Raw genomic sequence first — 54,793 nt, 5'->3', positions numbered from 1 at the left:
GTGCCGCGCTGAGCGGGGCCGACGAACGACAAAGCGGTCGATCGGTGCTCGTCCGGAGCACCGATCGACCGCACAGATGCGGGTGCGCGTTCAGTCCTTGGTGCTGAACGCGGCGTCGAAGGCGGCCTCGGGAGCGTCGAAGAGGTTCGCCGTGACGAACGCGAGCGCCTCCGGAGCCCCGAGGAGGCGGTCCATGCCGGCGTCCTCCCACTCGATCGAGATGGGGCCCTCGTAGCCGATCGTGTTGAGCATCCGGAAGCACGCCTCCCACGGCACGTCGCCGCGACCGGTCGACACGAAGTCCCAGCCCCGCCGCGGGTCGGCCCACGGCAGGTGCGACCCGAGGCGGCCGTTGCGCCCGTTGCCGACCTGCTTCTTCGCGTCCTTGCAGTCGACGTGGTAGATCCGGTCCTTGAAGTCCCACAGGAAACCCAGCGGGTCCAGGTCCTGCCAGACGAAGTGCGACGGGTCCCAGTTGAGCCCGAACGCCTCGCGGTGGCCGATCGCCTCGAGCGTGCGCACGGTCGTCCAGTAGTCGTACGCGATCTCGCTCGGGTGGACCTCGTGCGCGAACCGCACGCCCTCGGCGTCGAAGACGTCGAGGATCGGGTTCCAGCGGTTCGCGAAGTCCTCGTAGCCGGCGTCGACCAGCTCGGCCGAGGCCGGCGGGAACATCGCGACGTACTTCCAGATCGAGGAGCCGGTGAACCCAACGACCGTGTCGACCCCGAGCATGCGTGCCGCACGGGCGGTGTTCTTCATCTCCTCGGCCGCCCGCTGACGCACGCCCTCGGCGTCGCCGTCACCCCAGATGCGGTCGGGGAGCATGTCGCGGTGGCGCTGGTCGATCGGGTCGTCGCAGACCGCCTGGCCCTTGAGGTGGTTGGAGATCGCGTAGACCTTCAGCCCGTACTTGTCGAGCAGGTCGAGCTTCGCCTGGACGTAGCCGTCCTCCTCCACCGCGGCCCACGGGTCGAAGTGGTCGCCCCAGCACGCGATCTCGAGACCGTCGTACCCCCATCCCGACGCCAGCCGCGCGACCTCCTCGAACGGCAGGTCCGCCCACTGCCCGGTGAAGAGCGTGATGGGTCGCGTCATGATGCCTCTCCTTCTCGCGCCACGGGCGCGACTGCGCGTACGGGGTCGGGGTCGTGCGGGACCTTCTGCTGCCGGGAGTCGTCCTCCGAGCTCGCCTCGACCGCCGCGAGGACCCGCTGCACGGCGAGTCCGTCGGCGAACGACGGAGTCGGCTGCTCGCCCGCCGCGACGGCGTTGACGAGGTCGACGACCTGGTGCGTGAAGCCGTGCTCATAACCGAGGCCGTGACCCGGCGGCCACCACGCCGCGACGTACGGGTGCGTCGCCTCGGTGACGACGATCCGGCGGAACCCGGCGGTCTCGGCGGGGTCCGAGCCGTCGTAGAGGTTGAGGATGTTCATCTCCTCGAAGTCGAACGCGAGCGCGCCGTCGGACCCGCTGATCTCGATCCGGAGCGCGTTCTTGCGCCCGGTCGCGAAGCGCGTCGCCTCGAAGATGCCGAGCGCGCCGTTGTCGAAGCGGGCGGTGAACGCCGCGGCGTCGTCGACGGTGACCGGTCCGCGCTCGCCGGTCGCGCTCCCGCTGCCGCCGAGCGTGGCGTGCTCGCCGGAGATCGGGCGGCTGTCGACGAAGGTCTGCATCACGCCGCTGACGGAGCTGATCGACGACCCGGTGATGAACTGGGCCGCGTCCACGATGTGCGCGCCGATGTCACCGAGCGCACCCGACCCCGCGAGCGACTTGTCGAGGCGCCACGTCAACGGGCTGTCAGGATCGACCAGCCAGTCCTGCAGGTAGTGCGCGCGGACGTGGCGGATCGTGCCGAGGCGCCCTTCCTGCACGAGCTGGCGGGCGAAGGACAGGGCAGGGGTACGACGGTAGGTGAAGCCGACCATCGCGAACACGCCGTTCTGGGCCGCCTCCGCCGCCACCTGCGCCATCAGCTCCGCCTCCTCGACGGTGTTGGCGAGCGGCTTCTCGCAGAGCACGTGCTTGCCGGCGCGCAGCGCGGCGACGGCGATCTCGGCGTGCGTGTTGCCCGGCGTGCAGATGTCGACGAGATCGATGTCGTCGCGCTCGATCAGCGCGTGCCAGTCCGTCTCGACCGACTCCCAGCCGAAGCGCTCGGCGACGGCACCGGCCGCCGCGGCGTCGCGCCCGCACAGCGCGGTGAGCCGAGGCGTGAGCGGGAGGTCGAAGAACGCCGGGGCGGTGCGCCACGCCTGGGAGTGCGCCGCGCCCATGAAGGCGTAGCCGATCTGGCCGACGCGGAGCTCACGGGACGTGTCTGTCATGGGATTCCTTCGGTCCGAGGGGCGTGTGCGCTGGATGCGGTGCGCCCCACCCTCGGGGGGAGCGGGGCGCACCGCCGTCGGTCAGGACTCGAAGGCCGAGTCCATGTACTGGTCGACGTTGTCCTTCGTCACGATCGGCGCCGCCAGCTGGATCTTGCGCGGCACCTCGACCTCGGCGAGGTCGGACATCGACTTGCCCTGCGCGATGAGGCGCGCCAGCTTGATGCCGTCCGCGCCCTGGGTCGACGGGTAGATGACCGTCGCCTTGAGGACGGTGTCGTCGGCCTCGATCGACCGCATCACGTTCGCCGAGCCGGCGCCGCCCACCATGACGAACTCGTCGCGGCCCGCGTTCTCGATGGCGGCCATGACGCCGACGCCCTGGTCGTCGTCGTGGTTCCAGAGGTAGTCGATCTTCGGCGCGGCCTGCAGCAGGTTCGCCGCGGCCCGCTCGCCGGACTCGACGGTGAACTCCGCCGCGACCCGGTTGGAGACCTTCAGCCCGCAGTCGGCCAGCGCGTCCTTGAAGCCCTGCGAACGGTCCTGGGTGAGCGGCAGCGAGTCGATGCCGGCGATCTCGGCGACGACCGCGTCGGTGTTGCCGTCGGCCTGTTCGCAGATGTAGCGACCGGCCGAGACGCCCATGCCGTAGTTGTCACCGAGGATGGTCGAGCGGGCCGCGAACGGGGAGTCGAACTCGCGGTCGACGTTGATGACCGGGATGCCGGCCTCCATCGCTCGCGTCGCGACGTCGGTCATCGCGGCACCGTCGAACGGGAGCAGCACGATGGCGTCGACCTTGTCGTTGATGAAGGTCTCCACCTGCGAGATCTGCAGGTTGACGTCGTTGGTGCCCTCGGCGTTGATCAGCTCGACGTCCTCGAACGCCTCGGCCTGCTTCACGGCCGCCGAGGTGATGGCGCCCATCCAGCCGTGGTCGGCTGCCGGAGCCGAGAAGCCGATGCGGACCGTCTCGCCGGCCTCCGCGTTGTCGCCGGAGCCGGTGTTCGCGACGCTCTCGGTGTCGTCGTCGCCGGAGCTGTTCGTGCAGGCGCTCAGGGCCAGGGTCGCTGCGGCAGCGACGCCGGCGAGGGCCAGCAGCCGACGGCGCGGGGTGGTGGTGGACATGCTGTCTCCTCGGTCGGGGTTTCAGGTGTTGCTGCGGTTCGCCAGTCGCTGCTGGAGGAGCACGGCGACGACGATGATCACGCCCTTGGCGACGGCCTGGACGGACGTCGACAGGTTGTTGAGCGTGAAGACATTGGTGAGGGTGGTGAAGATCAGGACGCCGAGCAGCGTGCCGATCACGGTGCCGCGGCCACCGCTGAGCAGCGTGCCGCCGATGACGACCGCGGCGATCGCGTCGAGCTCCCACATGAGGCCGTGGGTGGACGACCCCGTCTGCGTGCGCGACATGAGCATCACGGCAGCCAGCCCGCAGGTGGCGCCCAGCAGGGCGTACAGGTAGACGGTGTGCCGCTGCACCTTGATGCCCGCGAGCCGTGCCGCCTCGATGTTGCCGCCGACGGCGAACGTCCGTCGGCCGAACGTCGTCCTGTTCAGCAGGAACCACCCGGCGATCACGACGACGGCGAAGATGTAGACGATCACCGGGATCCCCAGGGGGCGGGCGCCGAGGGCGTCACGGAACGCCTGGTCGCGGATGATCTGCGTCTTGCGGTCGGCGATGATCTCGGCGAGGCCCCGGGCGCTGGCGAGCATCGCCAGCGTCGCGATGAAGGGGACGATCTTGCCGTAGGCGATCAGCACGCCGTTGATCAGGCCGCAGGCGATGCCGACGGCGATCGCGGTCGTGACGATCACGATCCACCCGACGTTCTCCGCCATCGCCTGGGTGCCGGTCGTCGAGGCCCACACCGAGGCGAGGGCGACGATCGCGCCGACCGACAGGTCGATGCCGCCGCCGGTGATCACGAACGTCATCCCGATCGCGACCACGCCGATCGCGGAGGCGAGGCTGAGGACGGTGATGATGTTGTTCGTGCTGGCGAAGCGGTCGCCGGCCGTGACGAGGCCGACGACGCACAGGACCACCAGCGCGACCACCAGGCCGAGGTTGCGGGCGACCCCGAGGGAGCGCGCCCTCTTCTCAGGCGCTGCCGTGGTCTGCTGCGCGCTTCCGGTCACCGATGAGGTACTCACGCGGCGTCACCTTTCGACTCGTGACTGGCTGACTCGTTGCTGGCGAGGATGCGGTCGAGCACGCCGTGGGCGTCCAGCTCGCCCGCCGGCCCGGAGTGGACGACGCGGCCGTCGGCGACGACCATGACGCGGTCGGACAGCCCGAGGACCTCCTCGATGTCGCTCGACACGACGATCACGGCGACGCCGTCGTCCGCGAGCTGGCGGATCAGGGCGTAGATCTCGCTGCGGGCGCCGACGTCGACGCCCCGGGTGGGCTCGTCGAGAAGCAGGACGCGGCACGAGCGCAGCAGCCAGCGGGCCAGCACGACCTTCTGCTGGTTGCCGCCCGACAGCGTCCGCGTCACGCGGTCGGGGTCGTCGGGCCGCAGGTCGACCGATCGCGCGGCGTCGTGGGCGGCCGACCGCTCGGCGGTGTCGCGGGTCGCACCCATCCGCGAGAAGCGGGGCAGGCTCGCGAGCGAGATGTTGCGGTAGACCGCCTCGTCGAGCACCAGGCCCTGCGACTTGCGCTCCTCGGGACACAGGCCGAGGCCGGCGGAGACCGCAGCGTCGACCGATCCTGCGCGGAGCCGCTTGCCGTCGACGGTCACCGAGCCGTGGTCCGCACGCCGCGCGCCGTACACGGTCTCGACGATCTCGCTGCGCCCCGCGCCGACGAGGCCGGCGAAGCCGACGATCTCGCCCGGCCGGACCTCGAACGAGACGTCCTCGAACTCGCCGTCGCGACCCAAGCCGTCGACCACCAGGAGCGGGGCGCCGGTGGGCACGGGCGTCGTACGCGGCGGGAACTCGGCCGACACCTCGCGGCCGGTCATGAGGGCGATCAGCTCAGAGGTCGGCGTCTCGCGCGCCGGAAGGTCCGAGGCGACAGTGCGGCCGTCCTTCAGCACGGTGAGGCGGTCGCCGATGCGGCGGATCTCCTCGAGCCGGTGGGAGATGTAGATGATCGCCTTGCCGGAGGCGCGCAGGTCCTCGATGACGCGGACGAGACCGTCGACCTCGTCCGGGTCGAGGACCGCCGAAGGCTCGTCCATGACGATCACCCGTGCCTGGCGCGAGAGCGCCCGCGCCATCGACACGATCTGCTTGCCGGCGGCCGACAGGCTCCCGGTCTCGCGCGACGGCCGGATCTCCGGATGCCCGAGGGAGGTGAGCAGCTCGCGCGCGGCGCGGTGCGCGTCACCCACGCGGGAGAAGCCGAACCGGCTCTTCTCGTGCCCGAGGAAGATGTTGTCGGCCACGCTCAGGCCGTCGACCAGGTCGAGCTCCTGGTAGATCGTCGCGATGCCGGCGCCGAGCGCGGCCTGCGGGTCGGTGAAGGAGACCGGCTCGCCGTCCATCACGATCTCGCCCTCGTCGGGGTGGTAGGCCCCCGAGAGCACCTTGATCAAGGTCGACTTGCCCGCGCCGTTCTGACCGAGGAGGCAGTGGACCTCGCCGGCGCGGACCACGAGATCGACGCCGTCGAGCGCGCGGACGCCGGGGAACTCCTTGACGATCCCGGTGAGCTGAAGCAGTGGGCCAGGCATGCGCGTGATGCTAGTCACAGGTAATGACGACCGTCAAGCAAAAGTCGGGTTTCGGCCGACATCCTTCTGTTGGGGTTGACTGCATAAGTTCCCGTGGGAGACTAATCGGCATGGAATCGTTCGTGCCGCAGGCGAGCTCGGCGACTGCAGCCAGCGAGGTCTTCCAGCTGATGCGGGACGGCCGAGCGCGGACGAAGGCGGAGATCGCCGAGGCGACGTCGCTGGCACGATCCACCGTGTCCGCGCGGCTCGACCTCCTCCTCGCGGCGGGCCTCCTCGTCCCCGTGGGAGAGGCCGCCTCGACCGGAGGGCGCCCCCCGGTGCGCTACGCGATGAACACCTCGTCGTACGCCGTGCTGGCCGTCGACCTCGGCGCCAGCCACGCGACGGTGGCCGTCGCTGACCTCGCCGGCGCGGTGCTCGCCGAGGTCAGCGTCGTCAGCGACATCACCGAGGGACCGAAGGTCGTGCTGGACCGCGTCGTCGAGCTCGCGAAGGGCCTCCTCGGCGACCTGGGGCTCACGCCGGACTCCCTCGCCGGAATCGGCGTCGGCGCGCCCGGGCCCGTCGAGCACTCGACCGGCCGGCCCGCGAACCCGCCGATCATGCCGGGCTGGCACGACTTCGACATCCCCGGCTACCTCACGACCGCGTTCCCGGTCACGGTCCTCGTCGACAACGACGTCAACGTGATGGCGCTCGGCGAGCACACGGCGCACTGGCCCGAGACGGACGACCTCCTCTTCGTCAAGGTCGCCACGGGCATCGGCTCCGGCATCATCTCCAACCGCCGCCTCGTCCGCGGCGCCCTCGGGACCGCCGGCGACCTCGGTCACGTCCAGGTCAGCGGCAAGGGCGAGGACGTCGCGTGCCGCTGCGGCAACCTGGGGTGCCTCGAGGCCGTCGCCGCCGGTCCCGCCATCGCCAAGCAGCTCGCCGACCTCGACATCGGCGTGACGACACCGCAGGACGTGGTGGCGGCCGTCGAGCGTGGCGAGGTCGAGGCGGTCCGGGCGGTGCGCGAGGCGGGCCGCGCGATCGGCAGCGTGCTCGCGACCTGCGTGAGCCTGCTCAACCCGTCGGTCGTCGTGGTCGGCGGCTCCCTGTCGGCGACCGGCGAGTACCTCCTCGCCGGGATCCGCGAGGTCGTCTACCAGCGGTCGCTGCCGCTGGCGACCCACCAGCTGCGCATCGTCAGCTCCTCGATGCACGGTCGGGAGGCGGTCATCGGGGCAGCGGCGATGGTCCTCGAGGACGTGCTGTCCCCCCGCTCCGTCGACGCCCTGATCGAGCGCCGAACCCGCGCGAGCGCCTGAGCCCGACCCGGTCACGGGCCGTCGGCGAGGCCGAGGGCGCGCGTCCGCCGGTTGAGGTAGCGCTGCTCGGGGATGCTCGTCGTGAGTCGCGCCGCGATGCCGTACTGCTCGGCCGCAGCGGCCCGCTCGCCGAGCCGCTCGAAGAGGTGCGCCCGCACGGCGTACAGGTGGTGCTGGCGCCGGATCGCCGGGTCGGCGAGAAGCGGCTCGGTCATCTGCAGCCCGAGCCGGGCGTCGTACGCCATCGCGACCGCCACGGCGTGGTTCAGCGTGACGGTCGCGCTCGGGGCCACCCGGGCGAGGTCGGTGTAGAGCATGCTGATCTGGCGCCAGTCCGTCTCCTCGTACGACGCCGCCTCCGCGTGCACGGCAGCGATCGCCGCCTCCAGCTGGAACCGCCCGACGGGTCCGCGTGGCAGCACCTCCTCCAGCAGCGCCTGCCCTTCGGCGACGAGGTCGCGGCGCCACCGCGTACGGTCCTGCTCCGCCAGCGGGACGAGGTCGCCGGTGGCGTCCGTGCGGGTCTGCGACCTCGCGTGGAGCAGCAGCATGAGCGCCAGCGCGCCGGCGACCTCGTCGTGGTCCGGGATCGCCGCGCGCATCTGCCGCACCAGCCCGATCGCCTCGTCCACGAGCGCGGTGTCCACGAGCGAGCTCCCGGTGGTCCGCAGGTATCCCTCGGTGAAGACGACGTAGCAGACGTCGAGCACCGCACCCACCCGCGCGGGCAGGTCTGCCTCTGTCGGCATCTCGAAGCGCGCGCCCGCCTCCCGCAGGGTCGCTCGCGCCCGTGTCAGGCGCTGGGTCATCGTGCGCGGCGGCACGAGGAAGGCCGTCGCGATCTCGGCGACGCCCATCCCCGCGACCGCGCGCAGGCTGAGCGCGACCTGCGAGGGCCGGCTCAGCGCCGGATGGCAGCAGAGGAGCAGCATCCGCAGGAGGTCCCCCGCGTCGTCGTTCCCGGCACCGGGTTCGAGCGGCGCGCGGGCGTCGTCCGACGCACGGTCCCGCTCGGCGTCCTCGCGCCGGCTGCGCGCCGCGTCGGCACGGACGCGGTCCACGAGCCGGCGCGACGCCACCCGGATCAGCCACGCCCGCGGGTCGCGCGGCACACCCTCGACCGGCCACTGCCGCGTCGCCGCCTCGGCCGCCTCCTGCGCGGCGTCCTCGCAGTCACCGAGGTCCCCGTGGCGACGCAGCAGGGCGGCCAGGACGTACGGCGCCTCCGTACGCCAGACCTCCGTCAGCGAGCGGTGGGCGCCGTCCTGCCCGTGGCTCATGCCCGAGCGCTCATCCCCACATCGCGGGCCGGAGCTCGACGGTCTCGCCCGGCCCGGAGAAGGCCGTCACGACCTCCTGCGCACGCTCGGGCGACTCGACGTCGATGAGGAAGAAGCCGGCGAAGTGCTCCTTGGTCTCCGAGTACGGCCCCGAGCTCGCCACCGGGCCCCCGTCCTCCCAGCGGTAGACGGACGCGCTGGCGGGGTCGGCGAGCGCCTCCCCCATCACCAGCTCGCCGTTGCGCTTCAGCTCGGTGAGCGTCTCCTCGAAGGTCTTCGACAACGTCGCGCGGACCTCCTCTGGCAGCGCCAGGTTCTCCGGGACGTAGTCGCCCGTCGGGTGGCCCCACGGCTGGGGGTTGGAGTGGATCAGGATCACGTACTTCATGGGAGCCTCGCTGGTCTCGGCGGCAGCGTCTCTGCCTGCTCACCCGAACGTCGGAGCGGAGCGGGCGATGTCGACACTGGGGACGCCACGGGTTTCAGGAACTCAGCGGTCAGAGCGCGGTGGCGCCGCTGAACACGCCCGTCAGAGCCTCCTCCGCAGCACCCGCGGCCGCCGCGCGCAGGCCGAGCGTGCTGAGCCGGACGTCCAGAGCGGCGTACGGCGCGGAGGTCACGTGCGCCTCGACCTCGCGCACCGTCGCGGGCAGCAGGTAGGGCGCCAGCGGCACGAAGTAGCCCCCGAGCACGACCGCGTCGGGGTTGAGGATGTTGGCCATCGTGGCCACGCCCTTGCCGAGCAGCATCCCGATGCCGTCGAGGACCTCCGCCGTACGCTCGTCCGTCGCGGCCCGTCGCGACACGGCCTCGGCGGCCTCCAGCGGCGTCCCGTCCTCGACGACCCCGACGGCCGCGAGCACGGCGCGCAAGCCGACCGACGCCTCCCAGCACCCGCGGCGTCCGCAGCCGCAGCGGGCGGCAGGGTCGCCGAGCGGGATGTGCCCGACCTCCCCCGCGAAGCCCGAGGTCCCGCGGACGATGGCGCCGTCGCTGATCACCCCGGCACCGATGCCGACCGTGCCGGTGACGTACACGGACTGCCCGAGCCCGACGGTGGCACCGCGCCGGGCCTCCGCGAGCGCGGCGCAGTTCGCGTCGTTCTCGACCGCGACCGACAGCCCGGTCGCCGTCCCGAGGTCGTCGGCGACCGACCGCCCACGCCAGCCGAGGTTGGGCGCCATCGCGACGACGCCGTTGCGGCGGTCGACCAGCCCGGGCACCGCGACCGTCGCGCCGACGACGCGGGCACCCACGCCCGTCATCAGCGCCGCGGACTCCCGCGCGACCGCGACCACCACGTCGTACGGGTCCTGGTCGTCGACGGGCACCGTGCGCTCGAGGCGCACCGTGCCGCCGAGGTCCACCGCGACCGCGGACACGTAGTCGACGTTCACCTCGAGCCCGAGACCGACGAGCGCGGCCCCGGTGAGGACGACCGGGCGTCCCGGACGCCCGCGCGACGCAGCGACGGCGTCGGACTCGCTGACGTGGCCGCCGTCGACGAGCGCGCCGACGATCGTGCCGACGGTCGCCTTCGCCAGGCCGGTCCGGCGTGCCAGCTCCGTCCGCGTCGCCGGGCCGTCGTGCCGCAACGAGCGGAGCACCGTCGCCGTGTTCTGGCGGCGGAGGTCCTCGGTCGCGACGAGCGTCACCCCCGCACCCCGTACAGGTGCTCGAGAGCCAGCTGGTCCAGGTGCTCGAACGCGGCGCCGCGCGCGGCCAGCTCGTCCGGGTCGGCGAGCTCGGCCTGCTCCAGCTCGCGCCAGCCCTCGCCCTCGTCGAGCGTGGGGACGGCCAGCTCCGGCAGCCGTGCCGCGGTCAGTGCCTCCTGGACCTCCGGGTCGGCTCGGAACGCCCGCACCTTGTCGCGCAGCACGAGGTAGTTCGTCATGCACGCGGCCGCGGCGACCCAGACCCCGTCCTCGTCCTCGGTGCGGGGCGTCTTGAAGTCGAAGTGCACCGGCCCGTCGTAGCCACCGGCCTCCAGCGCGTCGACGACCCAGAACGCCCCGCGGGCGTTGCCGGCTCCGAAGCGGAGGTCCTGGTCGTAGCGCGGTCCGTGCTGCCCGTTGAGGTCGATGTGGAAGAGCTTGCCGTGCCACAGCGCCTGGGCGTACCCGTGCGCGGCGTTCATGCCCGCCATCTCCTCGTGCCCGACCTCGGGGTTGACGCCGACGTTCTCCGAGCGGTCGAGGGTCTCGATGAACGCGAGTGCGTGACCGATGGTCGGCAGCAGGATGTCGCCACGGGGCTCGTTGGGCTTCGGCTCGACCGCGAACTTGAGGTCGTACCCGCGGTCGTGGACGAACTCGCCGAGCACGTTGAACGCCTCGCGGTAGCGGTCGAGCGCCGCGGCCACGTCCTTCGCCGCGCCGGACTCGGCGCCCTCGCGGCCGCCCCAGCACACGTACACCTTCGCGCCCAGCTCGGCTGCGAGGTCGATGTTGCGCATGACCTTGCGGATCGCGAACCGGCGGACCTCGCGGTCGTTCGACGTGAAGCCGCCGTCCTTGAAGACGGGGTGCGTGAAGAGGTTCGTCGTGGCGGTCGTGACGACGAGACCGGTGTCGGCGAGGCCCTTCTTCCAGCGCTCGACGATCTGGGCGCGGGTCGCGTCGTCGGACCCGAACGGGATCAGGTCGTCGTCGTGGAAGTTGACCCCGTACGCGCCGAGGTCCGCGAGCCGCTCGAGCGCGTGGACGGGGTCCATCTCGCCGCGGGTGGGCTCCCCGAAGGGGTCGCGCCCCGGGTAGGCGACGGTCCACAGACCGAAGGAGAACTTGTCCGCTGGGGTGGGTGTCGGGATGGTCATCGAGGTCCTCTCGGGTGGTGCGGTCAGTCCCACGCGACCGTGCGGTCGCGCAGGAGGGCGTAGGTCTCGCGTACGGCGGGGGTCGGCGTCGCCTCCAGGACCTCGGTGCTGCCGGGGTCCCAGGCGGCCGGCTCGGACGCTCCCGACAGCGCCCACGCCGCCTGGCGTGCGGCGCCGAGCGCGACGTACTCGGCGGGAGCGGGCACGTGCACGGCAGTCCCGAGGACGGCGGGCGCGAGGGCGCGGACGGCAGGGTTCGCCGTGGCGCCGCCGATGAGCAGCACGCGCCCGTCGGCCCCGCCGGTGCGGCTGCGCACGAGGTCGACCGCGTCGGCCAAGGCGCACAGGAGCGCCTCGACGGCGGCCCGCGCGACGTCCTCCCGGGTCGTGGCGGGCGTCATCCCGGCCCAGACTCCCGTGGCATGCGGTCGGTCAGGGGTGCGCTCCCCGCCGTAGTACGGCAGGACGGTCAGCCCGTTCGCGCCGGGTGCGGAGGCGAGCGCGAGCCGGCCGAGCTCGGCGTGGTCGACGCCGAGGAGCCGGGCGTGCAGGTCGAGGATCCCGGCGGCATTGATCGTCGTGGCCATCGGCAGGTATCGACCGGTCGCGTCGGCGAACCCGGTCACGGCTCCGGTGCCGTCGGCGACCGGCGTGGCCGAGACCGCGCTCGCGACGCCGGAGGTGCCGATCGAGACGGCGATGTCGCCGGGGCGCAGGCCGAGCCCGAGCGCGGCCCCCATGTTGTCGCCGGTGCCGCCTGCGACGACGAGTCCCGAGTCCGCCTCGTACGCCGCCGCGCCGTCGCCCACGACCCGGGGCAGTGCGACCGCACGCCCGAGCGCCCGCTCGGCGAGGTCGTCACGCCAGACCGTGCGGCGGGCGTCGAAGTATCCGGTGCCCGACGCGTCGCCGCGGTCGGTGAACGGCTCGGTCGCCCGGCCGGCCAGGTGCCAGGAGACGTAGTCGTGAGGCAGCATCACGCGCTCCGTCCGCGCGGCCGCCTCGGGCTCGTGGTCGCGCAACCAGCGCAGCTTCGTCGCCGTGAACGAGGCGACGAGCACGCTCCCCACCGCGTCGGCGCACGCCTGCGGGCCGCCCATCTCCTCGACGAGGTCCCGCGCGGCACCGGCAGACCGGGTGTCGTTCCAGAGCAGCGCGTCGTACACAGGGTCGCCGTCGGCGTCCAGCGCGACCATCCCGTGCTGCTGCCCGGCGACCGCGACGGCCCCGGCGCCGGTGAGCCAGTCGCCGAGGGCGTCGTCGCAGGCCGCGAGCCAGTGCCGGGGGTCGACCGCGGTGCCGGCGGGGTGCCGGACGGAGCGGGCGTCGAGGACCTGCCCGTCCGCCGCGTCCACCAGGAGCGCCTTGGTGGCGGTGGTCGAGGAGTCGATGCCGACGACAGTGCTGTGGGCCACATCACCCTGTTTAGTACGAGACTTGAATTAATGTCAAGCGCGGGGCGCACAACCGGGTGTGGAGAATGGGCGCATGACTGACTCGACCCCCACCGTCTGGCACTCCGCGGGCGACTACACCGACATCCGGTACGAGACCACCGACGACGGCATCGCCAAGATCACGATCGACCGGCCCGAGGTCCACAACGCCTTCCGGCCGCAGACGATCATCGAGATCTCGGACGCCCTGACGGTGGCCCGCGAGGACGAGTCGGTCGGCGTCATCATCCTCACCGGCGCCGGCGACAAGGCGTTCTGCTCCGGCGGCGACCAGCGGGTGCGCGGCGACTCGGGCTACAAGACCGACGCCGGCGCCACGGGCCGGTTCCACGTGACCGACCTCCACGTCCAGATGCGGCGCTGCCCGAAGCCGATCGTCGCGATGGTCGCCGGCTGGGCGATCGGCGGAGGGCACGTCCTCCACGTCGTCGCCGACCTCACCATCGCCGCCGACAACGCGCGCTTCGGTCAGGTCGGTCCGAAGGTCGGCTCCTTCGACGGCGGTTTCGGCGCAAGCTCGCTCTCGCAGCTCGTCGGCATGAAGAAGGCCAAGGAGATCTGGTTCCTCTGCCGCCAGTACGACGCGCAGCAGGCGCTCGAGATGGGGATGGTCAACACCGTCGTCCCGCTCGCCGACCTCGAGGCCGAGACGGTGAAGTGGTGCCGCGAGATGCTCGCGCTCTCGCCGTACGCGCTGCGCCTGATGAAGGCGAGCTTCCACGCGTCCGAGGACGGGTACGCCGGTCTCCAGCAGCTCGCGCACGACACGAACCTGCTGTTCTACGGCAACGACGAGGCCAAGGAGGGGCGCGAGGCCTACAAGGAGAAGCGCACCCCCGACTTCAGCCGGTTCCCCCGCCGCGCCTGAGGCCTCCCGCCCTGCGGTTCCCACGCCGGCGGGGCAGACCCCGGTTGGCGCGGACAGACTGGCCGCGCCCACCGGGGCACGCCGCGTCGGCGTGGCAGACCGAGGCGGGCGAGGGGCTCGAGGGTGCGGTCAGCCCCTCGCCGCGACCGCCACTGCGCGTACGGCCTCGGCGACGCGGTCGTGGACCTCGGGGTGGAACACGCTCGGGATGATGTAGTTCGCGTTGAGCTCGTCGTCGGACACGGTCGCGGCGATCGCCTCCGACGCGGCGAGCAGCACCTCGGTGCCGATGCCGTGGCTCTGCGCGTCGAGCAGCCCCCGGAAGACGCCGGGGAACGCGAGCACGTTGTTGATCTGGTTCGGGTAGTCCGACCGCCCGGTCGCGACCACCGCCGCGTGCGCCCGCGCGAGCGCCGGGTCGATCTCCGGCGTGGGGTTGGCGAGGGCGAAGACGACCGCGTCGTCGGCCATCGCCTCGACGTCGTCGGCGGTCAGGACGTTCGGCGCCGACACCCCGATGAAGACGTCGGCCCCGTGGACCACGTCACGCAGGCCGCCGGACAGACCACGCGGGTTGGTGCACCCGGCGATCCACTCGAGCGGCTTCGTCAGCCCGCCACGGTCGAGGTGGACCACGCCGTCGACGTCGCACACCACGACGTCGCTGACCCCGGCCTCGAGCAGCAGCTTGAGGATCGCCGTACCGGCGGCCCCGGCTCCTGACATGACGACGCGGACGGTCGAGATGTCCTTGCCGACCACGCGGAGCGCGTTGCGCAGCGCGGCGAGCGCGACGATCGCGGTCCCGTGCTGGTCGTCGTGGAAGACCGGGATGTCGAGCCGCGCACGAAGGCGGTCCTCGATCTCGAAGCACTTGGGCGCAGCGATGTCCTCGAGGTTGATGCCGGCGAACCCGGGAGCGATCGCGGCCACGGTCTCGACGATCGAGTCGACGTCGTGGGTGTCGAGGCACAACGGCCAGGCGTCGATGTCGGCGAACGTCTTGAAGAGCGCCGCCTTGCCCTCCATCACGGGAAGCGCGGCGTGCGGGCCGATGTCGCCGAGTCCGAGCACGGCCGAGCCGTCGGTCACCACGGCGACCGCGTTGCGCTTGACGGTGAGCCGGCGGGCGTCCTCCTTGTCGCGCGCGATCGCCTCGCTGATCCGTGCGACGCCGGGCGTGTAGATCATCGAGAGGTCGTCACGGGTACGGAGCGGGTGCTTGGTGGCCACCTCGATGACACCGCCGAGGTGCATCAGGAACGTCCGGTCCGACACCTTCTTGACGTCGGCGTCGCCGATCGCCTCGAGCGCGGCGACGATCTGGTCGGCGTGGTCGGTGTCCGAGGTCGCGATCGTGAGGTCGATCCGGAGCAGCTCGGTGTGGGACCCGGTGACGTCCAGCGCGGTGACCACGCCACCGGCCTTCTCGACCACGGTCGTGAGGTCGCTGACGGCGGATCCTCCGGCGGGGACCTCGAGGCGGACGGTGATGGAGTACGAGACGCTCGGTGTTGCTGCCACGTCTCAACAGTCGCACATCCGCCCGAGCAGGACGTGAGGGACCCCTCATGTTGTGCGCCCTCCTACCCTGTCTCGGTGACCGTGCAGCAGGAGCCGTCCCCGTGAACGTCGTCCGTCGACGTCGCGTCCTGCTGCCTGTCCTGTCCGCCGTCGCCGCCGGGGTCGTGCTGCTGTCCGGCTGGCTTCCTCGCGACGCCGCGGTGGACCTCCTCCACCAGACCGGTCCGGTCCTCCTGTTCGTCGTCGCGATCACCGCGTTCTCCGAGCTGTGCGCCGTCTGCGGACTCTTCGACGCGGCCGCCGGCGTCGCCGTCCGCGCCGCTGCCGGTCGCCGCCTCCTGCTGTGGCTGTGGGTCGCCGCGATCGCGACCGCGTGCACGGTCGTCCTGTCCCTCGACACGACGGCGGTGCTGCTCACGCCGGTCGTCCTGGCGATGGCGCGCCGCACCGGCTCTGCCCCGCTCCCCCTCGCCCTCACCGTCCTGGCCCTGGCCAACACGGCCTCGCTGCTGCTCCCGGTCTCCAACCTCACGAACCTCCTTGCGGCACCGTCCCTGGAGGACGGCGGTGCCGCGTACGTCGCGACGATGGCGTGGCCCGCGGTCGCCGTGCTCACCGTGACCCTCGTCGCGCTCGGGCTGCTCCACCGTCGCGGCATCACCGGGCGCCTGTCGCCCGGAGCGGACGTCGCACCCCGTCCCGACGACCCGCTCCTGCTGCGCTGCTCGGCGGTCGTCACCGCGGCCGTGGTCGCGGGGTTCGCTGCCGGTCTGGACGTGGCGCTCGTCGCGTCCGCGGGGGCGCTCGTGCTCGGTGCCCTGGTGCTCGCCCGCCGCCGCAGCCTGGTCGTGCGGGCGGCCGACCTCGTGCCGTGGAAGCTCGCCGTGACCGTGGCCGGGCTCTTCGTGGTCGTCGCGGGCGCGCACGCCCACGGGCTGGACGACCTCGCCGGCCGCGTCGCCGGCACGGGCACCGGCGGAGGCGCCCTCGCGCAGCTGGCCGCGGTCGCGACGGTGACCGCGAACGCGATCAACAACCTGCCCGCCTACCTCGCCCTCGAGCCGGTCGCGATCGGCGACCCGCTGCGTACGGCGGTGCTGCTCGTCGCGGTCAACGCCGGCCCGCTGGTCGCGCCGTGGGGATCGCTCGCGACCCTCCTCTGGTGGCGGCAGGTCCGCCGGCACGGCCGTCCCGACGAGCAGCCGACCTGGCGGCTGGTCGTCGGCCAGGGTCTGCTGATCGCCCCGCTCGCGGTGGCGGCCGGCACGGCGACGGCCGCGCTCACGCTCGGCTAGGGCCGACGCACCCGCACCGTGACCTGGGTCGAGCCGGCCGCGGCGACGGCGTCACCCCCGTAGACGACGGTGAGCCGGGCCCGGCCGACCTTGGTCAGCCGCTGGAGCGTCACGACCGCCAAGCCGTCGCGCACCGCGGCGGTGCCGACCGTCCGTCCTCGCAGCCGCACGGTCACCGTGCCGCTCGGCCGCGCCCCCGCCGCCGACACCGCGACCGCGACCTTCGCCCGGGTCCGCCGGGCGACGACCTTCGTGGTCCGGACCCGCGCCTCGGTGCGCGTCGGGGCCTTCGCCACGAAGACACCCACGAGCCGGTTCCCGTCGCGGTGGACGTCGTCGCCGAGGTAGAGCAGCGTGACCGTCGAGGTGCCGGGCGGGAGCGCCGTGCTGCCGAGCGCGATCGTCGCCGCGCCCGCGACCAGGGACGTCGTCGCCACGGTCGTGTCCCCCGCACGCACCCGGACCTGCCCGCGCGCTCCCGGCACGTGCACGGAGAGCAGCACGCCGCGGACGCCGTACACGCCTGCGCTGCCCCCCACGTCGATCACCGCGTCGAGCCGACGGACCGTGACCGTCACCCAGGCCGTCGCCGTCGCCCCGTCCGGGTCCCGGGCACGGTAGGAGAAGGTGTCGGCACCCACGAACCCGGCCGCTGGGACGTACGTCGCCCGCCCACCCGACACGGTCACAGTGCCGTGGGACGGCCGTGCCGCCTCGTAGGTGAGCGGATCGCCGTCGATGTCCGCCCCGCCCAGCCCGACGGTCACCGCCTTCCCGACGGCGGCGCTGGTGTCGAGGTCGACCGCGGTCGGCGCGTTGTTGGGTGGCTCGCCCTCCACGATGGGGATCTCGCCGAGGACGTCGTCGTCACTGACCAGCGCGCAAGCCAGGTCGACCGCGTCGACGTCGCCGATGAGCTCGCCCGCCGCGTTCTTGGCCGAGGCGACCACGCTGAACGCGGCCGGCACGTGCACCACCGCGACCGCGGGGAGCGCCAGGGTGGGGTTGTCGTCGCGGTCCGGGACGGTGACCGCGGGGACGTCGCCCTCGATCGCGATCGTCCACGGCTCTCCGATCGCCGACGGGACGGACGTCCAGTCCGCAGCGAGGTTGTCGATCGGGTAGGTGGCGGCGTCGGCGACGCCCTGCGTGGTGATGGTGATCCCCGCGTCCTCGGAGCGCCCGCTGACCTGGCGCACGCCGGCGCGGGCGTACGACACCGTACGGAGCGTCTCGGGCAGCGTGAAGGTGATGCGGGTCTTGCGCGACGGGATGGCCTGCCCGGAGTTGACCTCGTCGGGAACCGACACCTGCGCCCGCACCCCGACCGCGTGGTGCCCGACCGCCCGGCCGGAGGCGGAGACCGCGCACGTGTAGTCGAAGCGCTCGTCGAGGTGCGCCGCCGCGGCGGAGGACACGCCCACGAGCGCGCTCAACGACGCGGCGACCAGCGCGACGGCGGCCAGTGCTGCGGCGGTCGTCACGCCTCGGCGGCGCGCGCTCACCCTCGGCACCACGGGCTCCCTCCGACGAACGACACGAGGCTTCTCACGCCCGGGAATCGCCAGGTTAACCCGCCTCGCTCTCCCGTCACGGGGAATTTCCCGAGCCGTCGTCCGACCTGCGCGACGCGCCGACGGGCGCTACAACCGGGGAGTGACCCCACCCCAGCAGGAGCGTGGCAGCGAGAGCACGCTCACCGTCGTCATCGCGTTCACCGCGAACGCGCTCATCGCCGTCGCGAAGTCCGCCGCCGCGGCGCTCACCGGGTCCGCGTCGATGGTGGCGGAGGCCGCGCACTCGTGGGCCGACACGGGGAACGAGATCTTCCTGCTGGTCGCCGACCGGAGGTCCTCGGGACGCCCCGACGAGGACCACCCGCTCGGCTACGGACGCGAGGCGTACGTGTGGTCGATGTTCGCCGCGATCGGCCTCTTCACGGCCGGTGCCGCGGTCTCGATCTGGCACGGCGTCACCGAGCTCGTCGACCCCGAGCCTGCGGGCGACTTCGGGATCGCGTACGCCGTCCTCGCGCTCTCGTTCCTCCTGGAGGGCGTCAGCTTCGTCCAGGCGTACCGTCAGACCCGCAGGGCCGCGCAGCGGGAGAAGATCGACGTCCTCGACGCGGCGCTCACGACGTCCGACCCCACGCTGCGCGCCGTGTTCGCCGAGGACGCGGCCGCGCTGATCGGTCTCGTCATCGCCTTCGCCGGCATCTTCGCGCACCAGGTGACGGGATCGCCGGTGCCCGACGCCCTGGGGTCGATCGGCGTCGGGATCCTCCTCGCCGTCATCGCCGTCGTCCTCATCGACCGCAACCGGCGGTTCCTCGTCGGCGAGGACGTCACGGCAGCGCAGCGGGCGCGCGCCCTCGCGTACCTGTCGGGGTTCCCCGAGATCGACCGCATCACCTACCTGCACGTCGAGTACGTCGGGCCGCGACAGGTGTTCGTCGTGGCGCACGTCGACCTCGTCGGGGACACCGGGGAGGCGGCGGTCGCGTACGCCCTGCGCGCGCTCGAGCGGCGCATCGAGGAGCACGCGGCCGTCGTGGAGTGCGTGCTCAGCCCCGCGACACCGGACGAGCCGGAGCTCGGGTAGTCACCCGACGCGCCTGCCCGTCATCTCGTCGATCGAGAGCCCGAGCAGCACCGTCCGCGGGTAGCCGACCCACGGCTCCGGCTGCACGTCGGGCGCCTCGACCTCCTCGTCGACCTGGCGGATCGTCCCGCGGATCTTGACGCTCCATCCGGTCTGCGACAGCCGGTCGAGGTAGGTCACCACGAACGCCACGGTCTCCGGTCCGGGCGCCAGCTCCGCGAGCGTCCCCGCCTCGACCGTGCGGATGAAGATCATGTCGCCGCTCAGGCGGAAGTTCACCGGCGTGACGTCGAGACCACGAGTCGACTGGTAGGCGATGTGACCGACGCGCGCCGTCTGCAGGAGCTCCCTGGTCTCGTCCGCGTCGAGGGTCACGAGCGGTCGGTTGCTCATACGCCACCTCCTGGGAGTGCTTCGAGTCTACGTCGGCGCGTGCCGCCGCACGCCCGGCCGTAGGCTGACCCCAGCCGAGCCGAAAGGGGCGTCGTGACCAGCGTCTCCCGCTTCCCCGAGCCTCAAGCCGTGACAGCGCCGCTCACCGAGTACGCGATCTTCCTCGTCGTCACGATCGAGGACGGTCCAGCGGCCGCGAGGACGGCACGATCGGTGGTCGGCGACGTCGACGCGCTGGTCCGCGCGGTCGGGTTCCGCAGCCTCCACGGTGGCCTCACGTGCGTGGTCGGGATCGGCTCCGACGCCTGGGACCGGTTCGGCGCGCCCGTCCGCCCGGCCCACCTCCACCGCTTCGAGGCGATCGACGGCTACCGGCACGACGCGCCGAGCACGCCGGGCGACCTGCTCTTCCACATCCGCGCCTCCCGCCACGACCTGTGCTTCGAGCTCGAGCGGCTCGTCCTCGACAAGCTGGGCAGCGCCGTGCGCGTCGTCGACGACACCCCGGGCTTCCGCTACTTCGACGCCCGTGACCTGCTGGGCTTCGTCGACGGCACCGAGAACCCGGTCGGGGACGAGCTCGGCGAGGCGGCGTACATCGACGGCGAGCCGGACTTCCTCGGCGGCAGCTACGTCATCACGCAGCGCTACACGCACGACCTGCCCGCGTGGGGCCGGCTGTCGACCGAGGAGCAGGAGCGGATCATCGGCCGCACTAAGGCCGACGACGTCGAGCTCGACGACGCGGTGATGCCGAGCAACTCGCACGTCTCGCTCAACACGGTCACCGACGATGACGGCAACGAGCTCGACATCGTGCGGTTCAACATGGCGTTCGGCAGCTACGCCGCCGGCGAGGTCGGCACGTACTTCATCGGCTACGCCAAGCACCCCGAGACGACGGAGCAGATGCTCCGCAACATGTTCGTCGGCAACCCGCCGGGCAACGACGACCGCATCCTCGACTTCTCCACGGCGACGACGGGATGCCTCTTCTTCGTGCCGTCGGCGGCGACGCTGGCGATGCTCGGGGAGCTCGACGACGCCGCCACCCCATCCACGACCGACGGCTCGCTGGGCGTCGGCAGCCTCCGAGGAGACCACGGACGATGAACAACCTGCACCGCTCGCTCGCGCCCATCTCCGACGCCGCGTGGGAGCAGATCGAGGAGGAGGCGAGCCGCACCTTCCGGCGCAACCTCGCCGGGCGCCGCGTGGTCGACGTGCACGACCCGGCCGGCGTCGGCTTCGCCGGGCTCTCGACCGGCCACCGCGGACCGGGCGCGACCGATCTCAACGGCGTCGAGGTCCGCCGCCGCGAGGTCGCCCCGGTCGCCGAGCTGCGCGTCACCTTCGACCTGAGCCGCGAGGACGTCGACGACGTGGAGCGCGGCTCCAACGACTCCGACTGGCAGCCCGTGAAGGATGCCGCGCGAGCGCTGGCGTTCGCCGAGGACGGCGCCGTCTTCCACGGACTGACGGGCGTCGGCGTGCGGGGGATCGCGGAGTCGTCGAGCAACCCGCGCCTCACGCTGCCCGACGACGCGATCGACTACCCCGACGTCGTCGCGCAGGCCCTGAGCCAGCTGCGCCTCGTCGGCGTCGAGGGACCGTACGCGCTCCTGCTCAGCGCCGACGCGTACACCAAGGTCAACGAGACCACGGACCACGGCTACCCGATCCACCAGCTCCTCTCGCGTCTGCTCGACGACAACATCGTGTGGGCGCCGGCGATCTCCGGCGCGGTGCTCCTGTCGACCCGCGGGGGCGACTACGACCTCCACCTGGGCCAGGACACCTCGATCGGCTACCTGCACCACGACGACGAGACGGTCACGCTCTACCTCCAGGAGTCCTTCGCCTTCCTCCCGCTGACCGACGAGGCGTCGGTGGTGCTCGAAGGATGAGCGCGATCCAGAACGACACGGGCTGGGAGCGCCGTCCGGTCGACGTCGACGGCCTCACCTTCGACGTCGTCCTCGCCGGCCCGGAGGACGGGACGCCGGTCGTGCTGCTGCACGGGTTCCCGCAGACCGCCGACTCCTGGGCGGCGGTCGGAGACCGACTCGTCGCCGCCGGGCTGCGGGTCGTCGCGCCCGACCAGCGCGGCTACTCGCCGGGGGCACGGCCGGCGGAGACCGAGGCGTACGCCGTCGAGAACCTGGTCGACGACGTGACGGGCCTGATGGACGCGCTCGGTCTCGACTCCGCCCACGTCGTCGGTCACGACTGGGGCGCCGCGGTGGCGTGGGCGCTGGCGGCGCACCATCCCGACCGCGTCCGCAGCCTCGTCGCCCTGTCGGTGCCGCACCTCGCGGCGTACGGGTGGGCGCTCGTGCACGACGAGGACCAGCAGGAGCGCGCGTCGTACATCAAGCTGTTCCGCAAGCCGGGGAAGGCCGAGGACGTGCTGCTCGAGGACGGCGCACGGCGGCTGCGCGCGATGTACGGGGACACCGTCCCCGCGGAGCGGGTCGCGTCGTACGTCGAGGCGCTCGGCGAGCGGGAGGCCTTGACGGCGGCGCTCTCGTGGTACCGCGCGATGGGCCGCGACCTGGACGCGACACCCACGGTGACGGTGCCGACCACCTACGTGTGGGGTGACGCCGACTGGGCGCTCGGCCCGGTCGGGGCACGGCGCTGCGGCGAGCACGTCGAGGCCGAGTACCGGTTCGTCCCGGTGCGCGGCGCCTCGCACTGGCTGCCGGAGGAGTTCCCCGACCTGGTGGCCGAGGAGATCGTCACGCGCGTACGCGGCTGAGCGCGCGCCTGGTCCCGACCGAGATCAGGCGCTCTCGTCGCGCGCCCGCTCCGCCTGGTCGCGGTGGTCGATCTCCGACTTGAGGTCGCGCACGCGCTGGCCCCGGGTCCGGTTCGTCCGGGTGAGCCAGACGAGCCCGACGAACAGCAGGGCACCGATGATCGCGCCCCACAGCGAGGCGGCACGGAACCCGGGGCCGTCCACGTCGAGGATCCGCTCGCCGGCGTGCGCGCCGTTGCTCGTGCCGACGACGATCGAGAGCGTCATGAGGTTGGGCAGGGCGACCAGGACCGCGACCACGATCAGCGCGACCTTCCAGAAGCCCTTGATCCACGGGCGGACGACCGCCTGCCACACGAGGACCAGGGGCACGAAGGTGCACACGACGCCCAGGAACAGGCCCCACACCGTCCCGGCCGGGAGGCTGCCGTCGACGCGTCGGCCGATCCACTGCGCCCAGGAGCGCGGCACGAACGCGGCGAGCCCGTAGCCGATCGCCACCACGACCACCGCGGCCGCGAGCACGAGGACCAGGTTGCGCAGGAGCTGCTGCCCGTACGACTTCCAGCCGTCCGCCGCGCTCCCGCGGTGGTCCGCAGGCGTACGCGGGCCCGTCGTCTCGCCGTCCTGCGAGGTCGCCATGACTCCAGGATGGCACCGATCGGGGCAGTCGGCCGGACTCTGGACGGACGTCCAGGTAACATCCGTTAACAACGATGTGACGTACGGCACACGCTCGGGTGAGTCCGTGGCGTCGCTCGGGAAGGACGCACCGATGAGTCGCACCGACAGCCGACGGACGGCCGAGGTCATCCCGCTGGAGCGGGACGGTCTCACCGTCGTCGAGAAGCCGCGCCGCAGCAAGCGCGCTCTGCTGCTGTCGAGCGCGATGCGCGTGACCGTCAAGCCCGCGTTGTCGCTCTGGTCGTACGCACCGGGTGCGCCGTGGCCGACCGGACTCCTCGAGAGCGTCGCCGGGCTCCTGCCCGACCCGCCCCACACGAGCGTCGACCACGTCCGGCTCCCGCACTGCGACGCGGAGCTGATCCGGGCCGACAAGGCCGACCACGCCGACAGCCACGCGGTCCTCTACCTCCATGGAGGCGCGTTCCTCGTCGGTGGGCTCAACACGCACCGTGGCCTCGCCGCGCGCCTGTCCGCCACCAGCGGCTGCGCGGTGCTCAACGTCGGCTACCGCATGATGCCGAAGCACCCGGTCAGCCAGGCCGTCGAGGACGGGCTCTCCGGCTACCAGTGGCTCCTCGACCAGGGCTACGCCCCCGAGCGCATCGTGATCGCCGGCGACTCCGCCGGCGGCTACCTCGCGTTCGCCGTGACGCTCGCGATCCTCGAGGCCGGCTTGGAGCGTCCCGCGGGTCTTGCCGCGATGTCTCCGTTGACCGACCTCGATCCCGACCGCAAGCTCGACCAGCCGGGTCGCCCCTCCTGCGCGCTGTTCCCCCGGTCGGCGTGGCGGGGCTTCCTCCGGCTCGTCGAGATGGTCGAGAACGACCTGCTCGGCGACCACCTCGAGCCGGCCTCGTCGCTGGTCGATGCCGACCTGCGCGGACTCCCCCGGACGCTGATCCAGGTGGGCTCCGACGAGCTCGTCCTCCCCGACGCCGAGCTCATGGCGATCCGTCTCGCCCGCTCGGACGTCGAGGTCGAGCTGCAGATCTGGGAGAAGCAGGTGCACGTCTTCCAGGTCGCGGTCGGCATCGTCCCCGAGGCTCGCGAGGCCACCCGTGAGGTCGGGGCCTTCGTCCGGTCAGCGAGCGAGCAGGCCGTCGGGGCCTGCGCGACGCCGCGGCGACGGCGCCGCGCTCGCACCGCCCGCCGCTGAGTCTCGTCAGACGTCTGACGACGCCGTCCCGTCGGTCGTACCGCTCCCGTCGGGGGCGGCGCCGCTGCCATCGGGCAGGCTCCCGGATCCGTCCGGCATCGTGCCGTTGCTCTGCCCGTTGTCCTGGGACCCGTTGTCCTGGGACCCGTCGCCCTGAGGTCCGCCGTTGCCGGGGAAGCCGCCCCCGCCCGGGAAGCCTCCGTTGTTGCCCATGCCCGGGCGGCCGCCCATGCCGGGGCCGCCCTGACCGCCGTCGTCGGCTGTCGCGCTCCCGAGGGCCATGCCTCCGAGGAAGCCGAAGCCGCACAACGCCACACCGGCGACCGCAGCGCCGATACGGGTCCTGCTGTCCAGGGAGCGCCATCCCGCGGACTTCGGCGCAGGGGCCTGCGTCGGGGCCGTCCAGGTCTCGGCGGCCGGGGCGGCGTAGGGCTGCTGGGCGTACGGCTGGGGCGGCTGCTGGGCCGTCGGCTGCTCCCCGTACGGCTGCGACGATCCCTCCTGCGGCATGCCCTGCTCGGGCTGACGGGGGTTCTGGTCGTTCATGGTTCTCCTTCGTCGTGAGGTGTCAGACCGGGCTGTTCGTCAGCCCTGGCCGGTGGTGAGGTCGTAGATCGTGGTGCCGTCGACGGTCTGGGCCGTGAAGTTCTCGGTCACCCACGTCTCGATCTCGGAGTTGCTGCCGCCGCCACGGCCGGTGCCGGCGACGTAGTAGTGGATCTCGCCGTCGGCGACCCACTCCTGGAACTGCTCCAGCGTCGGGAAGGCGTCGGTCCCGTTGAACCCGCCGATCGCGAGCACCGGTTCGCCCGAGGCGAGCTGCAGCGGTGCCGCACCGTTCGCCGTCTGCGCCGCGGCGGCCCAGCGGTAGTCGCCTCCCTGGAGGAGCTGGACGAGCTCGTCGCTGACGCTCGAGGTCCCGCCGCCTCCGAGGAAGCTGGTGCCGCCCCCGCCCGGACCGCCGAAGCCGCCACCACCCCCGCCCGGTCCACCGCCGCTCGACGGACCGGCCGACACGATCGACCCGGTGTGCGCGCTCCCGATGGTCTCCACGGCCGAGGCCGTCGGCGCCGCGAGCGCGGCCACCCCGATGAGGACCGCGGTCGCGACCGCGAGCCGGCGTACCCAGTTCCGGGCGAGCGTCAGCTCGGGACCGATCAGCAGGAGGGCGCCCGCGGCCACCGCGGCCGCCACGACGACCCACCGCAGCCACGGGAGGAACGTCGGCGTCTCAGCGAGGAGGCGCCACTGCCAGAATCCGGTGAGGACCACCGCGCCGGCCAGGACCGCGCGCGGCACCAGCTCCGTACGGCGCCGCCACAGGAGCACCGTCCCGGCACCGACGAGCGCCGCGATGGCCGGCGCGAGCGCGACCGTGTAGTAGCTGTGGATGATCCCCTGCATGAAGCTGAAGGTCAGTCCGGTGACGAGCAGCCAGCCGCCCCAGATGATGGCGAAGGCGCGGATCTTGTCGGTCCGTGCCGCCTTCCAGGTGACGGCGAGCAGCGCGACGAGCGCCACCAGCGCGGCCGGGAGCAGCCAGCTCGCCTCGGTCTGCATCTCCGAGCTGAAGAGCCGTCCGATCCCCGGGGTGCCCCACATGCCGCCGCCCTGACCACCGCCACCGCCGACGGATCCGGTCTCGTTGCCGTTGAGGCGACCGAGGCCGTTGTAGCCGAGGGCGAGCTCGAGGATGCTGTTGTTCGTCGAGCCGCCGATGTACGGGCGCGAGGCCGCCGGCCACAGCTCGGCGACCAGCACCCACCACCCGGCGCCGACGATCACCGAGGCGCCGGCGGCGAGGAGGTGGAGCAGGCGGGTACGCAGCCGCGCGGAGCCGGCGATGCCGTACGCGAGGGCGAGGCCGGGCAGCACCAGGAACGCCTGGAGCATCTTCGCGAGGAACGCGAACCCGATGAGGAGTCCGGCCAGCACCAGCCAGCGCAGCGCCTTCTTGGAGTCGATCGCCCGGGTCACGGCCCACGCGGCGGCGACCATCAGGAAGACCAGCAGCGCGTCGGGGTTGTTGAAGCGGAACATCAGCGCCGCGATCGGCGTCGTCGCCAGCACCGCGCCGGCGATCAGCGCCGCCGACGAGCCGAACCAGCGCTTCACCGCGGCGTACAGGACGCCGACGCTCGCGACGCCGAGCAGCGCCTGCGGGAGCAGCATGCTGAACGAGCTGAACCCGAGCACCCGCGCCGAGAGCCCCATCAGCCACAGCGACGCGGGGGTCTTGTCGACGGTGATGCCGTTCGAGGCGTCGAGCGCACCGAAGAACCAGGCCTTCCAGCTGTCGGAGCCGGCCTGCACCGCCATCGCGTAGTACTCGTTGGCGTAGCCGTTGATCGACAGGTTCCAGCAGTACGCCACCGCGGTGCCGGCGAGCAGGAGGACGAGGAGCGTGCGGTCACGTGTCCACCACCGGCGCAGACGCGAGGCGCGGGTCGCAGTGCCGTCCACCTCCTCGTACGTCGTCGGTCCCGGCTGGGAGGACGCCTCTCGTACGACGGTGCTCATGCGATGCTCCTCTCGTCCGCCGTGGCGGCGGATCGGCCCGGACCTGCCGGGACGGGGACTGGTTCGGGGTGGAGGTCGGAGGGCGCGGCCGTCGCGCGGCGCTCGCCGGCCCGGAAGACCCAGCGGTCCAGCAGCACGAACCGCAGCACCGTCGCCAGCACGTTGGCGAGCGTGAGCACGCCGACCTCCATGAGCGGCGAGTGCCCGCGGTCCGCGGTCAGCGCGAGCGCCGATGCGGTCAGGGCCCACCCGCAGCCGAACGCGACGAGCCCTTGGACGTGGTGGCGCGCGAGGCCGCCGACTCCGACGACCTGGTAGGTGAAGCGGCGGTTGAGGGCCGTGTTGCCCACCGCCGTGGTGATGAGCGCGAACACGTTCGCGACCTGCGCCGAGGTGACCTCGCGGGCCAGCAGGAAGAGGAGCGCGTACGCGATCGTGCTGGCCACGCCGACCAGGGCGAACCGGATCATCCGGATCCCGACCGGCATGGCGACCGGGGAGCGACCGAACGACCGGCGTACCGGCTCGAGGTCGAGCGCTCCGGTCGTCAGCCCGCGTGCCATCCGTGCGACGCCCTTGAGGTCGTCGCGGACGGTCGAGGCGATCGCGACCCGGCTGTCGGGGTCGTCGACCCAGTCGACGGGCACCTCCGCGATGCGCAGGCCCGCCCGCTCGGCGAGCACGAGCAGCTCGGTGTCGAAGAACCAGCCCGTGTCCTCGACGTACGGGAGCAACGCCTGGGCGACGTCGGTGCGCACGGCCTTGAAGCCGCACTGCGCGTCGCTGAAGCGTGCCCCGAGAACCGTCCGCAGCAGCAGGTTGTAGCCCCGTGAGAGGACCTCGCGCTTCGCTCCGCGGACGACCCGGGCGTCCCGGCGCAGCCGCGTGCCGATCGCCACGTCGGAGTGCCCCGACAGCAGCGGGGCGACCAGCGGCATGAGGGCGCCGAGGTCCGTCGAGAGGTCGACGTCCATGTATGCGACGACCGTCACGCTGCTGTGCGACCAGACCGTCGCGAGAGCCCGACCGCGACCACGCGCGGCGATCCGTACGAGGTCCACCCCGTGCAGCGTCGCCGCGAGTTCGGCGGCCACCTCCGCCGTACCGTCGGTGCTGCCGTTGTCGGCGATGACCACACGGCTGGGGTACGGGACCTCGACGTCGAGGAAGGTGCGCAGTCTGCGGACGCTCCGCTCGAGGACGTGGGCCTCGTCGAGCACCGGGACGACGACGTCGATCACGGGAGGTGTCGGGTTCATGTCTTCGACGATCCCGCCGGGACTTCACGATCCCCTGCGCTCAGCCTGGGAGGTTCCTGTGAGCCGGCATCCGCTGGTCGAGTGGTCCCCGGGCCGCCGGTCGAGTAGTCCGAGCCCCTAGGCGAGGACATATCGAGACCCCGCCCCGGGCCTCGATACGGACTCCGCTAGCGCTCCGCCCTACTCGACCACCAGACAGCCCTCCCAGCTGGTCGAGTAGTCCGAGCCCCTAGGCGAGGACGTATCGAGACCCCGCCCCGGGTCTCGATACGGGCTCCGCTAACGCTCCGCCCTACTCGACCACCAGACAGCCGCCACCGCTGGTCGAGTAGTCCGAGCCCCTAGGCGAGGACGTATCGAGACCCCGCCCCGGGTCTCGATACGGGCTCCGCTAACGCTCCGCCCTACTCGACCACCAGACAGGCGTCTGCCCGAATCGACCACCGGAGCGGCGGTCCGCCCTACTCGACCGGCTGGGCCGCGAGCGGGATCCGCACGGTGAAGGTCGCGCCCTCCCCCGGAGCGGTGTCCAGCGAGACCGTGCCGCCGTGCCCGGCGACGAGCGCGGACACGATCGCGAGCCCGAGACCGGACCCGCCGTCCTCCCTGCTGCGGGACTCGTCGGCGCGGTAGAAGCGCTCGAACGCGTGCGCCGCCTCCTCCTCGTCGAGGCCGGGACCGGTGTCGGCCACCGTCAGCACGCCGTCCTCTCCGTCGACCCGCACGTCCAGCCGCAGCTCGGCGTCGGGCGGCGTGTGCACGAGGGCGTTGCTGACGAGGTTGGCGACGACCTGGCGCAGACGCGTCTCGTCGCCCTCGACGACGACCGGCGCGCCGGACCCCGGCGCGACCACGAGCCGCTCGGGCTGCACCGCGCGCGCGTCGACCGCCGCGTCCTGGGCGAGCTCGCGCAGGTCCACGGGGTCCTGGCGCAGCGGCCGCTCCTGGTCGAGCCGGGCGAGCAGGAGCAGGTCCTCGACGAGCACGCCCATCCGGTCGGCCTCCCGCCGGATCCGCCCCATGAAGCGGTCGATGGTCGACCGGTCGGCGGCGGCGCCCTGGCCGTACAGCTCGGCGAAGCCGCGGATCGACGTGAGCGGGGTACGCAGCTCGTGGCTGGCGTCGGCGACGAAACGACGCATGCGCCGCTCGGACTCCTCGGCGCGCCGCGCCTCCTCCTCGCGGCTGCGGACGGCGTCCTCGATGTGCCCGAGCATGGTGTCCAGCGACGCCGAGAGCGCGCCGACCTCCGTCCGGGGGTCGAGCCCGGTGTCCACGCGCGCAGTGAGGTCGCCCGCCGCGATCGCCTCGGCCGTGGTCTCGACCTCGACGAGCGGCCGCAGGCTGCGCCGGACGACCCAGGAGCTGACCGCCGCGAGCGCGAGCAGCACCACCGCGGCGATCGCCAGCTCGATCCACCGCAGCTGCGTCAGCGTCGCCTCGACGTCGTCGAGCGCCATCGCGACGGCGACGTAGCCGCCGTCTTGAGCCTCCTCGTACAGGACGCGCCACTCCCGGTCGCTCCCCTGCGACGCGACGGTGATCGGCTCGCCGACCGTGACGTCGGCAGGGTCGGGGAGGTCCGGGTAGTCGTCGGCGCTGAGACGGGGGTCGGCGATGGCGTTCGCCGACCCCCCGGCGTCCCACCGCGCGATGAAGAACTGCGAGGGCAGGTTGCGGCCGGGGCTCGCCTGCGGGGGCCGGTTGCCGAAGCCGGGGAGGTCGGCCATCCGCCGGGCCTCTCCCGTCAGCTGCTGGTCGACCCGGTCGGTGAGCGAGCGCTCGAGGACCACGTTGGTCGCGAGGGCGCTCACCACAAGGGCGAGCAGCACCATCGCGACCACCACGACGACCAGCTGGACGCGCAGCGGCTGGTCGCGCCACCGGCGCGTGAGCCCCGCTGCGCGCTCGCGCGCCGACGCTGCGTTCATCGTGGTCGCCGCAGGACGTATCCCACGCCGCGCACGGTGTGGATGAGCCGCGGGTCGGTCGTGTCGAGCTTGCGGCGCAGGTACGAGACGTAGGTCTCGACCACGTTGCCGTCACCGCCGAAGTCGTAGTTCCACACGTGGTCGAGGATCTGCTGCTTGCTCAGCACCCGCCCGGGGTTGAGGAGGAGATAGCGCAGGAGCTTGAACTCCGTCGGCGACAGGTCGACCAGCCTGCCGGCCTTGCGCACCTCGTGGCTGTCGGTGTCCATCTCGAGGTCGGCCATCCGCAGGACGGAGTCCGACGTCTGACGTCGGCGCGTACGGCGCAGCACCGCGTGGACCCGCGCGACGAGCTCGTCGAGGCTGAACGGCTTGGACAGGTAGTCGTCGCCCCCAGCGGTCAGGCCGTTGACGCGGTCCGCGGGGGTGTCTCGCGCGGTGAGGAAGATGACGGGCACCTCGCGGCGGTCCGCGCGCAGCCGCTTGACGACCTCGAACCCGTCGACGTGCGGCATCATCACGTCGAGCACCACGAGGTCGATCGTGGGGTCGGCGGCGGCGATGTCGAGGGCCTGCTGCCCGTCGGTCGCGGTCTCCACCTCGAAGCCGGCGAAGCGCAGGCTCGACGCGAGCAGGTCGAGGATGCTCGCGTCGTCGTCGACGACGAGCAGCCGGGCGGGGGTCTCGTGAGCAGCCATCGCACAGAAGTCTCACCCGAGAGCCTTCGACCCGCCTGGGGAGTTCCTGTGAGGTTCCTGTGAGCCAGCGGTCGGTAGGGATCAGGGACCAACCCTTAGAATTGCCCTGAGGCGAAGGAGGCGGGTCGGATGGGATTCATCGTGAGCATCATCGGATTCCTGGTGATCGGCCTGGTTGCAGGGTTCCTGGCCCGTGCGATCGTCCCCGGCAAGGACTCCATGTCTCTGCTGCAGACCCTCCTTCTGGGAGTGGTGGGCTCGGTCGTCTTCGGCGTGATCCTGGGCCTCATCCCGTTCTGGGACCGTGACAAGGGTCTCGGTCCGGCGGGGTGGGTCGGCTCGATCATCGGCGCCGTGCTGACCCTCATGGTCTACAACCGCGTCGCGAAGAAGAGCCCGGCGAGCTGATCTCGACCTGATGCTCGTCGCCCTGCTGGTCCACCTGGTCGCCGCAGCGGTGGCCCCTGCCCTCGTCCAGCGCCTCGACCGGTACGCGTTCCCGGTCCTCGCGCTCGCTCCCGGCGGGACGTTCGTCTGGCTCCTCCTCCAAGGCAACCAGGTCGCCGGACCCGATCCGACCACGCTCACCGAGACGTACGAGTGGATCCCCACGATCGGGCTCGAGATCGGCCTGCGGCTCGACACGCTCAGCTGGACGCTCGCGCTCCTGGTGACCGGGGTCGGAGCCCTCGTCCTGCTCTACTGCACCTGGTACTTCAAGGCGTACGACCCCGCGCTCTGGCGCTTCTCCGGCGCGTTCACGGCCTTCGCCGGCTCGATGCTCGGTCTCGTGCTGTCGCGCGACGTGCTCCTGCTCTACGTGTTCTGGGAGCTGACGACCGTCTTCTCCTACATCCTCGTCGGCCACAACCCCGAACGCGTGGCCAACCGTCGTGCGGCGATGACGGCGCTGATCGTCACGACGTTCGGTGGCCTGGCGATGCTCGTCGGCTTCATCATGCTCGGCGAGAGCGCCGGCTCGTACCGCATCGACGCGATCATGGAGCTCGCCCCGACGGGCGCGGCCACGACGGCGGCGATCGGGCTCGTGCTGGTCGGGGCGCTGAGCAAGTCGGCGCTCGTCCCCTTCCACTTCTGGCTCCCCGGGGCGATGGCCGCGCCGACACCGGTGAGCGCCTACCTGCACGCGGCCGCGATGGTGAAGGCGGGCGTCTTCCTCGTCGCGGTGATGGCGCCGACGTTCGCCGAGGTGTCGCTGTGGCGTCCGACGCTGCTGGTCCTCGGGGTCGCGACGATGATCGTCGGGGGCGTCCGCGCGCTCGGGCAGCACGACGTCAAGCTGCTGCTGGCCTACGGGACGGTGAGCCAGCTCGGCTTCCTCGTCGCCGTCGTCGGGCTCGGCACCCGCGCCGCCGCCCTCGCCGGCATCGCGATGATCGTCGCGCACGCACTGTTCAAGGCGGCGCTCTTCATGGTCGTCGGCATCGTCGACCACTCGGCTCACACCCGTGACCTCCGCAAGCTGTCGCGCCTGCGTCCCGCGATGCCGTGGCTCTTCGGCTTCACGGTGCTCGCGGCGGCGTCGATGGCGGGCATCCCGCCGATGCTGGGCTTCGTCGCCAAGGAGTCGGTGTACGCGGCGTTCGTCGACGTGGTCGCGAACGGCGACGGCACCGGCATCGGTCCGGTCGCCGGCTCCGTCGTCCTGGGCGGCCTCGTCGTCGGCTCGCTGCTGACCATGGCCTACACGCTGCGCTTCGTCTGGGGCATCTTCGGCGACAAGCCCGGGGTCGAGCAGCCGGCCGACCTGGTCCGGGTCTCGGTGGGCTTCGCGACGCCGACCGCGGTGCTCGCCGTGGCGTCCCTCGTCCTCGCCTTCTTCGGGCACGGCCTCACCGAGCTCTGGTCCGGCTACGACCACCAGTTCCCGCCGGGCGCGCACCACGCCGAGCTCGCGCTCTGGCACGGGGTCACGCCCGCCCTCGGGCTGTCGGCGCTCGCGGTGCTCGGCGGCATCGGCCTGTTCGCGTGGCAGCAGCGCGCGAGCCTCGTCCCGACCGCACCGTGGATGCCGTCGGCCGAGCGGTCGTACGAGGCCATCATGCGCAGCACCGACCGCCTGGCGGTCGAGGTCACCGGTCGTACGCAGCGTGGTTCGCTGCCGTTCTACCTCGGGTCGATCCTCGTCGTGGTCCTGCTGGTCCCCGGCAGCCAGCTCCTGCTCAACCGCACGTGGACCGAGGACCTCGTCTGGTTCGACTCGGCCGCGCAGGCGGTCGTCGCCGTGCTGATGGCGACCGCGGCCGTGCTCACCGTCCGCTCGCGGCGCCGGCTCAAGGCCGTCCTCCTCGCGGGCGTCTCCGGCTACTGCACCGCGATGCTGTTCCTGCTCCACGGCGCACCCGACCTCGCCCTCACCCAGGTGCTGGTCGAGACGGTGACGCTGGTGATCTTCGTCCTGGTCCTGCGCCGGATGGCTCCCTACTTCTCCGACCGCCCCCTCACCCGCGCCCGCTGGATCCGGGTCGCCATCGGCGCGGCGTCGGGCATCTTCGCCTCCGGCATCGCGCTCGCCGCGGCCGGCGTGCGGATCGGGGCGCCGGTGTCGGTCGCGTTCCCGGAGGAGGCGGTCACCTACGGCGGCGGCCACAACATCGTCAACGTCACCCTCGTCGACATCCGTGCCTGGGACACCATGGGCGAGCTGTCGGTCCTCGTCGTGGCCGCGACCGGCGTCGCCTCGCTGATCTTCCTCATCACCGGACGCGGCGGGGTCCAGAGCCCGGCCAACCCGCTGCCGTCGCACGAGGGCACGGGCCGCTGGCTGCGGGCGGGCAGGACGCTGTCGGCCGAGCGCCGCTCGATCATCTTCGAGATCGTCACGCGGCTGGTCTTCCACACGATCATCCTGTTCTCGGTGTGGCTGGTCTTCGCGGGGCACAACGGCCCGGGCGGCGGCTTCGCGGGTGGCCTGATGGCGGGACTCGCGCTCATGGTCCGCTACCTCGCGGGCGGCCGGTACGAGCTCGACGAGGCGGCCCCGGTCGATGCCGGCCGCGTCCTCGGCCTCGGTCTCGCGACGGCGACGGGCGCCGCACTGGCCCCGCTCGCCTTCGGGGGCCAGGTGCTGCAGAGCGCGATCGTCAAGTTCCACGTCTTCGCCATCGGCGACATCAAGCTGGTCACGTCGCTGTTCTTCGACGTCGGCGTCTACCTGGTCGTCGTCGGGCTGATGCTCGACGTCCTGCGCAGCCTCGGCGGCGGCATCGACGCCGACGCGGAGGACGAGCTGCCCGACCTGCCCGGCTCGTACACCGACGACAGCTCCACCCCGATGACGGGAGGAGTGCGATGACCGTCAACCTGGCGCTGATCGTCGTCATCGGCGTGACCTTCGCCTGCGGCGTCACCCTGCTGCTGGAGCGCAGCCTCACGCGGATCGTCGTCGGCACGCTGCTGGTCGGCAACGCCGTCAACCTGATCTTCATCGTCGCCTCGGGCGCACCCGGCCGCGCGCCGATCGTGGACGAGAGCGACCCGTCGCCGATGAGCGACCCGCTCCCGCAGGCGATGGTGCTGACGGCGATCGTGATCACGCTGGGCGTCGCGGCGTTCCTGCTCGCGATGGCGTACCGGTCGTGGCAGCTGCAGGGCCACGACGAGGTCCAGGACGACATGGAGGACCGCCTGATCATGCGGCTCGCGGAGCTCGACGAGGCGTCGCAGTCGTACGAGGAAGGCGGCGGGTCTCCCGACGAGGAAGGCACCGACACCGAGGAGGTCGAGCGATGACCGCCGACTCCGCGATGTCGTTCCTCATCCCGCTCCCCGTGGTGCTCGCCCTCCTGGGCGCTGGCGTCTGCCTCGCGCTCGGGCAGAACGCCCGCGCCCAGCGGGTGATCAGCTTCGTCGTGCTCACCGCCATCGTCGGCATCGCGGCCACGCTGTTGTGGGCGGCCGACCGCGACGGCCCGCAGGTCGTGTACGTCGGGGGCTGGCCGGCGCGGATGGGCATCGTGCTCGTGGCCGACCGCCTGTCGGCCCTGCTGCTGCTGGTCTCGGCCATCGTGACCCTGTCGGTCCTGGTGTACTCCGTCGGACAGGGGATCATCGAGTTCGGCCGCGACACCCCGCTGTCGGTCTTCTACCCGACGTTCCTGGTGCTCGTCGCCGGCGTCTCCAACGCGTTCCTCTCCGGCGACCTCTTCAACCTCTACGTCGGATTCGAGGTCCTGCTCGCGGCGAGCTACGTGCTCATCACCCTCGGCGGCACCGGACCCCGGGTGCGCGCGGGCACGACGTACGTCGTCGTCTCCGTGCTGTCCTCGATGGTGTTCCTCATCGCCATCGCGGGCGTGTACGCCGCCACCGGCACGGTCAACATGGCCGACCTCGCGGTCAAGCTCCAGCAGGTTCCGGAGGGCGTCCGGATCGTGCTGCAGCTGATGCTGCTCACCGCGTTCGCGATCAAGGCGGCGGTGTTCCCGCTGTCGGCGTGGCTGCCCGACTCCTACCCGACCGCACCTGCTCCGGTGACGGCGGTGTTCGCGGGCCTGCTCACCAAGGTCGGCGTGTACGCCATCATGCGCGTGCAGACCCTGCTCTTCCCCGACAGCCCGCTCTCGGACCTGCTGCTGTGGGCGGCGCTGCTCACGATGCTCATCGGCATCCTCGGCGCGGTCGCGCAGTCGGACATCAAACGTATGCTCTCGTTCACCCTGGTCAGCCACATCGGCTACATGGTGTTCGGGGTCGCGATCGCGTCCGACCTCGGCCTCGCCGGCGCCATCTTCTACATCGTCCACCACATCACGATCCAGACGACGCTGTTCCTCGTGACCGGCCTCATCGAGATCCGCGGCGGCTCGACGTCGCTGGAGCACCTCGGCGGTCTGGCGAAGGCCGCGCCGGTGCTCGCGCTGATGTTCTTCCTGCCGGCGATGAACCTCTCCGGCATCCCGCCGTTCTCGGGGTTCCTCGGCAAGGTCGCGCTGGTCCAGGCCGGGGTCGACCGTGCCGGCTGGCTCGCCTACCTCGTCGTCGCCGCCTCGATCGTGACGAGCCTCCTCACCCTGTACGCCGTGGCGAAGACGTGGAACCGCGCGTTCTGGCGGCCGCGCACCGAGGAGCCGGACGAGATCAGCGAGTGGATCCCGAGCAGCGGCACGAAGTCCGGCGAGCCGTGGGGCGACACGGTCGCGGCCACCTCCGTACGCTCCCTCCCGCGCGCCATGGTCACGCCGACGCTCACGCTGGTCGCGCTGGGGACGGCGCTGACGCTGGTCGCCGGACCGTTGTTCGGGATCACCGAGCGGGCCGCGGCCGAGCTGCGGGACCGCACGCCGTACATCGAGAACGTGCTCGAGGACGGCACCATGCCCGGGGAGTCAGCGGCGGCGGAGGTGGGCCCGTGAGTCCTGAGACGTCGCGACGTACCCAGGCCCGCCGCGCGCTCGAGTGGCCGGTCCTCGTCTGGCTGACCCTGGTGTGGGTGCTGCTCTGGGGCGAGTTCACCGTCGGCAACATCCTGGCGGGCATCGTCGTCTCGGTGGCGATCATCCACGTGTTCCCGCTGCCGCCGATCGACTTCACGGGGCGGGTGCACCCGTGGCGGCTGGCCGTCCTCGTCTACGCGTTCTTCCGCGACCTCGTGCTGTCCAGCATCCAGGTCGCGGGGATCGTCCTGCGCTTCGGCTACCAGCCGGTGAACTCCGTCATCGTCGTGCCGATGCGCACCCGCAGCGACCTCGCGCTGATGCTCACCTCCGAGATCGTCTCCCTGGTGCCCGGCAGCCTCCTCATCGAGGTGTCCCGGGAGGACTGGACGATCCAGATCCACGTGATCGAGACCCGTGACGTCGGCGACGTCGAGGCCGCGCGGCAGCGGGTGTGGGCCGAGGAGGAGCGGGTCGTCCGAGCGCTGGGCAACGCCGAGGAGATCGCCCGCATCGAGCAGCCGCCCCCGCCGCTGCCGCCGAGCGCACGCCGGACCGAGCCCGGAGGAGGGTCCGCATGACCTGGATGACCGTGGTGGCCTGGATCGCGGGCGGCATGCTCGGGATCGCGGCGCTGCTGTGCGTGGTCCGCGCCGCGCTCGGGCCGTCAATGCCCAACCGTGCTGTCGCGATCGACGTGCTGGTGGCGGTGCTCGTGGGCGGGCTCGGCGTCGAGGCGGCGTACAACCGCCACACCGACACCCTCCCGATCCTCGTCGTCCTGTCGCTCGTCGGGATGGTCGGCTCGGTGAGCATCGCGCGCTTCGCGACCGGTGACGAGCCTGACGAGTCGGACGAGGCCGAACGCTCCGACGGGCGCGGCGGCTTCGCTGGCGGGGCGGAGGGATCGGGATGAGCCTCGACCTCGTACGCGACCTCGCGTCGGCGTTCTGCCTGCTCGTCGGCGGGTTCCTCGCGCTGATCGCCGCGATCGGCATCATCAGGTTCAACAACCTGTTCAGCCGGATGCACGCCGCTACCAAGCCGCAGGTGCTCGGCCTGCTCCTGATCCTGCTCGGCATCGCGCTGCGGATGGAGCACTGGAGCGACCTCGGCCTGCTCGTGCTCGTCGCCGCGTTCCAGCTGCTCACCGCTCCCGTCGCGGCGCACATGCTGGGGCGCGCGGTCTATCGGACCGGCGACCGGGAGGCCGACACGCGTCTGGTGGACGAGCGGCTGTCGGACGAGTAGCCGCCCGACCGAGGCGTTCGTGGCATGCGAACGCTCCGGGCCGATCTGCGCAAGGAGTGGCTGAGGACCCACGGGGGGTCCGGACCGGCAGGCCACGGTGGACGACGCGGACGCAGCGCTCGTACGACGCTCCCGCACCGACCCGCGGTGCTTCGCGGAGCTCGTCGGTTCGTACGGCGTGCGTCTGCACGCATACCTCGCTCGGCCCCGGTCAGTCCCAGGGGTTGACCACGGGCACGCCCAACGGCGCGAAGTCTGCGACGTTGCGGGTGACGACGGTCATGCCGTGGACTCTCGCGGTGGCGGCGATGAAGGCGTCACGCTCGGGCCGAGGGTCCGGCACGTGCATCCGCGCCGTCTCACGCGCAATAGCCATGTCGATCGGGAGGATGCGGGCCTCGAACTCGACCAGCACACGGTCCTCGAACCACCTCCTCAGCGCGCCGCCCTGCCGGGGGTCACGGCGCTCGACACGAGCAACTCCGACTTCGATCTCCAGGATCGTCACGACGCTGAGGAACTGCATGACGTGGGGCACGGACCTGACCCAGGCCTGGACGTTTGCGTCGGCACGTTCGATCGGCTTGCGGAGCTCGCTGAGGACGTTCGTGTCGACGACGAAGCTCACAGCTCGGGAATCTTCGCGTGGAAGTTCATCGGCTGAGGTTCGAACTCGATCTCGGGATCTCTCATCGAGAGCCAGTCGACAAGATCGCGCCGCGGCGCGACCATGCGGTCGTAGTCCTCGATCGTCATCAGCACGTGGGACGGCCGCCCGCGGTCGGTGATGACCACGGGCCCTTCGTCTGCGGCACGTTTCGCTGCGCTGACGTCGCGGTTGAACTCACGCGAGGTCATTGAGGTCATCTCTCACCTCCGAGGTAGGTACGTACCTACCTTAGCCGGGGTTCGACCGCCGGACAACCGCTCAGCCCTCCGCCTGCGCGACGTCGAAGTAGTTGCCCTCCGGGTCGGCCATCGTCACCCACCGGAAGTCCTCCATCGTCTGGGTCGCGACCTGGTCGGCTCCCGCGCTCTCCAGCCGCGCCACCTCGGCGTCGAGGTCCTCGGCGACGAGGTCGAGGTGGACCTTGTTCTTGCCGGGGGTCGGGCGCTCGACCTTCTGGAACGCGAGCTGGTAGGCAGCGCCCGGGACGGCGACGACGACGAACCACCCGTCGTTCTCCTGAACCACCTCGCCGCCCACCTGCTCGGCCCACCACCGGCCGAGTGCGACCGCATCGAGACTGTCGACGGTGATCATGCCCACGGTGAGAGTCATGCCCTTCACGCTATCGGGCCGTGCTGACACCGCGCTCGCTCAAACAGCCCGTGTTGGCGTGCGTGTCTCCTCTCGGAGAGGATCGGCCGGGTGACGAGCGTGCACGGCGACTTCGAGCTGACCTTCGACGAGCTGCGGGTCGTCGCACGCTTCGTGGCGGAGACCGCGGACCCGCTGCTCCCGGTGTTCGAGACCGCCCAGCCCGACGATCCGCGTCCCCGTGCGGCCCTCGACGCCGCCTGGGAGTTCGTCCACGGCGCTGCCAGGACAAGGCTGCAGCGCGTCACGTCGATGGACGCGCACCGGGCTGCGAGCGAGGCGACGACGGAGCCCTCCCGCCTCGCCGCCCAGGCCGCCGGCGACGCCGCCTCCGCCGCGTACCTCCACCCGATCAGCAAGGCCCACCAGGTCGGGCACATCCTCCGTGCCGCTGCGAACGCGGCTCGCATCGCCGAGATCGAGGCCGACGGCGACGAGGATGCTGCGACCGCGGCCGTCGAGCAGGCTCGTGAGCGAGCGACCCCGCTCCTGGTCGAGGTCCTCCGCCGCTACCCACCGCCGCCGCGCGGCACGGGCCGCACCGCCCAGCTCATGAGCGCGCTGGACGCCGCGCTGCGCGCTCAGCGGTGACGCACGGCGCGCTCAACCCGCGGACGCGTCGCTGACGCAGCGGGCGACGTACCGGCCGTCGACGACCTCGACACCGTGGGTCTCGTGCTCGAACCCGGGGAAGCGCTGGTCGAACTCCTCCAGCGCCCGCAGGTACGCGAGGAACGGTCCGTCGTCCGGCCCCGCCGACTCACCGGGCATCACGAGCGGGATGCCTGGCGGGTACGGGACGAGCCCGATGGCCAGCGTCCGTCCGGCGAGCCGGTCGAGCGGCACCGCGTCCACCGTGCCGCGGACCACGTGCGCGTACGCCTGCGCCGGGGTCATCACGGGCTCGGGGTGCGCCCCGAACGCCTCCCGCTGCAGGGCCAGCATCCGCGTCCGTCGGATCGTCGCGTGCTGCTCCTCGGCGAGGTCGCGCAGCCCCATGCCGGCGTAGCGGCGCGGGTCGGAGGCGTACGTCGCCGGCAGCACCAGCTCCAGCGGCCGGTTCGCGTCGAGGTCGCGCTTGAACGACATCAGGGTCGTGACCAGCGAGCCCCACTTGCCTCGGGTCACGCCGATCGAGAACAGCAGCAGGATGGAGTACGACTGCGTCTTCTCGACGACGATCGACGCCTGCTCCTCGAGGTACGCCGACAGGATCGGCGCAGGCACGCCGAAGTCGGCAAGCGTGCCGTCCGGCCGTACGCCGGGGGTGACGACGGTGACCTTGATCGGGTCGAGCATCGCGTAGCGGTCGGGCAGGTCGAACCCGTGCCAGTCCTCGCCCGCGCGCAGCAGCCACGGCTCCGCGGACCCGCACAGCCACTCCTCGTCGGCGTCCTCGAACCGCACCTTCGACCCGTCCGGCTGGGTCACGGTCTCGGGCTGCCACGGCGTCAGCGCCCAGTCGTCCTCCGGGGTCTCGGCGGCGACGCGGGCGAGCGTACGCCGGAACGCCACCGCCTCCTGGATCGAGATCCCCGTCAGCAGCGGCCCGCCGCGGCCCGACATCATCGCCGCGGACACGTCGTTGGACGCGATGATCGAGTAGAGCGGCGAGGTCGAGGCGTGCATCATGTACGCCTCGTTGAAGAGGTCGTGCTCGACCGGGTTCCGGCCGTTGCGCACGTGCAGGTACGACGCCTGGGAGAGCGCCGCGAGCAGCTTGTGCGTCGACTGCGTCGCGAACGTCGTCGGAGCGTCGGGCGCCCGCTCGCCGGTGTGCATCGCGAACCGCTCCGCGTAGATCGGGTGGAACGCGGCGTAGCCGTACCAGGCCTCGTCGAAGTGGAGCCGGTCGATGTGCTCGCCGAGCGTCCGCTCCACCGTCGGCACGTGGTAGAGCAGCCCGTCGTATGTCGAGTTCGTGATCATCGCGATCACCGGTCGGACGCTCGCGTCCTCGACCAGCGGCGAGGCGGCGAGCTTCGCCGCGACCGCGTCGCGGGTGAGCTCGCTCGGCGGGACGGGCCCGATGATGCCGAGGTGGTTGCGCGTCGTCGTGAGGTAGACCGGGACGCCGTGGGTGAGCGTCGCGGCCTGCTCGATCGACTTGTGGGCGTTGCGGTCGAGGACCATCACGTCCCCGGCGACGACGGAGGCCTGGTGCAGGACGCGGTTGGACGTGGAGGTGCCGTTGGTGACGAAGTACGTCATGTCGGCGCCGAAGATCGTCGCCGCCCGCCGCTCGGCCTCGCCGATCGGGCCCGAGTGGTCGAGCAGCGACCCGAGCTCGTGGACCGAGACGGAGAGGTCGGAGCGGAAGGTCTGCTCGCCGAAGAACTCCCAGAACGCCCGTCCCGCCGGGGAGCGCAGGAACGCGGCGCCGCCCTCGTGGCCGGGGGTGTGCCAGGAATACTCGTGCTTGCGGGAGAACGCGACGAGCGCCCCGAACATCGGCGGCAGGACGTCCTGCCGGTAGCGCTCGGCGGCGTTGCGGATCCGGCCGGCGATCCACGAGGGCGTGTCGTCGAGGAGGTAGATGAGCTGGTCGACCTCGCGCAGGACGGAGGTCTCGAGCGCGTCGGCACCGCGTGTCCCTGTCATCACGAACACCGGCAGGTCGCTGTTGCGCGCGCGGACGCCGGCGAGGAAGGTGCTCAGGCGGTTGGGGTCGACGTGCGCCTCGTGGTGGTCGGAGTCGCCGCCCGCGTCCGCGATCACCGCGCAGAGCGACGCGTCGGAGGCGATGCGCAGCACGGCGTCGTCGGGACTGGGCGCGAACTCGGTCCGGACGTCGATCCGCTCGAGCTCCTGCACCACGCGACGAAGCATCTCCTCGTGGGCCGTGCTCGTCTGCGGTCGCTCGTCCACGACCAGGACCTTGAGGGTCCGGGCGGTCATCGATCCCTCAGCCCGCTCGCTCACCGTAGATCCTTTCGCTCCGTTGCGTGTTCGCGGCAAATACTACGTTGCCCGGGTCGCTTCGGGTGCGTCACCGGCGGCGGGTACGTTCGTGTCATGCGGATCGCCACCTGGAACGTCAACTCCATCCGTTCGCGCATCGACCGCGTCGCCGCGTGGCTCGAGCGCAGCGACGTCGACGTGCTGGCGATCCAGGAGACCAAGTGCCGCGACGACCAGTTCCCGGAGCTGCCGCTGCTCGCCGCGGGCTACGAGGTCGCGCACCACGGCCTCTCCCAGTGGAACGGGGTCGCGGTGATCTCGCGCGTCGGCCTCGACGACGTGCAGATCGGGTTCGCCGACATGCCGACCTGGGGCGACCCGGCCGCCGCCGAGGCGCGCGCGATCTCGGCGGTCTGCGGCGGCGTACGCATCTGGTCGCTGTACGTGCCCAACGGCCGCAAGCTCGACGACCCGCACTACCTCTACAAGCTGCAGTGGCTGCAGCAGCTCCGCGACGACGCCGCGGGGTGGCTCGCCGCCGACCCGCAGGCGCAGATCGCGCTGACCGGCGACTGGAACATCGCGCCCCACGACGAGGACGTCTGGGACATGGCCAAGTTCGAGGGCAGCACGCACGTCTCCAAGCTCGAGCGCGAGGCGTTCGCGGCGATCGAGGACGCCGGCTACAGCGACGTCGTCCGCCCGCACGCGCCCGGCCCCGGGACCTACACCTACTGGGACTACACGCAGCTGCGCTTCCCACGCCGCGAGGGCATGCGGATCGACTTCGCGCTGTGCTCCCCGGCCCTGGCCGCTCGCGTCACCGGCGCGTCCATCGACCGCGAGGAGCGCAAGGGCAAGGGCGCCTCGGACCACGCTCCGGTCGTCGTCGACATCGCCTGACCCACCGCCGTACGGGTCGGCGTCAGTCGCCGTACAGGAAGTCCGGACGCTCTCCCTCGTACGGCACGCGCCAGACGTCCTTGCCGGCGAGCGGGCCGATGTCCTCCCACCCTGCTGACGTCAGCAGCGCGTCCTCCCGCGCATCGGGGAAGGTGCGCGGGTCGATGGCGTAGCGATACGTCGGTCGGTCCTCACGACGGTGGAGCACCATCCGGATCGCGCTCAGCCAGACGAGCCGCTCCGCGACCCAGCCCCGCTTCGCCTGCGCCTCGAGCCACTCCTCGATCAGCTCGGGCTCTCGCATCCGGTAGGGGATGAACCAGTACGCGCGCGTGTCGCCGCTCATGCGCCTATCGTCCCCGAACGCGGCGGAAGCGCCTCGTCGAGACGTACGCCGGTGGCTCGCGAGCGCACCGACGGTGGCTCGCGGTCAGTCCTGGAGGTAGGCGAGCACGGCGAGCACACGGCGGTTGTCGTCCTCGGAGACCGGCAGGTCGAGCTTGGCGAAGATCGAGTTGGTGTGCTTCGCGATCGCCTTCTCCGTGACGAAGAGCCGTGCCGCGATCGCCGCGTTCGACCGCCCCTCCGCCATCAGCCCCAGCACCTCCCGCTCACGGTCGGTGAGCCGGTCGACCGGACGGTTCGCCGCTGCCTTCGACAGCAGCACCGACACCACCTCCGGGTCGAGGACCGTGCCGCCGGCCGCCACCTGGCGCACCGCGTCGACGAACCTCTCGACGTCGGCGACCCGGTCCTTCAGCAGGTAGCCCACCGCGCCCTCGCCCGACGACAGCAGCTCGCGCGCGTAGAGCTGCTCGACGTACTGCGAGAGCACGAGCACCGGCAGCCCCGGTCGCGCGGCACGGGCCTCGATCGCGGTGCGGAGTCCCTCGTCGGTGAAGGTGGGCGGCATCCGCACGTCCACGACCGCGACGTCGACGTCGACCTCGCGCAACGCCTTGGCCAGCGACGGGGCGTTGTCGACCGCCGCCACCACCGTGAAGTCGTTCGCCTCGAGGAGGCGCGTCAGCCCGTCCCGGAGGAGGGCGAGGTCTTCGGCGATGACAACGCGCACGGCAGCTCCATGGTCACGACGGTCGGTCCCCCTGCGGGACTCTCGACCACCATCGTGCCGTCGAAGGCGGCCAGTCGGCGAGCGACCCCCGCAAGACCGGTGCCGTCGGCGGGATCCGCGCCGCCGTCGCCGTTGTCCGCGACGACGGCACGCAGGCGCTCGCCGTCGTACGCCAGGTCCACCGACGCCGCGCTCGCGTGCGCGTGCTTGACGACGTTCGCGAGCGCCTCCGCGACCGCGAAGTACATCGCCGACTCCACCGGCTCCGGAGCGCGACCGGGGACGACCGCGGTGAAGGACGTCGGCACCGCAAGGTCGAGCGCGAGGGCCTGCGCGGCGCCCACGAGACCGCGGTCGGCGAGCACCGGCGGGTGGATCCCCCGCACGACCGACCGCAGGTCCCCCAGCGCCGACGTCGTGGTCGCGCGTGCCTCCTCGATGAGCCGCGCAGCCGCCTCCGGGTCCGTCCGCATGAGCTGCTCGGCGAGCCCGAGGCTCATCCCCAGGGACACGAGCCGCGCCTGGGCGCCGTCGTGGAGGTCGCGCTCGATGCGGCGCAGCTCCGCGGCGGAGTGGTCGATGGTCTCGGTCCGCGACGCCGACACCTCGGCGAGGCGCTTCTCGAGCTCGGCGCGCGTCGGGGACAGCAGCGCCAGGTCCAGCCGTGCCCGCAGCCGGCTCACCGGCGGCGTCAGGAACCACCAGACCAGCAGGCACACCGCAGCCGCCACCCACATCGAGAACGACGACGCCTGGTCGTCGACCTGGACGATCCACCAGCTCATGTCGAACACGCCGTCGGGAGTGACCGCGTAGATGAAGGGGAAGATGAGGTACCAGACGACCCCGAGCAGCAGGACGATCGGGATCCACGACAAGAACCAGCCGATCGTCACCGACACGTACGCCCAGCCGAGGTCGCGCCACCGCGCCGGGTCGCGGGCCCAGTCGCTGACGACGACCTTCACGCCGGTCGACTCACGGTCGTGGTAGGGGCTGAGCACCGTCGTGCGGAGCACCTGGCTGGCGAAGTAGCGGTGCACGTTCGCCAGCTGCCGCAGGAACGGCACGAACGCCGCCAGCACGGCGAGCCCGATGCCGAGCACGCCGAGCGGGATCGCCACGGTGACGACGACCAGGGTCACGAGCGTCGGGATCCCCAGGACCAGGTACACCAGCGCGAGCCCGGTCAGCCCGAACCGCGACGTCCGTCGTCCGGGGACGTACGGCTCGGGTGCCGCCGTGGGCAAGGTCATCGTCACTCCTGCGTCCGCTGTCGTGCTCATGCTCCCACTCTGCGTCGCCACGACGCCGCGGACAGTGGGCCTAGCACCACCTTGGTTCGGGACCTCGCACCCGTGATCGGGGACGCGCGAGCCGGAAGTGTCGGGAACGTCGCTAACCGCACTCGAACCGAGAGGTCACCATGACTACCACCGCAGCACCTCCGCGCAGCGGGGCCACCCGTCCCGTACGCCGCTCGCCGGTCGTGCGCGTCGCCCGTTGGAGCGCGACGCACCCGTGGCGAGCACTCACCCTCTGGCTCACGCTCGTCGTCGGCGCGATGGCGCTCATGGCCGTGGTGCCCACCCAGTCGATGTCCGACGACGACTACGGCGTCGGCGAGTCCGGTCAGGCCGCCGAGATGATCCGCGACGCCGGTCTCGGGCAGGCGCCGAGCGAGGTCGTGCTCGTCACCGCCGACGGCCTCGCACTCGACCGCGCCGCGGCCAGCGGGGCGTACGAGGCGCTGCGGGCCGGCGCCGAAGGGATCGCGCACGTCGACGCGGTCGGTGCACCGGTGTGGTCCGAGGACGGCTCGGCGATGCTCGTGCCGATCACCTTGGAGAAGGGCGTCGACGACCTCGACGCCACGGTCGAGGCGTTGCAGGACTCCACAGCCGAGGTGGCGGACGCGAACCCGCAGCTCGACGTCGCTCAGACCGGCGGCGAGTCGATCGGCACGCAGGTCGACGAGCGGGTCGGTGAGGACCTCGGCTCGGGCGAGTCACGCAGCCTGCCGATCACGTTCCTCATCATGATCGTCGCGTTCGGCGCGCTGATCGCGGCCGTGATCCCGGTGGCGCTGGCGTTCTCCTGCGTGCTGACCGCGATGGGCCTGTACGCGGTCGTGTCCGCGCTCGTGCCCGACTCGGGGACGGTGGCGAGCGTGATCCTCATGATCGGCATGGCGGTCGGCGTCGACTACTCGCTGTTCTACCTCAAGCGTGAGCGGGAGGAGCGTCGCAAGGGTGCCACCACGATCGACGCCATCGAGATCGCCGCAGCGACGTCCGGACGTGCCGTGGTCGTGGCCGGCCTCGCGGTCATCGTCGCGATGTCGGGTCTGCTGCTGACCCGCGACGCCGTCTTCGTCGGTCTCGCCGTCGGCGCGATGCTCGTGGTCGCCGTCGCGATGGTCGGCTCGGTGACCGTCCTGCCGGCGCTGCTCGCGAAGCTCGGCCGCTGGGTCGACCGGCCGCGCGTCCCGGGACTGTGGCGGCTCAACCGCCGGATCGGCACCGGCGGCATCAGCAAGCGGCTGATCAGCCCCGTGCTGGCGCACCCCAAGACGTCGCTCGCACTCTCCCTCGGCGTCCTGGTGGCCCTGTCCGCGCCGGCGCTCGGCATGACGCTGCACCAGGGGACGATCGACACGCTGCCGCAGGACCTCCCCGCGGTCTCGACGTTCCAGGAGGTCCAGAAGCACTTCCCGGAGGAGCGCCCGACGATCGAGGTCGTCGCCCGCACAGACTCCGACGGCGACTCGGCCGCAGCGACCCGCGCACTCGAGGCGCTCGGCACGCAGGCCCGGTCCGACGGACTGGCCGCCGCCGCGAACCCGGTGGAGGTGTCCGACGACGGACGGACCTCCGTCCTGCGACTGACCGCCGTCGGCAACGAGGGCGACGCGGGCAACGAGGACGCGGTCGCCGAGCTGCGCGACACCGCGGTCTCGGACGCACTCGACGCGGTCGACGGCGTCACCTGGGCGGTCGGCGGCGACGTCGCCGAGACGATGGACGCGCAGGACGCCCAGCGCGACGCCCTGCCGCTCGTCGTCGGGTTCGTGCTGCTGCTGACGCTCGTGATGATGGCCGTCGTGTTCCGCAGCGGCACGGTCGCGCTGCTGACGACCGGGCTCAACCTCCTGTCGGTCGGCGCGGCGTTCGGCGTGATGACGCTGGTCTTCCAGAACACCTGGGCCGAGGGGCTGCTGGACTTCACCTCACCCGGGTTCCTGGTCGACTGGGTGCCGTTGTTCTGCTTCGTCGTGCTCGTCGGACTCTCGATGGACTACCACGTGTTCGTGATGAGCAGGGTCCGTGAGGGGATGCGACGCGGGCTGTCGACGCGGCTCGCGGTCGAGTACGGCGTCCGCGAGACGGCGAGCGTGGTCACGAGCGCCGCAGCGGTGATGGTCTCGGTGTTCGCCGTGTTCGCCACGCTGTCGATGCTCGAGATGAAGCAGATGGGCATCGGGCTCTCGGTCGCGATCCTGGTCGACGCCACGATCGTGCGGCTGGTCCTGCTGCCGGCGGCACTGCTCGTGCTCGACAAGCGACTGGGCCGGCTGCGCGAGCCGGACCGTCGGGAGGTGGTCGCCGCCGCCTGACGGGCGACGGGACGAGACATCCGGTCCACCTTCGGGACCGGATGTCTCGTCGTTCCGCCTGGTCACCGGCGGCGGTGGCCCGTCAGGAGCGGACGTGGCCGCCGGACCACGCGTGGACGTCGCGGAGGATGAGGTCGACGGGCGTGTCGAGGAGGTCGAGCGGCACGAACGCCGACCGCCACCACGACCCCGCGGGGCGCCGGTGCGCACGGACCCGCAGAGCCGGACCGCGTACGCCGACCTGGGCGAGGTCGCCCCACGTGAACGTCACCGGCCGGTCGGGCCCGAGATCCGGCCACACCATCACGAGGCCGGAACGGCGTACGACGATCGCGACATCAGGCCCTCCGCGGCGCGGCAGACCCCGCTGGAACCGACGCATCGCCACGAGCGACCAGGCCGGCGTCGCGGCGGCGAGCAGCAGGAGCGGGACCAGGACCAGCACCGCGCCCCCGAGCGCGGCGACGAGGGCGAGCGCGCCCGCCGCGAGGACCGCCAGCACGCCGAGCATCACGACGTTCACCGTGATCGAGCGCGTGAACCGGCGCTCGTAGACGGGCAGCCGCTCGAAGCGGTAGCGCACGACGCCGACGACGTCGTGCGCCACCGCACTGCTCGTGGGATCCGATGAGGTCGTCACGAGCCGAGAGCGTAGCGGGAGGTCAGCTCCCCCAGGTCGGCCGAAGCGGGAAGTCGGTCGCTCCCGACGGATCCGTCTTGGTCGCCAGCACGTGGTGCAGCTGGATGCTGTTGCGCTCGAAGCCGAGGCGCGACCCGGCCATGTAGAGGCCCCAGACCTTCGCGGTGCCGATGCCGACCTCGGCGACGGCCTCGTCCCAGTTGTCCACGAGGTTGCGGTTCCAGTCGCGCAGCGTCATCGCGTAGTGCTGACGGAGGTTCTCCTCGTGCTGCACCTCGAGGCCGACGTCCTGCACCTCGGTGATGATCCGGCCGGAGCCCGTGAGCTCGCCGTCGGGGAACACGTAGCGGTCGATGAACTGCCCCGCGGTGGCGCGAGCACGGTTGTCGGGACGCGTGATGCAGTGGTTGAGCATGCGCCCGCCGACCTTGAGGTGGTCGCGGATGAAGGAGAAGTAGGCCGGGTAGTTGTGCACGCCGATGTGCTCGGTGAGGCCGATCGAGCTGATGGCGTCGAACCCGGTCTCCGGCACGTCGCGGTAGTCGGAGAACCGCACCTCCGCGAGGTCGGAGAGGCCCTCGCGGACGATCGCCTCCTGCGCCCACTGCGCCTGCTGCTCCGACAGCGTCACGCCGATGACCTTGACGCCGTAGTGCTTCGCGGCGTGGCGCACCATGCCACCCCACCCGCAGCCGATGTCGAGCAGGCGCTGACCGGGCTGCAGGTCGAGCTTGCGGCACACCAGGTCGTACTTCTCGAACTGCGCCTCCTCGAGCGACGAGTCGGCCTTCGGGAACACTGCGCACGTGTAGGTCATCGACGGGCCCAGCACCAGCTCGTAGAAGCGGTTGGACACGTCGTAGTGGTGGTGGATCGCGACGGCGTCGCGGTTCTTGGAGTGGCGCAGGCCCTCCAGCGCGCGACGCCAGCGCGGCAGGTGCTCCTGCGGCGGGGGCGGCGGCGGGAGGAGGTGCGACAGGCCGAGCGCCTTCACGATGCGGAACGTCTCCGTCGCCGACGGGGCGCGCAGGCGCGTCTTGTCGAGAAGGTGCACGAGCGCGTCGTACGGGTCGCCGGGGTGCGCGCCGTCGATCTCGAGGTCGCCGGTGACGTACGCGCGTGCGAGCCCGAGGTCGCCGGGGGCGCTCATGATGTAGGACAGGCCGCGCTCGTTGACGATGCGGACCGTGATCGGTGCGTCCGGCGGACCGGCGCTGCTGCCGTCGTAGGCTTCGAACCGGAACGAGAGCCCGCCCGGCACCAGGCGCTCGATGGCCTCGCCGAGCGTGATCGAGGACTTGGTCGTGATCGTCATCGCCGCTTCACCGCTTTCTCGTACAGGCCGGTCAACCGGTCCTTGGGGTCGTACGTAGCCTTCACCTCGGCGAGGTGGGGCAGGTTGTAGAGGTCTGCGAAGGTCTCGGCGTCGTAGAACGCCTCGGAGTAGAGCGACTTGTGGCCGCCGAGCGCGTGCACCTTCTCCTCGACGCGCCGGTTGACGAGACCCGCCGGTGCGTCCTCCGGCACGGCGACCGTGCCCCAGAACCCGACGTTGACGTACGTCGTGCCGGGCTCGAGCGGGTAGAGCGGCCATCGCGTCGCGGTGCCCGGACCACCCGGCTCGCGCAGGCGCAGCGGGCACAGCCACACGGGCCGCATCCCGACCTCGGCGTCGAACCAGGCGAGGAACTCGGGCAGCCGGTCCACCGCCACCTCGATGTCCTGGATCACGCGCTCCCGCTTTGCGATGCCGTTGCGCTTGAGGCGGTCGAGCCGGTGCGCCAGTCCGTAGCGCGTGTCGAGACCGACGATCCGCTGGAACACATCACTCCGGCGATACTTCCGCGGCCACACCCGCCGGATCAACGGATTTTGCGCGCCGAACGCACCACTGCACCAGAACCAGTCGGTGTCCCAGCGCCAGAGGTAGTCGTGCGTCGTGAGCACGTCGGTGCTGCGCTCCCGCAGCGAGCGGTAGTAGATCTTCTGGCCGGTGTAGTCGCTGACCTCCTGCCCTTCACGGGTCGGGTCAGCGTCGGTCAGCTCGGCGAGCGTCAGGTAGATCTCGCCGGGGCTGAACGCGGTGCCGTCGATCGCGTCGACGCGCACGCCGTCGTGGCTGCGGTCGGCGACGATGCGCGCGATCGCGACGGAGGCGGACTGCGCGTCGTCGAAGCGGAGGTGTCGCAGCCGCACCCACCCGGGGACCTTCTCGAGCAGGATGCGGATGCGTGTCGTGTAGCCGAGCGTGCCGTAGGAGTTGGGGAACGCGAAGAAGAGGTCGCTGTGCTCCTCCCGGCTGCACGTGACGACCTCGCCCGCGCCGGTGAAGACGTCCATCTCCACCACGGACTCGTGCGGCAGCCCGTTGCGGAACGACGTCGACTCGATGCCGAGACCGGTGACCGCGCCGCCGAGCGTGATCGTGCGCAGCTGCGGCACGACGTACGGCATGTAGCCGCGCGCGAGCGTCACCGCGACGAGGTCCTCGTAGGTGCACATGCCCTGCACGTCGGCGGTCGCCTCGCCGGTGGTCGGATCCACGTCGACGCTCACGACCCCGGTGAGCCCGCTGACGTCGAGCCCGGGCGCGTCGGTGGCGTCGCGCGGACGGAAGAGGTTGGTCGTGCGCTTGGCGAGCCGCACGGGCGCACCGTCGGGGATGGCGTCGTACGAGGCCTTGAGCCTGCGCACGGCGTCGTCGTGGGCATGGTGTCCGACGAGGTCGCTCACGGTGCTCAGACTAAGCACGAGCACCGACGCTCGCTAGGCGGGTGTCCGCATTGTCTGACCCAGGATCGGGAGGAGTACGCTGCGCGCTCTCGCCTACGCGACGAAGCGCAGCGCGGCGACGTAGCCCTCGAAGCCGAGCCCGACGATCACGCCGGTCGCCACCGCCGACAGGTACGAGTGGTGACGGAACTCCTCACGCGTGTGCACGTTGGTGATGTGCACCTCGATCATCGGCGCGGTCAGCATCGCGGCGGCGTCACGGATCGCGACCGACGTGTGCGTCCACGCACCGGCGTTGATGACGACGGCGTGCCCTGCGTCGGCCGCGTCGTGCAGCCAGCCGATCATCTCCGCCTCGCTGTTGGTCTGCCGCACGTCGACGGTGATGCCGAGCTCGGCTCCGGTCGCGTGGCACAGCGCGACGAGGTCGTCGTACGTCCGGTCGCCGTAGATCGTCGGCTCGCGCAGGCCGAGGCGGTTGAGGTTGGGGCCGTTCAGGACGAGGACGGTGGACATCACGCTGCTCCTGGATCATGGGCGGGGACACGGGGCCTGCTGACGTGCCAGGCCAGTATCTCGGACGACGTGACCGCCCTCACGGTCAGTGGTCCCGTCCCCCGCGCACGCAGCACGTCGCCGGCCTCGAGCACGTGGCCCGCGGCGTCGACCCGGCCGCGCGTCACCTGGAGGTGCACGTCGCCGTCCTCGGGCAGCGCCACCTCGTCACCGGCGTCGAGCAGCGCCGCGTGCAGCGTGATCCCGTCGCGCAGACGCAGCACGTCGAGGAGGTAGCCGCGGGCGCCCTGGAGGTCCCACTGCCGGTACGCCGGCGGTCCCGGGTCCGGGTCGGCGAGCTCGGCGTCGGACGGGACGAGCATCATCTGCAGGAACCGCAGCGGCTCGGTCGCCGACGCGTTGCGCTCGGTGTGCTCGACGCCGGCCCGCGCGCTCACGTGCTGCACCTCACCGGGACGGATCACGCCGCGCGTGCCGGTCGAGTCCTCGTGCGCGAGCGCACCGTCGAGCACCCAGGTCACGATCTCGACGTCGCTGTGCCGGTGGCTCGCGTAGCCGGCACCCGGATCCAGCAGCTCCTCGTTGACCGCGCGCAGCGGACCGAACGCGAGGTTGTCCGGGTCGTAGTGGTCCCCGTACGAGAAGCTGTGCCGGGTCGTGATGCCGTCGCGGCGCGTCTCGTACCGCGCGTCGGACCGGACCACCTCCAGGTCGCGCCCGGGTTCCGACCCGCGGCGCTCGCCCAGCCAGCGGCGGACCCGCGAGCGGAGCGGGTCGGGACCGCTCATGCGTACCCCAGCTCGTGCAGCCGGTCGTCGTCGATCCCGAAGTAGTGCGCGATCTCGTGCGCGACCGTGATGCCGACCTCCTCGACCACGTCCTCCTCCTCGTCACAGATCGCGAGGGTCGGGTTGCGGTAGATCGTGATGCGGTCGGGCAGCACCCCGCCGTACGCGCTGGTGCGCTCGGTGACCGGGATGCCGTCGTAGAGGCCGAGCAGCGTCGGGTCGTCCGCGGGTGCATCGTCCTCGATCAGCAGCACGACGTTCTCGAGCAGGCCGGTGAGATCCTCGGGCAGCGCGTCGAACGCCTGCTCCACGAGCTCGGCGAAGCGGTCCGGCGACATGTCCATCACAGGTCCAGTCTGCCGGAGCGTGCCAGCGGTCCGTCCCCGGCTTTGGCGGCCGCACGGCGCTGCCCGTACGATGAACCGTCCGCACCGTGGTGAACGCGTGCGGGGCGCCCCCTTCGTCTAGCGGCCTAGGACGCCGCCCTTTCAAGGCGGTAGCGCGGGTTCGAATCCCGTAGGGGGTACCACCCCTCGCCCCGACCTCAGGTCGGGAGCGGGCGGTCGTCGACCACCCGCTTCATCACCAGCGTCGAGTTGAGCCGCAGGACGCCGGGCAGCGCCGAGAGCACGTCGTCCTCGAGCTGCGCGTACGCCGCCAGGTCGGCGGTCACGATCCGCAGCAGGTAGTCCGGGTCGCCGAACAGACGCTGCGCGAGCAGCACGTTCGGCACCGCCGAGACCGCCCGCTCGAAGCCGAGGAGCGTGTCGCGGTCCTCCTGCCGCATCGTCACGAACACCAGCGCCTCGAAGGTGAGCCCGAGCGCCTCCGGGTCGACCACCGCACGATAGCCGCGGATCGCTCCGCTGCGCTCGAGCTCGCGCACGCGGCGGTGGGTCGGGGACAGGCTGAGGCGTACGCGCTGCGCCAGGTCGGTCAGGCTCTGCCGCCCGTCGCGCTGCAGCTCCGCAAGGATCTCCCTGTCCGTCCGGTCCATGGGCAAGATCCTTCCACAGAACAGGCTGCACGGCGCGAGACTCGGCAGCACCTCCTGGCGGAACCGCTCTAGCCTTGCCGGGGACAGGCACCTGGGCGCGAAGGAGGACGGCGATGGACCCGCTCGTGCTCGTGGCCTACTGGGGCTTCGTGGTCGCGGTCGTCGCGGTGCCGGGACCGGACTGGGCGTACACGCTGGCCTCGGGCCTGCGCGACCGTTCCGTCGTCCCCGCCGTCACCGGGCTCGCGCTCGGGTACGTCCTCCTGACCGCCGCGGTGGCGCTCGGGGTCGGCGCCCTCGTCGCGGAGACGCCCGCGCTGCTCACGGCGATCACGGTCGCCGGCGGCGCGTACCTCGCCTATCTCGGCGTCCGGCTCCTGGCCCGCCCCGCCACCTCGGTCGCGGCAGACACCGCGACCGGTCCCGCCGGCGAGACCCCGCCGTGGCCGCGCATCGCGCGGGGCATCGGGGTGAGCGGGCTGAACCCGAAGGGCGTCCTCGTCTTCGTCGCCCTGCTGCCGCAGTTCGCCGACCCGCGCCACGGCTGGCCGTTCTCCCTGCAGATCACGGTCCTCGGCGTGCTCTGGATCGTCACCTGCGTGGCGTTCTACCTGACGCTCGGGTACGCGACGCGGGCCGTGCTCCGCTCGACCCCGACCGCGGCGCGGGTGGTCTCGCGGGTGTCCGGAGCGGCTATGGTCGTGGTCGGCGCCGTCCTCCTCGTCGAGCGGTTCTGACCGGCTCCAGGGCAGTCGACCCAGAAGGGGGACCCCCGTTTTGGAGTCGCCGAAGGCGTCCGCTAAAGTGGTGCTCGCACCGCTGAGCGGTGACAACTGAAGATTGGCCCTGTGGCGCAGTTGGTTAGCGCGCCGCCCTGTCACGGCGGAGGTCGCGAGTTCGAGTCTCGTCAGGGTCGCCAGCAACGAGGCCCGGATCCCCAGCGGATCCGGGCCTCGTTCGTGTGTGCGGCCAGCGCCGTCAGGACGCGGGCGCGTACAGCAGCGAGAGCACCCCGGACGACAGCGTGGCGCTGTCGACCAGCCGGAGCGGGTGCGTCGGACCGTCCTCGAACAACCGCTGCCCGTGGCCCACGACGATCGGGTGCACCAGCAGCCGGAGCTGGTCGAGGAGCCCCTCGGCGAGGAGCCACCGCACGGTCGTCGCGCTGCCGGACATCCCGATGTCTCCCTCGACCTCCTTCTTGAGCCGCTGCACGGCGGCCGCGTCTCCCGGGACGACCGTGGTGTTGTTCCAGGACGGGTTCTCGAGCGAGCTCGAGATGACGTACTTCGGCACGGCGTTGAAGAACGCGGCCGGCTCGTCGTCGCTGCCCGGCCAGTAGGCGGCCCACTCGTCGTACAGCGTGCGTCCCATCAGGAAGGCCTCGGTCGAGTCCAGCCCGGCGCCGACCACGGCGCCCATGTCGTCGTCGAAGTACGGGAAGTGCCACTGGTCGGGCGCTTCCACGACCCCGTCGAGGGCGATGAAGAAGTTGGCGGTGATGGTGCCCATGTCGGTCGGTCCTCCTGCGTCGGTCCGGCGGCGCCGTGTGCGGCCGGGTGGTCCCACGCTAGGAACCGCGGAGGCCGTCGGTCTTGTACAGGAGCGACAAGGGCTCCGGGGTGTCCGAGCGCCTCAGCTGGGTCGCCGTCCGCCCGACGAACCGGGTGAGCGAGCGCGCCAGGTGAGGCTGGTCGTAGTAGCCGAGCCGGTGCACGACCTCGAGGGCGGTCGTGCCCTCGCGCAGGAGCAGGGCGGCCTGTCGCGCGCGCTCGATCTGGCGGATCGCGCCCTGGGTCAGCCCGGTGGCTGCGGCGACGCGACGCTGGATCGAGCGGGCACCGAGCGGCGCCGCGTCCCCCGCGACCACCTCGTCGACGAGCGGGTCGCGCACGAGGACGCCGTCGCGCACGAGCCGGTCGATGAACACCTCGGCGTTGTCGTACGTCGGCACCTCCCACTCCTCGCCCCGGAGCACGAACGCGCCTCGGGAGACGTGCGGGCTCTCGAGGTCGGCGTCGACGAGCCGCGCCATCGCGAGGTGCGGCATCGACGCCCCGTGACCGA

The 54,793-nt window shown here is 71.8% G+C and carries 55 protein-coding genes and 2 tRNA genes (2 of these 57 only partly in view); 22 read left to right on the top strand and 35 right to left on the bottom strand.

The features are described from left to right. Window positions 1-12: the final stretch of an SGNH/GDSL hydrolase family protein gene (locus tag ACQSSQ_RS01410; RefSeq protein WP_431325243.1), read on the top strand. The gene continues 1,224 nt to the left of window position 1, outside the view; 12 of the gene's 1,236 nt are visible here — the last part of the coding sequence; its start codon lies beyond the left edge, outside the window; the stop codon is at window positions 10-12. A gap of 78 nt (window positions 13-90) precedes the next feature. On the opposite strand, the gene ACQSSQ_RS01405 is transcribed toward ACQSSQ_RS01410, so the two are convergent. From ACQSSQ_RS01405 to ACQSSQ_RS01385, 5 genes are all read right to left on the bottom strand, one after another. After that, the gene (locus ACQSSQ_RS01405) at window positions 91-1,098 is read right to left on the bottom strand and encodes a sugar phosphate isomerase/epimerase family protein (RefSeq protein ID WP_431325242.1); all 1,008 of its coding nucleotides are present in this window, start codon (window positions 1,096-1,098) and stop codon (window positions 91-93) included. Beyond that, window positions 1,095-2,333 (bottom strand): Gfo/Idh/MocA family protein, encoded by a 1,239-nt coding sequence (locus tag ACQSSQ_RS01400; RefSeq protein ID WP_431325241.1) that lies wholly within the window; start codon window positions 2,331-2,333, stop codon window positions 1,095-1,097. Before ACQSSQ_RS01400 ends, ACQSSQ_RS01405 begins: the two co-directional genes overlap by 4 nt. Window positions 2,334-2,414: 81 nt before the next feature. Further along, window positions 2,415-3,461, bottom strand: coding sequence for a substrate-binding domain-containing protein (locus ACQSSQ_RS01395; protein ID WP_431325240.1), 1,047 nt, complete (start codon window positions 3,459-3,461; stop codon window positions 2,415-2,417). A gap of 21 nt (window positions 3,462-3,482) precedes the next feature. Continuing rightward, window positions 3,483-4,496, bottom strand: coding sequence for an ABC transporter permease (locus ACQSSQ_RS01390; RefSeq protein WP_431325239.1), 1,014 nt, complete (start codon window positions 4,494-4,496; stop codon window positions 3,483-3,485). Then, window positions 4,493-6,028 carry a sugar ABC transporter ATP-binding protein gene (locus ACQSSQ_RS01385; protein ID WP_431325238.1) on the bottom strand — a complete coding sequence of 512 codons (1,536 nt, stop codon included), beginning with the start codon at window positions 6,026-6,028 and terminating at the stop codon, window positions 4,493-4,495. The genes ACQSSQ_RS01390 and ACQSSQ_RS01385 overlap by 4 nt, the downstream gene beginning before the upstream one ends. A gap of 110 nt (window positions 6,029-6,138) precedes the next feature. On the opposite strand from ACQSSQ_RS01385, the gene ACQSSQ_RS01380 reads away from it, so the two are divergent. After that, the gene (locus ACQSSQ_RS01380; protein ID WP_431325237.1) at window positions 6,139-7,344 is read left to right on the top strand and encodes an ROK family protein; all 1,206 of its coding nucleotides are present in this window, start codon (window positions 6,139-6,141) and stop codon (window positions 7,342-7,344) included. 11 nt (window positions 7,345-7,355) lie between these two features. On the opposite strand, the gene ACQSSQ_RS01375 is transcribed toward ACQSSQ_RS01380, so the two are convergent. The 5 genes from ACQSSQ_RS01375 to xylB all read right to left on the bottom strand — a co-directional run bounded on the left by ACQSSQ_RS01375 (window position 7,356) and on the right by xylB (window position 12,854). Further along, window positions 7,356-8,624, bottom strand: coding sequence for an RNA polymerase sigma factor (locus tag ACQSSQ_RS01375; protein WP_431325236.1), 1,269 nt, complete (start codon window positions 8,622-8,624; stop codon window positions 7,356-7,358). A gap of 10 nt (window positions 8,625-8,634) precedes the next feature. After that, a complete protein-coding gene (locus ACQSSQ_RS01370; protein WP_431325235.1) occupies window positions 8,635-9,012 on the bottom strand; it encodes a YciI family protein in 378 nt (125 codons plus the stop codon). A 109-nt stretch (window positions 9,013-9,121) separates the two neighbouring features. Next, complete coding sequence (locus ACQSSQ_RS01365; protein WP_431325234.1) at window positions 9,122-10,279, bottom strand: ROK family protein; 1,158 nt, start codon at window positions 10,277-10,279, stop codon at window positions 9,122-9,124. Further along, window positions 10,276-11,439: a xylose isomerase gene (xylA, locus tag ACQSSQ_RS01360; protein ID WP_431325233.1), complete on the bottom strand. Its 1,164-nt coding sequence runs from the start codon at window positions 11,437-11,439 to the stop codon at window positions 10,276-10,278. Before xylA ends, ACQSSQ_RS01365 begins: the two co-directional genes overlap by 4 nt. 23 nt (window positions 11,440-11,462) lie before the next feature. Then, on the bottom strand, window positions 11,463-12,854 hold the full coding sequence (gene xylB, locus ACQSSQ_RS01355; protein WP_431325232.1) for a xylulokinase: 1,392 nt from the start codon (window positions 12,852-12,854) through the stop codon (window positions 11,463-11,465). A gap of 73 nt (window positions 12,855-12,927) precedes the next feature. Between xylB and menB the strand changes: the two genes are divergently transcribed. Beyond that, window positions 12,928-13,764, top strand: a complete 837-nt coding sequence (gene menB, locus ACQSSQ_RS01350; protein WP_431325231.1) for a 1,4-dihydroxy-2-naphthoyl-CoA synthase — start codon at window positions 12,928-12,930, stop codon at window positions 13,762-13,764. A 129-nt stretch (window positions 13,765-13,893) separates the two neighbouring features. On the opposite strand, the gene ACQSSQ_RS01345 is transcribed toward menB, so the two are convergent. Next, window positions 13,894-15,288: an NAD-dependent malic enzyme gene (locus ACQSSQ_RS01345; protein ID WP_431325230.1), complete on the bottom strand. Its 1,395-nt coding sequence runs from the start codon at window positions 15,286-15,288 to the stop codon at window positions 13,894-13,896. A 101-nt stretch (window positions 15,289-15,389) separates the two neighbouring features. Between ACQSSQ_RS01345 and ACQSSQ_RS01340 the strand changes: the two genes are divergently transcribed. Beyond that, window positions 15,390-16,583, top strand: a complete 1,194-nt coding sequence (locus tag ACQSSQ_RS01340) for an SLC13 family permease (protein ID WP_431325229.1) — start codon at window positions 15,390-15,392, stop codon at window positions 16,581-16,583. Here ACQSSQ_RS01340 and ACQSSQ_RS01335 read toward each other — a convergent pair. Next, window positions 16,580-18,088 carry a DUF6801 domain-containing protein gene (locus ACQSSQ_RS01335; RefSeq protein ID WP_431325228.1) on the bottom strand — a complete coding sequence of 503 codons (1,509 nt, stop codon included), beginning with the start codon at window positions 18,086-18,088 and terminating at the stop codon, window positions 16,580-16,582. The genes ACQSSQ_RS01340 and ACQSSQ_RS01335 overlap by 4 nt on opposite strands. 151 nt (window positions 18,089-18,239) lie before the next feature. On the opposite strand from ACQSSQ_RS01335, the gene ACQSSQ_RS01330 reads away from it, so the two are divergent. Beyond that, complete coding sequence (locus ACQSSQ_RS01330; protein ID WP_431325227.1) at window positions 18,240-19,184, top strand: cation diffusion facilitator family transporter; 945 nt, start codon at window positions 18,240-18,242, stop codon at window positions 19,182-19,184. On the opposite strand, the gene ACQSSQ_RS01325 is transcribed toward ACQSSQ_RS01330, so the two are convergent. Then, a complete protein-coding gene (locus ACQSSQ_RS01325; RefSeq protein WP_431325226.1) occupies window positions 19,185-19,577 on the bottom strand; it encodes a pyridoxamine 5'-phosphate oxidase family protein in 393 nt (130 codons plus the stop codon). A gap of 129 nt (window positions 19,578-19,706) precedes the next feature. Between ACQSSQ_RS01325 and ACQSSQ_RS01320 the strand changes: the two genes are divergently transcribed. The 3 genes from ACQSSQ_RS01320 to ACQSSQ_RS01310 are packed head-to-tail and all read left to right on the top strand — an operon-like array spanning window position 19,707 to window position 22,338. Next, entirely contained in the window at window positions 19,707-20,690 is a 984-nt protein-coding gene (locus ACQSSQ_RS01320) for a Dyp-type peroxidase (RefSeq protein WP_431325225.1), read from the top strand. Continuing rightward, window positions 20,687-21,484 (top strand): family 1 encapsulin nanocompartment shell protein, encoded by a 798-nt coding sequence (locus ACQSSQ_RS01315; RefSeq protein WP_431325224.1) that lies wholly within the window; start codon window positions 20,687-20,689, stop codon window positions 21,482-21,484. The genes ACQSSQ_RS01320 and ACQSSQ_RS01315 overlap by 4 nt, the downstream gene beginning before the upstream one ends. Next, complete coding sequence (locus tag ACQSSQ_RS01310; protein WP_431325223.1) at window positions 21,481-22,338, top strand: alpha/beta fold hydrolase; 858 nt, start codon at window positions 21,481-21,483, stop codon at window positions 22,336-22,338. The genes ACQSSQ_RS01315 and ACQSSQ_RS01310 overlap by 4 nt, the downstream gene beginning before the upstream one ends. 24 nt (window positions 22,339-22,362) lie before the next feature. On the opposite strand, the gene ACQSSQ_RS01305 is transcribed toward ACQSSQ_RS01310, so the two are convergent. Then, complete coding sequence (locus tag ACQSSQ_RS01305) at window positions 22,363-22,980, bottom strand: hypothetical protein (protein ID WP_431325222.1); 618 nt, start codon at window positions 22,978-22,980, stop codon at window positions 22,363-22,365. 133 nt (window positions 22,981-23,113) lie between these two features. Between ACQSSQ_RS01305 and ACQSSQ_RS01300 the strand changes: the two genes are divergently transcribed. After that, entirely contained in the window at window positions 23,114-24,181 is a 1,068-nt protein-coding gene (locus ACQSSQ_RS01300; protein ID WP_431325221.1) for an alpha/beta hydrolase, read from the top strand. A gap of 6 nt (window positions 24,182-24,187) precedes the next feature. On the opposite strand, the gene ACQSSQ_RS01295 is transcribed toward ACQSSQ_RS01300, so the two are convergent. From ACQSSQ_RS01295 to ACQSSQ_RS01275, 5 genes are all read right to left on the bottom strand, one after another. Then, window positions 24,188-24,727, bottom strand: a complete 540-nt coding sequence (locus ACQSSQ_RS01295) for a hypothetical protein (RefSeq protein ID WP_431325220.1) — start codon at window positions 24,725-24,727, stop codon at window positions 24,188-24,190. 39 nt (window positions 24,728-24,766) lie between these two features. Beyond that, complete coding sequence (locus ACQSSQ_RS01290; RefSeq protein ID WP_431325219.1) at window positions 24,767-26,701, bottom strand: glycosyltransferase family 39 protein; 1,935 nt, start codon at window positions 26,699-26,701, stop codon at window positions 24,767-24,769. Continuing rightward, the gene (locus tag ACQSSQ_RS01285) at window positions 26,698-27,960 is read right to left on the bottom strand and encodes a bifunctional glycosyltransferase family 2/GtrA family protein (protein WP_431325218.1); all 1,263 of its coding nucleotides are present in this window, start codon (window positions 27,958-27,960) and stop codon (window positions 26,698-26,700) included. The genes ACQSSQ_RS01290 and ACQSSQ_RS01285 overlap by 4 nt, the downstream gene beginning before the upstream one ends. A 461-nt stretch (window positions 27,961-28,421) precedes the next feature. Beyond that, window positions 28,422-29,891: a HAMP domain-containing sensor histidine kinase gene (locus tag ACQSSQ_RS01280; protein ID WP_431325217.1), complete on the bottom strand. Its 1,470-nt coding sequence runs from the start codon at window positions 29,889-29,891 to the stop codon at window positions 28,422-28,424. Beyond that, complete coding sequence (locus tag ACQSSQ_RS01275; RefSeq protein WP_431325216.1) at window positions 29,888-30,589, bottom strand: response regulator transcription factor; 702 nt, start codon at window positions 30,587-30,589, stop codon at window positions 29,888-29,890. Before ACQSSQ_RS01275 ends, ACQSSQ_RS01280 begins: the two co-directional genes overlap by 4 nt. Before the next feature lie 141 nt (window positions 30,590-30,730). Between ACQSSQ_RS01275 and ACQSSQ_RS01270 the strand changes: the two genes are divergently transcribed. The 7 genes from ACQSSQ_RS01270 to mnhG are packed head-to-tail and all read left to right on the top strand — an operon-like array spanning window position 30,731 to window position 37,236. Then, complete coding sequence (locus ACQSSQ_RS01270) at window positions 30,731-30,997, top strand: GlsB/YeaQ/YmgE family stress response membrane protein (RefSeq protein ID WP_431325215.1); 267 nt, start codon at window positions 30,731-30,733, stop codon at window positions 30,995-30,997. A 10-nt stretch (window positions 30,998-31,007) separates the two neighbouring features. Continuing rightward, the gene (locus ACQSSQ_RS01265; RefSeq protein WP_431325214.1) at window positions 31,008-33,905 is read left to right on the top strand and encodes a Na+/H+ antiporter subunit A; all 2,898 of its coding nucleotides are present in this window, start codon (window positions 31,008-31,010) and stop codon (window positions 33,903-33,905) included. After that, on the top strand, window positions 33,902-34,342 hold the full coding sequence (locus tag ACQSSQ_RS01260) for a Na(+)/H(+) antiporter subunit C (protein ID WP_431325213.1): 441 nt from the start codon (window positions 33,902-33,904) through the stop codon (window positions 34,340-34,342). The genes ACQSSQ_RS01265 and ACQSSQ_RS01260 overlap by 4 nt, the downstream gene beginning before the upstream one ends. Beyond that, the gene (locus tag ACQSSQ_RS01255; RefSeq protein WP_431325212.1) at window positions 34,339-35,964 is read left to right on the top strand and encodes a Na+/H+ antiporter subunit D; all 1,626 of its coding nucleotides are present in this window, start codon (window positions 34,339-34,341) and stop codon (window positions 35,962-35,964) included. Before ACQSSQ_RS01260 ends, ACQSSQ_RS01255 begins: the two co-directional genes overlap by 4 nt. Next, window positions 35,961-36,566: a Na+/H+ antiporter subunit E gene (locus tag ACQSSQ_RS01250; protein WP_431325211.1), complete on the top strand. Its 606-nt coding sequence runs from the start codon at window positions 35,961-35,963 to the stop codon at window positions 36,564-36,566. Before ACQSSQ_RS01255 ends, ACQSSQ_RS01250 begins: the two co-directional genes overlap by 4 nt. Continuing rightward, entirely contained in the window at window positions 36,563-36,901 is a 339-nt protein-coding gene (locus ACQSSQ_RS01245; protein ID WP_431325210.1) for a monovalent cation/H+ antiporter complex subunit F, read from the top strand. The genes ACQSSQ_RS01250 and ACQSSQ_RS01245 overlap by 4 nt, the downstream gene beginning before the upstream one ends. Further along, on the top strand, window positions 36,898-37,236 hold the full coding sequence (gene mnhG, locus ACQSSQ_RS01240; protein WP_431325209.1) for a monovalent cation/H(+) antiporter subunit G: 339 nt from the start codon (window positions 36,898-36,900) through the stop codon (window positions 37,234-37,236). Before ACQSSQ_RS01245 ends, mnhG begins: the two co-directional genes overlap by 4 nt. Before the next feature lie 211 nt (window positions 37,237-37,447). On the opposite strand, the gene ACQSSQ_RS01235 is transcribed toward mnhG, so the two are convergent. The 3 genes from ACQSSQ_RS01235 to ACQSSQ_RS01225 form a co-directional block, all read right to left on the bottom strand. Beyond that, window positions 37,448-37,864, bottom strand: coding sequence for a type II toxin-antitoxin system VapC family toxin (locus tag ACQSSQ_RS01235; RefSeq protein ID WP_431325208.1), 417 nt, complete (start codon window positions 37,862-37,864; stop codon window positions 37,448-37,450). Beyond that, entirely contained in the window at window positions 37,861-38,094 is a 234-nt protein-coding gene (locus ACQSSQ_RS01230; protein ID WP_431326758.1) for a type II toxin-antitoxin system prevent-host-death family antitoxin, read from the bottom strand. Before ACQSSQ_RS01230 ends, ACQSSQ_RS01235 begins: the two co-directional genes overlap by 4 nt. Before the next feature lie 70 nt (window positions 38,095-38,164). After that, window positions 38,165-38,518: a VOC family protein gene (locus tag ACQSSQ_RS01225; RefSeq protein WP_431325207.1), complete on the bottom strand. Its 354-nt coding sequence runs from the start codon at window positions 38,516-38,518 to the stop codon at window positions 38,165-38,167. Between the two features lie 90 nt (window positions 38,519-38,608). Here ACQSSQ_RS01225 and ACQSSQ_RS01220 point away from each other — a divergent pair, with 90 nt between their 5' ends. Then, a complete protein-coding gene (locus ACQSSQ_RS01220; protein ID WP_431325206.1) occupies window positions 38,609-39,148 on the top strand; it encodes a putative immunity protein in 540 nt (179 codons plus the stop codon). A gap of 12 nt (window positions 39,149-39,160) precedes the next feature. Here ACQSSQ_RS01220 and ACQSSQ_RS01215 read toward each other — a convergent pair whose 3' ends face one another. After that, window positions 39,161-41,479, bottom strand: coding sequence for an Orn/Lys/Arg family decarboxylase (locus ACQSSQ_RS01215; protein ID WP_431325205.1), 2,319 nt, complete (start codon window positions 41,477-41,479; stop codon window positions 39,161-39,163). A gap of 93 nt (window positions 41,480-41,572) precedes the next feature. On the opposite strand from ACQSSQ_RS01215, the gene ACQSSQ_RS01210 reads away from it, so the two are divergent. Then, window positions 41,573-42,361, top strand: coding sequence for an exodeoxyribonuclease III (locus ACQSSQ_RS01210; RefSeq protein WP_431325204.1), 789 nt, complete (start codon window positions 41,573-41,575; stop codon window positions 42,359-42,361). Window positions 42,362-42,383: 22 nt separating this feature from the next. Here ACQSSQ_RS01210 and ACQSSQ_RS01205 read toward each other — a convergent pair whose 3' ends face one another. The 3 genes from ACQSSQ_RS01205 to ACQSSQ_RS01195 form a co-directional block, all read right to left on the bottom strand. Further along, window positions 42,384-42,707, bottom strand: coding sequence for a hypothetical protein (locus tag ACQSSQ_RS01205; protein WP_431325203.1), 324 nt, complete (start codon window positions 42,705-42,707; stop codon window positions 42,384-42,386). A gap of 84 nt (window positions 42,708-42,791) precedes the next feature. Continuing rightward, window positions 42,792-43,436 carry a response regulator gene (locus ACQSSQ_RS01200; protein WP_431325202.1) on the bottom strand — a complete coding sequence of 215 codons (645 nt, stop codon included), beginning with the start codon at window positions 43,434-43,436 and terminating at the stop codon, window positions 42,792-42,794. Continuing rightward, window positions 43,388-44,722 (bottom strand): sensor histidine kinase, encoded by a 1,335-nt coding sequence (locus tag ACQSSQ_RS01195; protein WP_431325201.1) that lies wholly within the window; start codon window positions 44,720-44,722, stop codon window positions 43,388-43,390. Before ACQSSQ_RS01195 ends, ACQSSQ_RS01200 begins: the two co-directional genes overlap by 49 nt. Window positions 44,723-44,862: 140 nt before the next feature. On the opposite strand from ACQSSQ_RS01195, the gene ACQSSQ_RS01190 reads away from it, so the two are divergent. Further along, window positions 44,863-47,052: an MMPL family transporter gene (locus tag ACQSSQ_RS01190; protein ID WP_431325200.1), complete on the top strand. Its 2,190-nt coding sequence runs from the start codon at window positions 44,863-44,865 to the stop codon at window positions 47,050-47,052. An 82-nt stretch (window positions 47,053-47,134) separates the two neighbouring features. Here ACQSSQ_RS01190 and ACQSSQ_RS01185 read toward each other — a convergent pair whose 3' ends face one another. The 6 genes from ACQSSQ_RS01185 to ACQSSQ_RS01160 all read right to left on the bottom strand — a co-directional run bounded on the left by ACQSSQ_RS01185 (window position 47,135) and on the right by ACQSSQ_RS01160 (window position 52,073). Next, window positions 47,135-47,692 (bottom strand): hypothetical protein, encoded by a 558-nt coding sequence (locus tag ACQSSQ_RS01185; protein ID WP_431325199.1) that lies wholly within the window; start codon window positions 47,690-47,692, stop codon window positions 47,135-47,137. Between the two features lie 22 nt (window positions 47,693-47,714). Continuing rightward, window positions 47,715-49,007, bottom strand: a complete 1,293-nt coding sequence (locus tag ACQSSQ_RS01180) for a class I SAM-dependent methyltransferase (protein WP_431325198.1) — start codon at window positions 49,005-49,007, stop codon at window positions 47,715-47,717. Further along, the gene (locus tag ACQSSQ_RS01175) at window positions 49,004-50,425 is read right to left on the bottom strand and encodes an FAD-binding oxidoreductase (RefSeq protein ID WP_431325197.1); all 1,422 of its coding nucleotides are present in this window, start codon (window positions 50,423-50,425) and stop codon (window positions 49,004-49,006) included. Before ACQSSQ_RS01175 ends, ACQSSQ_RS01180 begins: the two co-directional genes overlap by 4 nt. Before the next feature lie 93 nt (window positions 50,426-50,518). Continuing rightward, window positions 50,519-50,941, bottom strand: a complete 423-nt coding sequence (gene aroQ, locus ACQSSQ_RS01170; RefSeq protein WP_431325196.1) for a type II 3-dehydroquinate dehydratase — start codon at window positions 50,939-50,941, stop codon at window positions 50,519-50,521. Next, window positions 50,941-51,729 carry a pirin family protein gene (locus tag ACQSSQ_RS01165; protein ID WP_431325195.1) on the bottom strand — a complete coding sequence of 263 codons (789 nt, stop codon included), beginning with the start codon at window positions 51,727-51,729 and terminating at the stop codon, window positions 50,941-50,943. The genes aroQ and ACQSSQ_RS01165 overlap by 1 nt, the downstream gene beginning before the upstream one ends. Then, complete coding sequence (locus tag ACQSSQ_RS01160; RefSeq protein ID WP_431326757.1) at window positions 51,726-52,073, bottom strand: metallopeptidase family protein; 348 nt, start codon at window positions 52,071-52,073, stop codon at window positions 51,726-51,728. Before ACQSSQ_RS01160 ends, ACQSSQ_RS01165 begins: the two co-directional genes overlap by 4 nt. A gap of 109 nt (window positions 52,074-52,182) precedes the next feature. On the opposite strand from ACQSSQ_RS01160, the gene ACQSSQ_RS01155 reads away from it, so the two are divergent. Beyond that, window positions 52,183-52,258, top strand: a tRNA-Glu gene (locus tag ACQSSQ_RS01155). 15 nt (window positions 52,259-52,273) lie between these two features. On the opposite strand, the gene ACQSSQ_RS01150 is transcribed toward ACQSSQ_RS01155, so the two are convergent. Next, window positions 52,274-52,726: an Lrp/AsnC family transcriptional regulator gene (locus ACQSSQ_RS01150; RefSeq protein ID WP_431325194.1), complete on the bottom strand. Its 453-nt coding sequence runs from the start codon at window positions 52,724-52,726 to the stop codon at window positions 52,274-52,276. 113 nt (window positions 52,727-52,839) lie between these two features. Here ACQSSQ_RS01150 and ACQSSQ_RS01145 point away from each other — a divergent pair, with 113 nt between their 5' ends. Together ACQSSQ_RS01145 and ACQSSQ_RS01140 are read left to right on the top strand one after the other, a co-directional pair. After that, window positions 52,840-53,463: a LysE family translocator gene (locus tag ACQSSQ_RS01145; RefSeq protein ID WP_431325193.1), complete on the top strand. Its 624-nt coding sequence runs from the start codon at window positions 52,840-52,842 to the stop codon at window positions 53,461-53,463. A 105-nt stretch (window positions 53,464-53,568) separates the two neighbouring features. Then, window positions 53,569-53,645, top strand: a tRNA-Asp gene (locus ACQSSQ_RS01140). 59 nt (window positions 53,646-53,704) lie between these two features. Here ACQSSQ_RS01140 and ACQSSQ_RS01135 read toward each other — a convergent pair. Both ACQSSQ_RS01135 and ACQSSQ_RS01130 read right to left on the bottom strand, forming a co-directional pair. Next, on the bottom strand, window positions 53,705-54,238 hold the full coding sequence (locus ACQSSQ_RS01135; protein ID WP_431325192.1) for a dihydrofolate reductase family protein: 534 nt from the start codon (window positions 54,236-54,238) through the stop codon (window positions 53,705-53,707). Window positions 54,239-54,296: 58 nt separating this feature from the next. Further along, on the bottom strand, window positions 54,297-54,793 hold the 3' portion of the coding sequence (locus tag ACQSSQ_RS01130) for an AraC family transcriptional regulator (RefSeq protein WP_431325191.1). Its footprint extends 223 nt past the window's final position; 497 of the gene's 720 nt are visible here — the last part of the coding sequence; its start codon lies off the right edge, out of view — the gene reads right to left on this strand; it ends in the stop codon at window positions 54,297-54,299.

Source organism: Mumia spirodelae (assembly GCF_050632745.1).
GTDB lineage: Bacteria > Actinomycetota > Actinomycetes > Propionibacteriales > Nocardioidaceae > Mumia.
Note: the sequence above shows the minus strand (reverse complement) of the source record. Positions and strands in the feature narration are given on the sequence as shown.

Excerpts from the sequence above, each read along its gene's own strand:
- ACQSSQ_RS01265 (WP_431325214.1), top strand. The coding sequence starts at position 31,008 with ATGCTCGTCGCCCTGCTGGTCCACCTGGTCGCCGCAGCGGTGGCCCCT.
- mnhG (WP_431325209.1), top strand. The coding sequence starts at position 36,898 with ATGAGCCTCGACCTCGTACGCGACCTCGCGTCGGCGTTCTGCCTGCTC.
- ACQSSQ_RS01280 (WP_431325217.1), bottom strand. The coding sequence starts at position 29,891 with ATGAACGCAGCGTCGGCGCGCGAGCGCGCAGCGGGGCTCACGCGCCGG.
- ACQSSQ_RS01375 (WP_431325236.1), bottom strand. The coding sequence starts at position 8,624 with ATGAGCCACGGGCAGGACGGCGCCCACCGCTCGCTGACGGAGGTCTGG.
- ACQSSQ_RS01305 (WP_431325222.1), bottom strand. The coding sequence starts at position 22,980 with ATGGCGACCTCGCAGGACGGCGAGACGACGGGCCCGCGTACGCCTGCG.
- ACQSSQ_RS01315 (WP_431325224.1), top strand. The coding sequence starts at position 20,687 with ATGAACAACCTGCACCGCTCGCTCGCGCCCATCTCCGACGCCGCGTGG.
- ACQSSQ_RS01180 (WP_431325198.1), bottom strand. The coding sequence starts at position 49,007 with ATGACGATCACGACCAAGTCCTCGATCACGCTCGGCGAGGCCATCGAG.
- ACQSSQ_RS01395 (WP_431325240.1), bottom strand. The coding sequence starts at position 3,461 with ATGTCCACCACCACCCCGCGCCGTCGGCTGCTGGCCCTCGCCGGCGTC.
- ACQSSQ_RS01190 (WP_431325200.1), top strand. The coding sequence starts at position 44,863 with ATGACTACCACCGCAGCACCTCCGCGCAGCGGGGCCACCCGTCCCGTA.
- ACQSSQ_RS01370 (WP_431325235.1), bottom strand. The coding sequence starts at position 9,012 with ATGAAGTACGTGATCCTGATCCACTCCAACCCCCAGCCGTGGGGCCAC.
- ACQSSQ_RS01160 (WP_431326757.1), bottom strand. The coding sequence starts at position 52,073 with ATGGACATGTCGCCGGACCGCTTCGCCGAGCTCGTGGAGCAGGCGTTC.
- ACQSSQ_RS01405 (WP_431325242.1), bottom strand. The coding sequence starts at position 1,098 with ATGACGCGACCCATCACGCTCTTCACCGGGCAGTGGGCGGACCTGCCG.
- ACQSSQ_RS01385 (WP_431325238.1), bottom strand. The coding sequence starts at position 6,028 with ATGCCTGGCCCACTGCTTCAGCTCACCGGGATCGTCAAGGAGTTCCCC.
- ACQSSQ_RS01135 (WP_431325192.1), bottom strand. The coding sequence starts at position 54,238 with ATGGGCACCATCACCGCCAACTTCTTCATCGCCCTCGACGGGGTCGTG.
- ACQSSQ_RS01325 (WP_431325226.1), bottom strand. The coding sequence starts at position 19,577 with ATGAGCAACCGACCGCTCGTGACCCTCGACGCGGACGAGACCAGGGAG.
- ACQSSQ_RS01165 (WP_431325195.1), bottom strand. The coding sequence starts at position 51,729 with ATGAGCGGTCCCGACCCGCTCCGCTCGCGGGTCCGCCGCTGGCTGGGC.
- ACQSSQ_RS01145 (WP_431325193.1), top strand. The coding sequence starts at position 52,840 with ATGGACCCGCTCGTGCTCGTGGCCTACTGGGGCTTCGTGGTCGCGGTC.
- ACQSSQ_RS01210 (WP_431325204.1), top strand. The coding sequence starts at position 41,573 with ATGCGGATCGCCACCTGGAACGTCAACTCCATCCGTTCGCGCATCGAC.
- ACQSSQ_RS01255 (WP_431325212.1), top strand. The coding sequence starts at position 34,339 with ATGACCGCCGACTCCGCGATGTCGTTCCTCATCCCGCTCCCCGTGGTG.
- ACQSSQ_RS01150 (WP_431325194.1), bottom strand. The coding sequence starts at position 52,726 with ATGGACCGGACGGACAGGGAGATCCTTGCGGAGCTGCAGCGCGACGGG.
- ACQSSQ_RS01275 (WP_431325216.1), bottom strand. The coding sequence starts at position 30,589 with ATGGCTGCTCACGAGACCCCCGCCCGGCTGCTCGTCGTCGACGACGAC.
- ACQSSQ_RS01205 (WP_431325203.1), bottom strand. The coding sequence starts at position 42,707 with ATGAGCGGCGACACGCGCGCGTACTGGTTCATCCCCTACCGGATGCGA.
- ACQSSQ_RS01300 (WP_431325221.1), top strand. The coding sequence starts at position 23,114 with ATGAGTCGCACCGACAGCCGACGGACGGCCGAGGTCATCCCGCTGGAG.
- ACQSSQ_RS01260 (WP_431325213.1), top strand. The coding sequence starts at position 33,902 with ATGACCGTCAACCTGGCGCTGATCGTCGTCATCGGCGTGACCTTCGCC.
- ACQSSQ_RS01225 (WP_431325207.1), bottom strand. The coding sequence starts at position 38,518 with ATGACTCTCACCGTGGGCATGATCACCGTCGACAGTCTCGATGCGGTC.
- ACQSSQ_RS01285 (WP_431325218.1), bottom strand. The coding sequence starts at position 27,960 with ATGAACCCGACACCTCCCGTGATCGACGTCGTCGTCCCGGTGCTCGAC.
- menB (WP_431325231.1), top strand. The coding sequence starts at position 12,928 with ATGACTGACTCGACCCCCACCGTCTGGCACTCCGCGGGCGACTACACC.
- ACQSSQ_RS01245 (WP_431325210.1), top strand. The coding sequence starts at position 36,563 with ATGACCTGGATGACCGTGGTGGCCTGGATCGCGGGCGGCATGCTCGGG.
- ACQSSQ_RS01230 (WP_431326758.1), bottom strand. The coding sequence starts at position 38,094 with ATGACCTCGCGTGAGTTCAACCGCGACGTCAGCGCAGCGAAACGTGCC.
- ACQSSQ_RS01400 (WP_431325241.1), bottom strand. The coding sequence starts at position 2,333 with ATGACAGACACGTCCCGTGAGCTCCGCGTCGGCCAGATCGGCTACGCC.
- ACQSSQ_RS01310 (WP_431325223.1), top strand. The coding sequence starts at position 21,481 with ATGAGCGCGATCCAGAACGACACGGGCTGGGAGCGCCGTCCGGTCGAC.
- ACQSSQ_RS01195 (WP_431325201.1), bottom strand. The coding sequence starts at position 44,722 with ATGAGCACGACAGCGGACGCAGGAGTGACGATGACCTTGCCCACGGCG.
- ACQSSQ_RS01290 (WP_431325219.1), bottom strand. The coding sequence starts at position 26,701 with ATGAGCACCGTCGTACGAGAGGCGTCCTCCCAGCCGGGACCGACGACG.
- aroQ (WP_431325196.1), bottom strand. The coding sequence starts at position 50,941 with ATGTCCACCGTCCTCGTCCTGAACGGCCCCAACCTCAACCGCCTCGGC.
- ACQSSQ_RS01295 (WP_431325220.1), bottom strand. The coding sequence starts at position 24,727 with ATGAACGACCAGAACCCCCGTCAGCCCGAGCAGGGCATGCCGCAGGAG.
- xylA (WP_431325233.1), bottom strand. The coding sequence starts at position 11,439 with ATGACCATCCCGACACCCACCCCAGCGGACAAGTTCTCCTTCGGTCTG.
- ACQSSQ_RS01380 (WP_431325237.1), top strand. The coding sequence starts at position 6,139 with ATGGAATCGTTCGTGCCGCAGGCGAGCTCGGCGACTGCAGCCAGCGAG.